This is a genomic window from Pseudofrankia saprophytica (assembly GCF_000235425.2).
In the GTDB taxonomy this organism is placed as follows: domain Bacteria; phylum Actinomycetota; class Actinomycetes; order Frankiales; family Frankiaceae; genus Pseudofrankia; species Pseudofrankia saprophytica.
On sequence record NZ_KI912267.1, the window covers coordinates 580337 to 638007 of the forward strand.

The following is a 57671-nucleotide window of genomic DNA, read 5'->3' on the forward strand; positions in this document are numbered from 1 at the left end:
GGCCGGCTGCGCTGCGCGGTCCGCGGAGCGACGCCGCTGGCGCTCGCCGGCCTGCTCTCGAACGTCGCGAACCTGGGCGTCACGCTCGTCATCGCGCGCGCGATGAGCACCCGCTCCTACGGAGCGACCGCCCAGCTGTTCGCCCTCTTCATGATCGTTTCCATGCCGGGCAGCGCGTTGCTGGTCGGGGTGGTCCGCCGGGTGACCACCTGGACGCGCACCGGGCGGGCCGACCTGGTCGCCGGCTGGGCGGCTCGGGTGCGCCGCGCCGGCCTGCGGGGCGTGGCCGCGGTCGCCGTGCTGGCACTGGTGGTCCGCGATCCGCTCGCCCACCAGCTGTCGCTGCCGGGGCCGGGCGGGGTCGCCGAGACGCTCACCGCCGGCGCGGCCTGGTGCCTGCTGTGCGTCGACCGCGGGTTGCTGCAGGCGGCCCACCGCTACCGGGAGCTCGCCGCGAACCTGCTGGTCGACGCGGCGGTCAAGGGCGCGGCGACGGTCGGCCTGGTGCTCGCCGGGCTGGGGGCGACGGGCGCCGCCACAGCGGTCCTCCTCGGCGTGCTGGCCGCGCTCGCGCACGCCCGCCGCTCGCTTGGCCGAGCCGAACCCGCCGGCGCGACCGTGGCGGCGAGTGCGGCAGTGGCGGCAGTGGCGGCCGCCGCCGGCGGAACCGCGGCCTCGCCCGGCGGGCGGGAGCGCCGGCTGGCGGCGGAGCTGGGCGCCGCGCTCACGGCGCTGGCCTTCCTCGCCCTGCTGCAGAACGTCGACGTCCTGGTCCAGGGCCGGCTCTCGCCCGGCGAGTCCGGCCAGTACGCGGCCGTGTCCGTCACCTGCAAGGTGCTGATGTTCGGGGCCGTGGTGCTCGCCGGCTTCCTGCTGCCGGAGGCGGCCGACCGCCGCCACCAGGGCGAGCACGCCCTGCACCAGCTCGGCGCGACGCTGGCGATCCTCGCGCTGCCGGCCGCCGCGCTCCTCGCGGCCGCGTCCGCAGCGCCCGCGACCCTCTTGTCCCTGGCCTTCGGGCCCCGCTTCACCGACGCCTCCGGCGCTCTCCTCCCCCTGGCCGCAGCGATGACCTGTCTCGGAGCAACTGTGCTGTTCACCCACTACCTGCTGGCCCTGGGCTCGCGCGCTGTGCTGGTCGCGCTCGGGCTCACCGCCGCGGCCGCCGTCGGGCTGATCGCCCTGGCCGGCGGGTCGCCGGTCACCACCGCCCGGATGGACCTCGCGGTCCAGGCCGTGCTCGCAACGGTCACCGGGCTGCTCGTCGCCCGCGCGGCCCGCCGGACGATGTCCGCGCCGGGTGCCGGCCGCGCCGCGACGGAGGTGGCGCCCGCATGAGCGCGCTCGACGAAGGCATGGGCCGTTCGGGCATCACCGGGCAGCTGGGCGCCCCCGGGCGCCTCGGCTCGGCTGTGGGACTCGTCGAGCCACGCAAGGCCCCGTGGATCGAGGTGCGCGAGCCCACCCTGGCGGAGCTCGTCGAGCGTTCGGGTGTCCGCCGGGTGCACATGCTCGCCTGGCGTGACCTGGACGACCCGGAGGCCGGCGGCTCCGAGCTGCACGCCGACCAGGTCGCCGCCGCCTGGGCCGCTGCCGGCGTCGACGTGAGCATGCGGACCGCGCACGCCCCCGGCCACCTGGAGACGGCCACCCGCAACGGCTACTCCGTCGTGCGCAAGGCGGGCAGGTACATGGTGTTCCCGCGTTCGGCGATCTCCGGCGCGCTCGGCCACGGCGGCCCCTGGGACGGGCTGGTGGAGATCTGGAACGGCATGCCGTTCTTCTCACCGGTGTGGGCGCCCTGCCCCCGGGTCGTGTTCCTGCACCACGTCCACGGCGAGATGTGGCGGATGGTGCTCAAGCCGCCGCTGGCGAAGATCGGCGAGACGCTGGAGAGCACCATCGCGCCGCCGCTCTACCGGCGCACCCGGATGCTGACGCTGTCCGAGTCGTCCCGCCACGAGATCATCGAGATGCTCGGGCTGCCCCCGGCGAACATCTCCGTCATCCCGCCGGGCATCGACGGGCGCTACGCCCCGCTCGGAGAGCGCTCGCCACACCCGCTGGTCCTGGCGGTCGGCCGGCTGGTGCCGGTGAAGCGGTTCGACCTGCTCATCGACGCGCTGGTCCGGCTGCGCCAGCAGCACCCGACGATGGAGGCGACCATCGTCGGCGAGGGCTACGAGCGCCCGGCGCTGGAGGCCCAGATCCGGGCGGCGAACGCCACCGACTGGCTGAAGCTGGCGGGCCGGGTCGACGACGAGGGCCTGCTCGCGCTCTACCGGCGGGCCTGGGTACTCACCAGCGCGTCGGCCCGCGAGGGCTGGGGCATGACGATCACGGAGGCGGCGGCCTGCGGCACCCCGTCGGTCGCGACGAACATCGCCGGGCACACCGACGCCGTCGCCGACGGGCTGTCCGGTCTGCTCGTCGAGCCGCGTGACCTCGCCGGCGCGCTCGGCCGGGTGCTCGGCGACCAGGAACTGCGCGACCGGCTCGTCGCGGGCGCGCTGGCGCACGCGGCCACGTTCACCTGGGCCAACACCGCCCGCCAGACCTATGCGGCCCTCGTCCAGGAGGCCGCCAAGCACAGCCGCCGCGCGCCCCGCCCCGGCGGTCTCGACCGGCTGCACGGGCCGCTGCGGTGACCTTGACGACGCAGGACCCGGGCGGACCCTCCGGACCCACCGGCCCCGGCGGCGGCGACGCGGCCGGCACCGCGGCCGTCACCACCGACGAAGCCTCCGCGCCCACACCGGCCACGGCCCGGACTTCCCCGATCGCCGACCTCCCAGATCGGCTTCGCCAATCCGGCAGGGACCCTGCCGCCGATCCGGCAGGGACCCCGGAGTCGGCCGGCGCCGCGCCCGGCGCCGACGACCGTCGCGGGTGGCGCGGCTGGCGCCCGCCGCGGCCGTCCTGGGCGACGCTGCTGCTCGCCGCCGTCGCCTACCTGCCGCTGCTGCGCACGTCGCCCGGCCGGATCGGCGCCGACACGAAGGCGTACCTCTACCTCGATCCGGGCCGGCTGCTGCGCCGCGCGGTGTCGATGTGGGACCCGGACGTCGGCATGGGTACCGTCACCCACCAGAACATCGGCTACCTGTTCCCGCAGGGCCTCTGGTACTACGTGCTGGACGTCGTCGGACTGCCGGACTGGGTCGCCCAGCGGCTGTGGACCGGCACCATCCTGTTCGTCGCCGGTGCCGGCGTGCTGTTCCTGTTGCGCTCGTTCGGCTGGCCCGACCGGTACTCGGTCGTCGCCGCGTTCGGCTACATGCTCACGCCGTACTCGCTGGAGTACGAGGCGCGGATCTCCGCGATCCTGCTGCCCTACGCCGGCCTCGGCTGGTTCATCGGGATCACGGTGCGCGGCCTGCGCGAGGCCCGCGAGGGGAAGGGCAGCTGGCGGGGCGCCGACGCGTGGCGATGGCCGGCCGCGTTCGCGCTGGTGGTCACCTCGGTCGGCAGCATCAACGCCTCCAGCCTGATCCTGATCATGCTGGCACCGATCCTGTGGGTGCCGTTCGCGATCTGGGGCACCCGGGAGGCGACGCCGCGCGCCGCCGCCGGCCTCATCGGCCGCGCCGTCATCCTGACGATCCTGGCGAACGCCTGGTGGGTGGCCGGCCTCTACACACAGGCCGGCTACGGCCTGAACGTGCTGGCTTTCACCGAGACGGTCAAGACGGTCGCCAGCAGCTCGCAGGCCTCCGAGGTGCTGCGGGGCCTGGGCAACTGGTTCTTCTACGGCGAGGACGCGCTCGGCCCGTGGATCACCCCCGCGGTCGGCTACACCCAGGCGCTGTGGCTGCTGGCGGTGAGCTTCGCCGTGCCGCTGCTGGGGCTGGCGGCGGCGTCGCTGATCCGCTGGGGCCACCGCGCCTACTTCGTCGGACTGGTCGTGCTGGGCACGACGGTCGCCGTCGGCGTGTACCCGTACGACGACCCGTCGCCGCTCGGCCGGTTCTTCCGCGACTTCGCCGAGGGGTCGACGGCGGGGCTCGCGCTGCGCTCGCTGCCGCGCGCCGCGCCGCTGGTCGTGCTGGGCCTGTCGGTGCTGCTGGCGGGCGCGCTCGCCGCGTTCACCGAGCGGTCGGTGGCGCGTGCCGCGGCCCTGCGCTCCCCTGCCGGCGCCGGCGGGGCGGGCCGCCGCGCGGGGGGCCGCCGGCGCAGGCAGGGGATGACCTTCCGGCCGCGTCCCGGCGCCGTGCTGCCGACCGCCGTGACGGTGGTCGTGCTGGTGCTGCTCGCGCTGGACATGGCACCGCTGTTCCGCGGCCAGTTCCTGGAATCCGGCCTGCAACGGCCGGAGAACGTCCCGGAGTACGAGCAGGCGCTAGCCGACGCGCTGGGCGCCAAGGGCAACGCCACCCGGGTGCTGGAGCTCCCAGGCTCCGACTTCGCCCACTACCGCTGGGGCTCGACGCTCGACTCCGTCACCTACGGCCTGATGGACCGCCCGACGATCCAGCGCGAGCTGGTCCCCTACGGCGAGGCCGGCAGCGTCGACCTGGTCCGCTCGCTCGACCGCCGGCTGCAGGAGGGCGTCTTCGAGACGTCCTCGCTCTACGACGTCGCCCGGCTGATGGGCGTCGGGGACGTCGTGCTGCGCGGTAACAACCAGTACGAGCGTTTCCGCGGCCCGCGGCCCCGGGCCGACTGGGAGCTGTTCACCACGCCGCTGCCGAACGGGCTGGAGAAGCCGACGACGTACGGCCCCCCGGTGAGCGAGACGACGACCATCCCCTACCTCGACGAGATCACCCTCGGCACCGACCCGGCCGTCCCCGACCCGCCGACGCTCGCCGACTTCGCGGTCAAGGACCCGACGCCGATCGTCCGCTCGGCCACCACCGGCCGCCCGCTGCTGGTCAGCGGCAACGGCGAGGCGCTGGTCGACGCGGCCGCCTCCGGCCTGCTGAGCGACGTCATCGACAACAACCGGGCCGTTCTCTACACGGCGGCGCTCGCGGGCGACCCGGACGGGCTGCACCAGGCGCTCGCCGACGGCGCCGAGCTGCTCGTCAGCGACTCCAACCGGCTGCGGGCGGAGCGCTGGACCGGCATCCGGGAGAACTTCGGCTACGTCGAGCAGCCCGGCGTCCCCGCGCTGGCGAAGGACCCGGACGACAACCGGCTGCCGCTGTTCCCGGACCAGGACACCTCCAACCAGACGGTCGCCGTGCTCACCGCCCCGGGTGAGCAGGCCCAGGTCGCGGCGGTGACCGCGTCGAGCTACGGCAACACGTTCGCCTACGGCCCGGCCGACCGCCCGGTGCACGCCATCGACGCCGACCCGACGACGGCGTGGCGGGTCGGCGCGTTCACCGACCCCGCGGGCGAGCGCTGGCAGACGACGCTCGCCGCCCCCACCACCACCGACCACGTCCGGCTGGTGCAACCGCTCACCGGCCCGCGCAACCGGTGGATCACCAAGGTCACGCTGACCTTCGACGGCGGCGCGCCGGTGACGGCCGACCTCATCGACGGTTCGAGGACCGGCCAGGGCCAGGTCATCACCTTCCCGAAGCGGACGTTCAAGACCCTGACGATCCAGGTCGACGCGACCAACTTCGGCAAGCAGAAGAGCTACGACGGCCTGTCCGCGGTCGGGCTCGCCGAGGTGGAGATCCCGAAGGCGGACGGAAAGCCGGCCGTCGCGCAGGACCTGCTGCGGATGCCGACCGACCTGCTCGCCACCGCCGGCCAGGGCTCGCTCGACCACCCGCTGGTGCTGACGATGACGCGGGACCGGGCGAACCCGGCCGAGCCGTTCAAGGAGGACACCGAGTCGACGATCGCGCGGGTGTTCTCCCTGCCGACCGACCGCACGTTCAGCCTGACCGGCACGGCGCGCCTGTCCGCGTACGCCTCGGACGACCTGATCGACAAGCTGCTCGGCCGGCCGGCCGGCCCACCGCTGGTGGACTCGTCGGGCCGGCTGCCCGGCGACATCGAGGCGCGCGGCTCGGCCGCCTTCGACGGTGACACCGCCACCGCCTGGTCGCCGGGCTTCGGCGACCAGACCGGCAACTGGCTGCAGCTGACATCGCTGGACGACGTCACCCTGTCGACGGCGAAGGTCACCCTGGTGACCGATGGGCGGCACTCGGTCCCGACGAGGCTCGGCGTCGAGGTCGACGGCCAGCGGGCCGGCACGGTCGACGTGCCGCCGGTCGCCGACGCGACGGGCCAGCGGGGCGCCACCACCACGGTGACGCTGCCGCTGCCGGTGGGCCAGGGCCACCAGATCCGCTTCGTCGTCGACGCGGTCCGCCCGGTGACGACGACGGACACGATCTCCGGCTCGACCCTGACCATGCCCGTCGGCATCGCGGAGATCGAGCTGCCGGGCGTGTCCGGCACGGGCCAGACCGCGTCGAACGCCCAGCTGCCGGCCGACTTCACCTCGGACTGCCGGACCGACCTGCTGACCGTCGACGGTCAGCCGGTCGGCGTGCGGATCAACGGCACGACCAAGGACGCGTCCGGCCGGCTCGGCCTGGACCTGCGCACCTGCGGCACCCCGGTGCACCTGACCGCCGGTGACCATGTGGTGCGCACCGCGAACGGGGCGAAGACCGGGATCGACCTGGACCGGCTGGTCCTCGCCTCCGACATGGGTGGCACCACCTGGCCGGACGCGACGTCGATCAACGCTCTGGACACCTCCCGCGAGCAGCGCACGGCCGACCTCGCGGCCCGGTCGGGCACCGCGGCCGGCGCCGCCGCCCCGGCGGCGCCGGCGGTGAAGGTGGAGGTCGCGGGGGCGACGACGGTCGTCCTCACGGTCACCGGCGCCAAGCCGGGCACGCCGTTCTGGCTGGTGCTGGGGCAGAGCCTCTCCCCCGGATGGCACGGCAAGATCGACGAGAACACCGACATCGGCTCGCCCCAGCTCGTCGACGCCTATGCCAACGGCTGGCGGATCGACCCGACGTCGGAGAGCTTCAAGGTCCAGCTCACTTGGACGCCGCAGCGGGTGGTCTTCGCCGCGCTGACCGTCTCCGTCGTGACCGTGGTGCTGTGCCTGGCGCTGCTCGGGGTGACGGGCCGGCGGCGGCGCAGGGCCGGCTGGCCCGGGCCCGTCCGCGACCTCCCGCTGCTGGACCGGCCGTTCGCCGCCACGCCGCGGCTGCCGCTGGGCCAGGTGGTCCTGCTGGTCCTGGCGACGGCGGCCATCGGGGCGTTCATAGCCAGCCCGGCCGCCGGCGCCGCGACGGCGGCGGTGACGCTGGTGGCGGCGCTGGCGCCACGCGGGCGGGTGCTGCTGCGGGTCGGCTCGGTCGCGGCGCTCGCCGCGGCGGCGGCCTACGTCATCGAGGTACAGGTCCGCTACGACCTGCCGGTGAACGGCTCCTGGGTCGCGGAGTTCGACAAGGTCGCGATCGTCTCATGGCTCGCGGTGCTCTTCCTCGGCGCCGACGCCACGCTCGCGCTGCTGCACGGCCGCGCCAACGGTCGCGCCGCCGCCGCGGTGGCCGTGGCCGAGGCCGGAACCGGAACCGAGGCCGAGGCAGCGCCGTCGTTGGAGGGTCCCGCCGGCACGCTCCCGCACTGACCGATGGCGGCGGGTTTGCCCATCGGTCAGCACGGAGCGTGCCCGTACGGGCACTTTACGTAGGCAGATCATGTCGCGGGCGGCCGGGAAAGGAAGCCTGCCGGGTTACCCTGCGCCGGCCGCTGGACATGGTGTGACTGACTGAAAACGGGCCGTGCCGCCGGGGGGCGGTCGAACCCGGCCTGGACCCCGGTCGGGCCGTTGGCTCCCGCCGGCACGCGGGCACGACCTGAGGCCGGCACCACGCCAAAGGCGGCGCGCAGACGCACATCCTTCGCGCTGTCCGAAGCGTCCCGGTGCGAGGAGGGCTGGTCGGATGCGAGGGAGGGGCTGGATCCGGGAGCGCGGGTTCCTCGCCGTGCTCCCGCTGGCTGGCACGCTGTTCCTGCTGCTCATGCTCACCCTGCCCCTGCCGCTGTCCTATCGGGAACCCGAGGCCTTCGGGGCTTTTCTGCTTTCCGCCGCTACTCTCTGCTATATCCTTTTCGCGCCCGACGGCGACACCCAGCGCGATGCACTGGTCGTGACGCTCGCGATGACGGCCGCGCTGACGATCGCGGTGATCGGCGTCGCGTCGCGTACGCCGCTCGCCTTCCTGGCCTGGTACCCGTGGGCCGGTGGTTACGCCGGCCTGGTGTCGCGCCGCCCCAGCCGGGTGGCCGCGCTGACCGTCGTCATCTGCCTCGCCCTGACCTGCGCGCTGGCCGCGCGCGGCGAGCTGACCGTCTACCCGTTGACCTACCTGGCCATCCTGATGAGTGCCATCGGGTCGGCGATGTTCACCTACGGGTTCTTCAGATGGGGCCGCGGCCAGGCGTTCGCCGACCCGCTGACCGGGCTGACCAACCGGGCGGGGCTCATGCACGCCGGCGAGCCAGCCATCACCGAGGCGCTGGTCGCCGGTCGCGCCCAGGCGGTGATCGTGCTGGACATCAACCGGTTCGGGGAGATCAACTCGGCGCTGGGGCACCAGGCCGGCGACGAGGCGCTGCGCGAGTATGCCGACCTGCTGCGCGAGGTGCACCCGCGGCCCGCGTTCGTCGGCCGGCTCGGGGGCGACGAGTTCGTCCTCGTGCTGTCCGGCGAGGACCAGGCCGACGACCGGGTCGAACCCGGCGGCGGATGGCTCGCGCGGCTCGGCGAGAAGGTCCTCGACCAGCTCGACGGGCCGGTGCGCATCCGCGGCATCAACATCGAGCTGGAGTCCACGGCGGGCATCGCCTCCGCGCCGCGCGACGGCGACCGGCTGTCGAAGGTGCTGCCGTGCGCGGACGCGGCGCTGGCGAACGCCAAGCGGGACGGCGCGCGCCTCGGGGTCTGGAGCGTCGGGATGGCCGGGACGGTCGGCGTGCGCTCCTGGGAGCTGGCCCTGCACGCCGAGCTGCGCAACGCGATCGCCAAGGGCGAGCTCGTGATGTACTACCAGCCGGTACAGGAGGCCGCGACCGGCCGGATCGCCGGCGCCGAGGCGCTGATGCGCTGGTGCCACCCGGAGCGCGGGCTGCTGCCACCCGGCTCGTTCCTGCCGATGGCCGAGCGCTCCTCACTGATCATCGGCCTGACCTGGTGGGAGCTGGACGAGGTGCTCGCCCAGTGTGCCCGGTGGGTCAGGGCCGGCCTGCGCCTCCCCGTCTCGGCCAACCTGTCCGCGCGGATGCTCGTCATCGACGACCTGCCCGGCAAGGTCGCCCGCCGGCTGGAACATCACGGCCTGCCGCCGGAGATGCTCACCCTGGAGATCACCGAGAGCGCGCTGGTCTCCCAGCCGGCGCGCGCCGCCGCCATGCTTGGCGAGCTGCGGACCGCGGGCGTGAAGCTCTCGCTCGACGACTTCGGCACCGGCTACAGCTCGATGGAGATCCTCAAGGCGCTCCCGTTCGACGAGATGAAGATCGACAAGAGCTTCGTGGCGGACGCCCGCGGCAGCCTGCCGGACGTCGCGATCGTGCGGTCGGTGGTCGACCTCGGCCACCGGCTGGGCCTGCGCGTCGTCGGCGAGGGCGTCGAGGACGAGCAGTCGGCCAGGATGCTCACCGAGCTCGGCTGCGACCTCCTGCAGGGCGACGTGCTCTCGCCGCCGCTGCCGGCCGAGGAGCTGGAGATCCTGCTGGCCCGCGGTGTGGACGTCCGACAGGTCCACGCCGACCAGCCTCGGCCCGCCGGTCATGACGCGCCGCCGGGGTCAGGCGGAGCCGAGGTCGGCACCCGTGGCGGCACCGGCGGCGATGCCTGGCGCACGCCCGGCCGCGGCCCGCTGACCGCCGCCTGGGGCGATCCCCGCCAGGCCCAGGCGGACGCGACGCGCGCGGACGCCGCGCGCCTGGCGGGGCGCGCGGTGGCCGGCGTCGCCCCGTCCAGCAACGGGCACCGGACCGGCGAGCGGGCCGAGTCCGCCGGGGCCAGCCAGGCGCGGGCACCGGGCCGTCACGAGCCGGAGCCGAAGGCCTCGGAGGAGGCGATCAGGACCTGGGAGCGGACCGGGCTGGTCGCCCCCAAACCGCCGGACGAGCCGAGCCGGCTCTCCGCCCTGCGTCGGTACCGGATCCTCGACACCGCGCCCGAGCCGGAGTTCGACGCTCTCGTCACCCTCGCCGCCCAGCTCGCCGACTGTGGCTTCGGCTATCTGACGTTCATCGATTCTGATCGGGAATGGCTCAAGGCCAGTCACGGCGTCCAGCCGACGGAGCTCCGCGCCCGGGTCGGCGCGGGGTCGCACATCGTCGCCGATGGCCGATACCTGGAGATCCAGGACTGTTCCCGCGACCTGCGCTACGCGCACCTGGCCAGGCTGGAGCCACAGGTTGTGACCTTCTTCGCCGGCGCACCGCTGCGGACCGCCGACGGCCACGTGATCGGCGCCCTGTGCGTCTCCGACCGGGTGCCGCGCCGGCTCACCACCGGTCAGCGGACCGCGCTGGACACCCTTGCCAGGCACGCCATGAGCCTGCTGGACGCCCGGCTCCAGCGGATGCTGCTCGCGGAGGCGGGCGCCGGGCTGGAACAGCTCGAGACGTTCTGGCACCACCATGACCTGACGGCCGCGGCCACCCTGTGCGCGGACGTCGTGCGGACGCTGGCCCACGCCGACGCGGTCGCCGTGATGCTGCCCGAGCTGCCCGGCTCGACCGTCTTCCGCGCCGCCGGCGTGTCCGTCGTCGAAGGGACGCTGCCGCTGACGGAGATCGGAGTGCGCGCGACCAGCGACGACGAGAAGGCGATCCGCGAGCTGGCGTCCGCGACCGGTCCGGTTTTCATCCCGGACGCGGAGACGCACCCGATGATCCCGACCGAGAAGGTGCGCGGACTGGGGATCGCGTCCGCGCTGATGGTGCCGCTGCTCGGCGAGGGCGGAATCCAGGGAATGATCACCGTCCGCTGGACCGAGCACCAGTCCCAGCTCGACCCGGCGGTGCGGTGCGCGGTGACGATGTTCTGCGGCCAGGCCCGTTTCACCCTCGCCAAGCTGCGCGCCGCGCAGGGCCAGGTGGCCGGGAACTCCCCGGCGGGCGGCTCCCCCGCGGGCACCGGCCCGCCGGGCCGGCGTGGCCGGGACGACCTGGCGGCGGCCGAGGCCGACTCCTCCGGCCGGCGGCGGCCCCGCCCGGCCACCAGCCGCTTCTAGGCGCCCGTTCCGGCGACGTCTCTCGGACCGTCGCCAGTGTCCCGCGTCGTCAGTGTCCCGCGTCGTCCCAGGTGCGGCCGGCGCCGACGGAGACGTCGAGCGGAACGGACATCGTGTACGCGCCGCCCATCTCGGCGCGGACGAGGGACTCGACGTCCGCGCGCTCGCCGGGGGCGATCTCGAGGACGAGCTCGTCGTGGACCTGGAGGAGGAGGCGGGAATGCAGGCCGCGCTCGCGCAGTCCCCGCTCCACACCCAGCATCGCGATCTTGATGATGTCGGCGGCGGAACCCTGGATCGGGGCGTTGAGGGCCATCCGCTCGGCCATCTGCCGGCGCTGGGAGTTGTCGCTGGTCAGGTCGGGCAGGTAGCGGCGGCGGCCGAGGATCGTCTCGGTGTAGCCGTCCGTGCGGGCGCGGTCGACGACGCCGCGCAGGAAGTCCCGCACCCCGCCGAAACGGGCGAAGTAGGCCTCCATCTGCTCGCGGGCCTCGTCCGGGGCGATGCCGAGCTGGGAGGCCAGCCCGTAGGCCGACAGGCCGTAGGCGAGGCCGTAGGACATCGCCTTGATCCGTCGCCGCAGCTCCGGGTCGACGTCGGCGACGGGCAGGTTGAACGCCTGCGCGGCGACGAACGTGTGCAGGTCCTCGCCGGAGGCGAACGCCTCGATCAGTCCCGCGTCGCCGGACAGATGCGCCATGATCCGCATCTCGATCTGCGAGTAGTCCGCGGTCAGCAGCGTCTCGTAGCCTGGGCCGACGACGAAGGCGCGGCGGATCTGGCGGCCCTCGGCGGTGCGGATCGGGATGTTCTGCAGGTTCGGGTCGGTCGACGACAGCCGGCCCGTCGCCGCGATCATCTGGTTGAACGTGGTGTGGATGCGGCCGGCGTCGTCGATCATCGGCAGCAGCGACTCGACGACGGTCTTGAGCCGGGCCACGTCGCGGTGGCGCAGCAGCGTCGGGATCAGCGGGTGGTCGGTCTGGACGGCCAGCCACGCGAGCGCGTCCGCGTCCGTCGTGTAGCCCGTCTTTATCTTCTTGGTCTTCGGCAGGTTCAGCTCGTCGAACAGGATCTGCTGCAGTTGCTTGGGCGAGCCGAGGTTGAACGGCCGGCCGACGATCTCGTGCGCGGCCTCGACGACCTTGGTGACCTCGGCGCCGTACTGGGACTGCAGGTCGGTCAGGTAGTCGGCGTCGGCCGCGATGCCGGCGCGTTCCATCCCGGCGAGCACGGTCAGCAGCGGCAGCTCGATCTCGTGCAGCAGGCGCGCGGCCGAGCGGCGTTCCAGGTCGCCGTCGAGGGCGTCGGCGAGCTCGGCGACCGCGCGGGCGCGCACGACGTCCACCTCGGCCTCGTCCGCCTCGGTGACGCCCTCGACCTCGACCTCGAGGGTCAGCTGGCCGTCCGACGGGCCGTCCTCGGCTCTCAGCTCCCGGTGCAGGTAGCGCAGCACCAGGTCCGCGAGGTCGAACGAACGCTGGCCCGGCAGGGCGAGGTAGGCGGCGAGCGCGGTGTCGCTGGTGACGCCGTCGAGGGTGAGGCCCAGCTCGGCGAGCGCGAGCATCGAGCCCTTGACGTCGTGCCCGGCCTTCGGCTTCGTCTCGTCCGCGAGCCAGGCGCCCAGCGCGTTCTCGTCGGCCGGCACCAGCTGCGACGGGTCGATCCACGCGCCGGCGCCATCCGCGGTGGCCAGCGCGATCCCGGCGACCGTCCCGGTGCCGCGGCCCCAGGTGCCACGCAGGTGCAGGCCCGTGCGGGCACCGCCCGCCGTGTGTTCGGCGAGCCATTCGGTGACGTCACCCGGGCCGAGGATCGTGTACTCGACCGCGAAACCGCCGTCGCCGGCCGCCGGCTCCACGATCGCGAGCGCCTGGTAGAGCCGCTCCCGCAGCACCCGGAACTGCAGGGTGTCGAACAGGGTGTGCACCGCCTCGCGGTCCCACGGGACCAGGCGCAGGTCGGCGGGGCCGCGCTCCAGCGGCACGTCGCGGGCGAGCTCGGTCAGCGCCCGGTTGCGGATCACGCCTGCCAGGTGCTCCCGCAGCGCCGCGCCGGCCTTCCCGGTGACCTCGTCGGCCCGGTCGACCAGGTCCGCCAGGCCGCCGAACTGCTGGATCCACTTGGTGGCGGTCTTCTCGCCGACGCCGGGAATCGAGGGCAGGTTGTCCGACGGGTCGCCGCGCAGCGCGGCGAAGTCCGGGTACTGCGTCGGGGTGAGGCCGTACTTGGCCTCCACCTCCGCCGGCGTGTAGCGGATCATGTCGCTGATGCCCTTGCGGGTCATCAGCACGGTGATCCGGTCGGTGACGAGCTGCAGCGCGTCACGGTCGCCGGTGACGATGAGGACGTCCATGCCGGCCGCCTCGCCCTGGACGGCCAGGGTCGCGATGATGTCGTCCGCCTCGTAGCTGGCGGCCGACATGCTCGGCACGGCGAGCGCGTCGCAGACCTGGTGGATCAGGCTGATCTGGCCGACGAAGTCCGACGGGGTCTCGGACCTGCCGGCCTTGTACTCGGCGTACTGGGCGTGCCGGAAGGTCGGCGCCGGCAGGTCCCACGCGACGGCGACGTGCGTCGGCTTCTCGTCGCGCAGCGCGTTGATCAGCATGGACGTGAAGCCGTAGACGGCGTTCGTCGGCTGCCCGGTGGTGGTGGAGAAGTTCTCCACCGGCAAGGCGAAGAACGCCCGGTAGGCCAGCGAGTTCCCGTCCAGCAGCAGCAGCCGACCGGTTCCGGGAGCGGGCCCGCCGGGCCCGCCGCCCGTGGCCGCGGACCTCCCGGCAGCCCTGGCCGGCGCCTTCGCGGGCGCCTTGGCCGGCGCCCCGGCGCCGGCGGCCCTCGGGGCACGCTTCGCGGGCGCCCGCGCGGGGGCGTCGCCGGGTGCGTCCGCCGCCGCCTGTGGCGCGGCGTCCACCGGGACGTCGGAGGGGCTACTCAGATCGGGTTGCGTCGTCGAACCGGACACCCGGCGAAGTCTAGGCCGCCGGTAGGACAATCCACCGACCGCGCCGCCCGCGCCGCCTGCCCGGTCGCCATATTGTCGGCTGGTGACTGTCGAGACGGGCGCGGACGGTGCCACCCAGGGCGGAGCGCCGGCCGGCCAGGCCGAGCTGGTCGCCGCCCTGAACCTGCACCGCGGCGAGCTGAACGAGCGCATGGGCATCGAGCTGCTCGAGGCGGCGCCGGAGCGCGTGGTCGGCCGGATGCCGGTGGAGGGCAACCGGCAGCCGTACGGGCTGCTGCACGGCGGCGCGTCGGTGGTGCTGGCGGAGACGGTCGGCTCGATGGCGGCGATGCTCAACGCGGGCCCCGAGAACGCGGCCGTCGGCCTCGAGATCAACGCCTCCCACCACCGGGCGGCGACCACCGGCTGGGTCACGGCGGTCGCGACCCGCCTGCACGCCGGTCGCTCGGTGGCGACGTTCGAGATCAAGATCACGGACGACGACGGCCGCCCGGTCTGCACCTGCCGGCTGACCTGCGTGCTCCGGTCCAGGCCGCCCGCCGGCGGCGCCATCCCCGGCATCCCCGGCAGCAGGTAGTCCACGACGCGCGGGACGATCCGGGGGCGGGCTTTGGTGCCGTCCGGGCCTTCCCCATGCCAAGACGTTTTCTACTCACCCGCCCCCGGTTTCCACACTGCGGGTGAGACGCTAGGAGCGTTCGGTAACCACGTCAACGGGGCCCGCGCGCGATGACCCGCGGTTGTGCGCTCCCAGGCGCGGCCACGCCGTATCCGCCAACTCATCTCCCTGTTTGCCGGCCTCGATGGCTCCCCCCACCAATTGGCTGGGGGACGTCTCGGCGCCAACCGGCGGGTTCGACGTGGAGACAACCAGGCGGCCAGTCGGCGGGACCCCACGGACAGCCTGGCGCAAAAGAACGTCCCGGCAGCCGGCGCGACGGTCAGGTCCCGGCGGGGCTCGGTGCCCGGTACGCCCCGAGGGCGGCAAGGCTGCCGACGACCTCGGCCGGCGTGCCGGTCGCGACCACGGCGCCGGCCTCGAGGACGACGACCGTGTCGGCGACCGCCAGGGCCAGGCGCGGGTCGTGCTCGGCGAGCAGGACGCTCACGCCGCGGGCCTGGACCTGGCCGACCAGCTCGGCGAGCCAGGCCCGCTCGGCGGCCGGGACGCCGGCGGCCGGCTCGTCCAGCAACAGCAACGACGGACGGGTGCCCAGCGCGCTGGCGACCTCGAGCCGCCGGCGCGCGCCGCGGGGCAGGCCGGCCGCCGGCTCGGCCGCCCGGTCGGCGAGCCCGACGAGGTCCAGCAGCTCCCGCGCCGCGGACCGGGCCGCGCGGATCCCCCCGCGCCCAGGCGTCCCGGGGACCAGCGCCCGGCGGGTGCCGCCGCGCGCCGCCGCCTCGACGCCGACCCGGACGTTGTCCAGCACGGTGAGCTGGTCGAACAGCCTGGTCTCCCGGAAGGTGCGGGCGATGCCCAGCCGGGCCACCGCCGGTGCCGACCGCCCGAACAGCTCGACCGGCCCGCCGGGGCCGCGCGCCGGCCAGAAGTGGGCGCTGCCGCGGCTCGGGCGCCGGCTCCCGGTCAGGCAGTCGAGCAGCGCCGTCTTGCCCGCGCCGTTCGGGCCGACCACGGCCAGCACCGTGCCGCGCCGCTGACGCAGCGAGACGTCCGCGAGGCAGGTGAGCCCGCCGACGCGCAGCGTCACCCCCGCCAGGTCGAGAATCGGCCGCGGCGGCGGCGTCGAGCCTGGCGCGGGCACGGTCGGCGCGTCCGGCTTCCAGCCGACGCGCGGACCAGGGCGAGCCGGCACCACCGCCGGGGTCCGGCGGCCCGGCTCCGGGACGGTCACGGCGCCGTGCCGCGTCGGGCGGCGGGCCGGTGGAGCGCGGGAAGGAGGCGTCCAGGCCGGAAGACCGTCATGATCATGACGAGGGCGCCGAAATAGAGGAACCGGTCCGCGGCTGGCACGTGGTCGCGCAGGAGGAAGGCCAGGCCCTGCAGGACGACGGCGCCGAGGACGGCGCCGAGGCGCGAGCCCACTCCGCCCGCGACGACCACCGTCAGCACGAGCATCGACGCCTGTGGGCTGAACGTCTGCGGGTTGAAGAACTGCTTGGTCGCGAGGACCGCGCCGGCGAGGCCGGCGACCGACGCGCCGGCCGCGAAGGCCAGCAGCCTCGTCCGGATGACGCGGACGCCCAGGGCCTCGGCGGCCAGCTCGTCCTGCTGGAACGCGGCGCAGGCCCGGCCGGCCCGCGACCGGTCCCAGCCTGCGAGCACGACGAGGACCAGCACGATCAGGCCGAGCAGCAGGTAGTAGTACGGCAACGGGTCCAGCCCGAAGGCGTAGTGGACGCCGCCGATCCGCACCGACGGCGCCTGCACCCCGAACACGCCGCCGGCACCGCCGGTGATCCCCTCGGCGTTGTTCGCGAGCAGCTGGACGACCCCGCCGAAGCCGAGGGTGACGATCGCCAACAGGTCGGCGTGCCGGCGCAGGAGCGGCGCGCCCAGCACGAGGCCGACGAGGCCCGCGGCGGCCATCGCGATCGGCATCGCGGCCAGCGCAGAGACGGTGAACGGCGCGTGCCAGGGCATCGCGCCCGGAGCACACAGGTACGTCGCGGTATAGGCGCCGATCGCGCAGAAGGCGACGGAGCCGAGATCGAGCACGCCGGCCCGGCCGACGGTGATGCTCAGCCCCAGCGCGAGCAGCGCGTACAGCCCGATGTCGTTGACCATCACCTGCAGCGCCGTGGTCGAGACCAGCAGCGGCGCGCCCACCGCCGCCCCCAGCGCCAGCGCGTACCCGGCACCCCGCGCCCATGGGCGCCGGTACCAACGGCCCCGATGCCACGGTCCCCGAGCCGAGGTCCCGGCGGGCGTGGGTTCGACGGAGCTCCTCGCCACCCGCTCGGCCGGTGCTGGCTCGGCCGCCACCGGCCGAGCGGGCCCGTCTCCCCATTTCGACCGGACCGCCCAGGTCCGGTCCGTGGGCGGCACAGCGTGATCCTCGACCGCGCGCTGCTCCGGCATCGGCGCCGGTATCGGAATCGGCGGTGGCCCGCTCCGGCCCGCCGGCTCGGCCTCGACGGCGATCCGGCCCCGCCGCGAGGCCGCCTCGTCCAGCGACGGGCGCCGCCGGGCGGCCCTTCCCCACCGCGAGCGCCTCGGCCGGCGGTGGCGCGACCCCGACCGGTCCCGGGCGTCGTCCGCCCATTCGGCCGCGATCCCCGCCAGGGACGCGGTCAGGCGGCCGGCCGGGCCGCGCAGCAGCGGCCAGCAGGTCAGCCCCGCCCAGGTCAGCAGCGCGGCGGCGAGGAAGAGCGCGCCGCGCTCGCCCGCCAGCGACCCACGGGTCCCGGCGAGCGGCCGGTCGGCGTTCCCGGACGGCCCGGTCACCAGCGCGGCCAGCGCCGAGAGCACCAGGCACCCACCCAGCCGGCGCCACCACCGGCCCGGCCTCGCCGTGTCCCCGTCCCCACCGACGACGTCCCCGGGGCCGCGCCGCCGCGCGGGCTCGGGGGGTCGCGGAACGGAGTCATCCGGTCGGACGCCGGGCGGCGCAGGACCAGTCGTCGCCGCGCCGCCCGCCGCACTGCCCGCCATGGCATCCGCCACGGCGTCCGGCGGCGCGCCCGCGGCGCGCAGCTGGGCCACCCGCTCGGCGACCGACGGCATGCCCGCCAGCGCCTCCCCCGCCGCCGGCTCGTCCGGACTCATGCCGGACGTCCGAGGCGGGCGCCGAGCAGGCCCGAGGGGCGCAGGAGGAGGACGGCGAACAGCACGACGAAGGCGATGACGTCCTGATAGCCCGCGTCGAGCAGGTAGTAGCCGCCGAAGCTCTCGACCAGGCCGAGCAACAGGCCCCCGGCCAGCGCCCCGCGCGCGCTGCCGAGGCCACCGAGGACGGCGGCCGCGAAGGCCTTGATCCCGGGAACGAAGCCCATCGTGTAGGACGCCTGGAAGGTCATCGCGTAGAGGAAGCCGCCGGCGCCGGCGAGCAGCCCACCGAGCACGAACGTCGCGACGACCACCCGTTCGCGGTCGACGCCCAGCAGGGTGGCGCACTCGGCGTCCTGCGCCACCGCCCGGATCGAGCGCCCAAGCCTCGACCAGGCGACCAGGCGGTCGACGGCGAGCAGCAGGCCGAACGCGGCGACGACGACCGCCAGCGCCTCGGCGGAGACCCCGGCGCCGGCGACGCGCAGCACCGCCTCGTCGGTGAACGGGCTCGGAGCGGAGACGTCGCGCCGGCCGAACTCCTTGCCGGCCAGGCTCACGGCGAACATCGACGCGCCGGCGGCGCTGACCAGATACGCGATCCGTGGCGCGCCACGGCGGCGCAACGGCCGGTAGGCGGCCCGCTCGAGGCCGAGAGCGGCCAGCGCCCCGGCGAGGCCGCCGGCGGCGATCCCGGCCGCCACCAGCCCGATGCAGGCCAGGACGCCCGGACCGCCGCCGGCAACCCCGGCGGGCATCAGTGCGCGGGCCGCGTACAGGCCGCCGAACGCGCCGAGCATGAACACCTCGCCGTGCGCGAGGTTGACCAGCCGCAGCACGCCGTAGACGAGGGTGTAGCCGAGCGCGATCAGCGCGTAGAGCGCGCCGACCGTGAGCCCGTCGATGGCCAGCCGCGCGACCTGCCCCCCGCTACCCACGCGCGGACCGCGCTCCCCATCTCCCCGTGCGCACCCGGCGGTCCCAGCTACCGGCAAGATCGGTCAGGCCGTTGCCGTCCCGCGCGCCGCCATCCGGCTGGTCCACACCATCGCCAGGCTGGCCGCTGGACAGCTCCGACGCCGGTGGTGCGCCGGGCGCCCCCGACGCCTCCGGCGATGCCGGGGCGTCGGGGGCGTGGCCGGCCGGCGATACCGCCGCGACCTCGTCAGCAGGGGTCACGGCTTGAGCAGGGCGGTCGTCGGGCCGAGAACGACCCGCTTGCCGTCCCGGACCTCGTACACGTACACCGTCGAGCCCGCGACCTCGCCGTGGCTGTCGAACTTGATCTGCTTGGTGACGCCCGGCATGTCGACGGCGCGGAAGTCGCGCAGGACCGAGGCACGGGTGGCGCCCGTACCCTCCCTGGCGAGCACGGAGATGATCGCCTGGGTGGCGTCGTAGGCCTCGCCGGAGTAGGTGCCGGGCTTGATGCCGCTGTTGACCCGCTTGAACTCGGACACGAAGGACGCGGCCTTCGGGTCGGAGTTCGCGTCGCCGCAGGCGCAGGTGAGCAGCGTGCCCTCGGTGATGCCCGCGCCGGCCTGCTCGATGAGCTGGTCGTCGTTCGAGCCGTCGCCCGCGAGGATCTTGCCCTCGTAGCCCTTGCCGCGCAGCGCCTTCACCAGCAGCGCGAACTCGGCGTAGTACCCCGAGTAGTAGACGGCGTCCGGACCGTTGGATATGATCTTCGTGGCCTCGGAGATGTAGTCCTTGGTCGGGTTGACGCTGTCGTGGGTGACCGTGACCTTCTCGGCCTTCAGCGCCTTCTCGAGCGCCGTGGACAGGCCGGTGCCGTAGTCGCTGCGGTCGTCGAGCGAGAACACCCGCTTTGCCTTGAGCGCCTTGGCGATGTAGTCCGCGGCGGCGGTGCCCTGGACGGTGTCGGGCGCGATCACCCGGAAGAAGCTGTCGAATCCGAGGCTGGTGAGCTGCGGGTTGGTCGCGGACGGACTCACCGACAGCAGGTCGGCCTGGCTGTACAGCGGCTCGCTGGACTTCGTCGCGCCGGAGAAGATCGGGCCGACCACGGCGACGACCTGGGAGTTGTCTACGAGCTTCTGCGCGGCGGTCGGGCCCTGCTCGGGGGAGCCCTGGTCGTCGGAGGCGACGATGCGCAGCGTGAACGGCAGCGTTCCGCTCCGGTTGGCCGCGTCGACAGCTGTCAGCACGCCGTCGTAGGCGTTGATGCCCAGCTGTTGGTTCTCGCCGGACAGCGGGCCCTGGAAGCCGATCGCGAACTGTTTCTTCGCCCCGGCCCCGTCGTCGCCGCCACCGCCGCAGCCGGCCGCCGCCACCGCCACCGCGGCCATCGCCGCGACGGCTCCCAGCAGCCGAAGCCGCCGCCCCAGACCACCCATGGTCTGTCCCTTCGCCCAGCCGTGCCGACCGCGTGGGCGCTGTTTCCCCGCCGGTCCGCTGGCGCGGATCGACGGGGACCCGGTAACCGGGACGCCCCCACGCGGGCCCGACGATCGCCGGACGGGCGGCAACCTAACGGCCGATCAGACCAAACCAAAAGCTAAATGTAAGCGTGTCGTCACTTTTTGTAGTCCCGATGGGTGGGACAGCGCCCCCAGAGCACGGACTATCTGGCTGGGAGGACCGTCGGGACGAAGCGGCCGTTGGCGATCGCGTAGATCACGGCGGGCGGGTCGCGGCGGTCACCGAAGGCGTCGAACGCGACCTGGCCGGTGACGCCGGCGAACGAGCCGCGGGCGATCTGGGCGGCGATCGCCGCCCTGGTCGCGTCGTCGATGGCCGCCCGGCCGGGGAGGACGACGGCGGCGGCGCGCAGGAGGGCGCGCGCGGAGTCGTAGGCATAGGCGGCCAGGGCCGGGATCATGTCCGCCTCCTGGTCGGTCACCGCCGGCGGCTCGTCGCCACGGCCCGAGCCATCCGCGCCAGCGCCCGCGCCGTCCGCGCCGGAGTCATCGGCGCGCGGCGTACCCGCCGTGCCCAGGCCCTGCCCACCCCCGCCCTGCTCGCCGCTCCCACCCGGACGCGGGGCGCCGGCCCCCGGCAGGGCCACCGAACCGGACGGTCCAGCCGACGGGGAGGACGGCGTCGGCGAGGCGGACTTCTTGTCAGGAATGGCGGGCTGCTCGGGACCGCCGACGACCGGCCCCCAGCGCTTCAGGTACTCGGCGGCGAAGGCGCCGGCGGCGGGCAGGCGGGACAGCGGCACCGCGAGGTCGGTGGCGAGGTCCCCCTCGGCCGCCTCGCCGGCGGAGTCGAGGTAGCGCGCGCTGAGCATGGCGTCGGTTCCCATGAGGGGAACCGAGATCGCCTCGTCCGCCAGACGCTGGCGCAGCGCGCTGGCGAACAGGTAGCCGGTGGTGGTGTACACGAGGTCCGGACTGAGCTCCTGGATGCCCTCGGCGACCTCCTGGACCTCTTTCCCGTCGGCGCCGTCGCCCTTCACCTGGTAGGTGGTCAGCACCTGGGCGCCGGCCGCGAGGGCGTAACTGGCGAAGCGCCCGGCGAGCGTGTCGCCGTAGCTGGGGCCGCCGTCGACGACGATGATCCTGGTCCGCCGCAGGGTGTGCACGGCGTAGTCGGCGCCCGCCTTCGCCTGCAGCGCGTCGCTGCCGCTGAGCCGGAAATAGCGGTCGTAGGGACGCTTGCGGGTGCGGGCCGGCTCGTCCTGCGCGGTCAGTTCCGGCGCGCTGTTGGACGGCGAGACGACCGGGACGCCAGCGGCATCCAGCACCGGCACGGCGATGCGGGCGACGTTGGAGCTGAGCGGCCCGACGACCCCGATCAGCGACGATTCCTTGCCGAACGCCTCCGCGGCCGCGGCGCCGCCGTCCGGCCGAGAGAGGTCGTCCTTGGCGACCAGCTCGACCTTCCAGCCGGGAATCGCCTGGTCCTTGTTGACCTCGTCGACGGCGAGCGTCACCGCGTCGCGCACCGCCCCGCCGATGTTGCCGAGGTCACCGGACAGCGGCGCCATCACCCCGAGCCGAAGCACCAGCGGCCCGCGCGAGCCGCCCGGCCCGCCGTCGGCGCCGCCGCCGTCGCGCAGCGTGAGCAGGCCGAGCGTCAGGCCCGTCGGGAGGGCGACCAGCAGGGCTAGCAGCCCCGCCAGCGCCGCCCGCCCGCGCCGCGTCCGGCCGCGCCGGCCGACCCAGGCGCCCGTCGCCAGCGCGGAGCGCCGCACCCACCGCCCCGCCGCCGCGAACCACGCCTTGGCGGCCTGCCAGCCCGGCACCAGCGGACCGTCCGGATCGACGCCGCCGCCCACCACCGGATCGGTGGCGACGATCTCGCCGCCCCGGGCGCTCCCGGAGAGCCACCGCCCCACCCGTCGCAGCGGCGACCCGGCCGGGCCCATGGCACCCTGATCCTGCTGGCCCTGGTTCTGCAGGCCCTGGTTCTGCAGGCTCTGTTCCTGCTGGCCCTGACCCTCCAGCCCCTGGCTCTGCCCTTGGATCTGACCCTGACCCTGACCCTGACCCCGGCTCTGGCCGTGCCCGTGGCCCTCGTCGTCGCGGTCGCCGTCGTCCGCGCCGTCAGGCCTGTGCTCGCGGGTCACTGGCCGGGGAGGGCCTCCCCGGAGAGGACCGCCTCGGCGACCGCGCGCATCGTGCGGCGCTGGTTCATCGAGGTCCGCTGGATCCAGCGGAACGCGTCCGGCTCGGTCATCTTGTGCTCGGTCTGCAGCACGCCCTTGGCCCGCTCGATGATCTTGCGAGCCTCCAGCCGGCCCTGCAGGTCCTCGACCTCGGCCTCCAGGCTCACGATCTCCGTGAACCGGCTCATCGCCATCTCGATCGTCGGCAGCAGGTCCTTCTTCTGGAACGGCTTGACGACGTAGGCCATCGCGCCGGCCTCCCGCGCCCGCTCGACCAGCTCCCGCTGGCTGAACGCGGTGAGGATGACGACCGGGGCGATCCGCTCCTTGGCGATCTTCGCACCGGCCTCGATGCCGTCCATCTTCGGCATCTTCACGTCGAGGATGCACAGGTCGGGCCGCAGCTTGCCGGCCAGCGCGACGGCCGCCTCACCGTCACCGGCCTCACCGACGACCTCGTAGCCCTCCTCCTGCAGCATCTCGCGCAGGTCGAGACGGATCAACGCCTCGTCCTCGGCGATCAGCACCCGGCGCGGAGTCGAGGATGGCTGGCTGCTCATCGAGACGTTCTCCTGAGGTCGGCGTCGATGGGGATCGGTCGGCGTCGTCACCATTCTGCCGGCACCGGGCGCACATGCATGCGCCCAGCGGCCGGTTGGCGGCAGCTCACCGTCATGGTTTTGGCGGCGACGCCCTCGGGACCGGGTCGGTCCCGCCGGACGCCTGCCACCGCCTGGCACGCGATGACGTCACGCTCCACCCGCCGCGGCGACGGCGGAGCCGGGAGCACATCCGCCGCGGCCGGTGCCTGACACCGACACCACGGACCGATCCCGGGATACCGCCCGAGCCCCGACGGGCGGGGCGAGAGGTCGAAACGCACCCTACCCGGCTAGAGTCATCAGCGGGAGCACCTCCTGAGGCGCAGCGACAGGTGGACCGAGGCGCGACCGCCACGCCGCGTTCACCCCGGAGACGCCCCACGTACCTCCCCCGCCAGGCCCGGTACTCCAACGGCAGAGAGACGGTGCTCAAACCACCGACAGTGTGGGTTCGAATCCCACCCGGGCTACCAAATTGATCTCTTTCGAACCTCGCCCACGCTCAAGATCCCTTCCGGGAACAAGATCGTGGCCGAGGTTCGCTGCGTCTGAGGCCGGTGTCCGGTCGATGGTCGCGCGCTGGAAGGCGGTGCCGGCCAGGCTGGCGTAGGGCTCCCTGAGCACGACACCCGTGACCACGGGGCCATCGTCGTCTGGCTCCACGAGGAGCTTCTTGAAGATCGCCTGGTTGCTCAGGCGGCGGATGCGGGCGTCGGCTGCCTGGTAGACGTCGCCGCAGCGGCCGACCCAGGCCAGAGCCAGCCTCAAGGTCTCCTCGACGCTTTCGTAGACCGTCTCGGCGGCAACGAGGAGGTTCTGGGCACCCCGTAGCTCCCTGGCGATCCGCGCTTGCTCTTCGTGTGCCAGATCCTCCGGGATGCTGCCAGTCACGACACCCCGGGCGAGTCGCCGCCGCTCTTCGGTCAACTCCGCGACCCGACGCTTGGCCCACTGAAGCTCCGGGTCGGACTGCGCATGCTGGCGATCAAGCTCCGCGCGGAGCTGGGTGCGGATCTCGTCCTGCTCGGCTTCGGTGAAGCGGACGCTGGCGTAGTAGCGCTCCACTGCCTGCTCGACGGCCTCCACGCTCAGGTAGGGCATGGTGCAGTCGGTGCGGCGCTGGTGACGGCCCAAGCAGAAGAGGTAGAAGTACTGCTTGGCCCTCGTGATGCACAGGCGGCTGCCACACCAAGCGCAGGCGACGGTGCCCTTGAGGTAGTGGTTGTGGACGCGCTGCTTCTCCCCTGCCAGGTCGTGGGCCTTCAGTACCTCCTGGACGCGCTGGAAGAGGCTGTCCGAGATGAGGGGCTCATGGCGCCCTTCGTACTCGGTGCCGTTGAAGAGCACTTTGCCGATGTAGTACCGGTTACGCAGGACTCGCGAGACGTGGGAGGGGGCCAGCGGCCCCGGCACCTTGGGGCCGTGTGGCAGGGCCTTAAGTCCCTTCTCGGCCAAGGCTTCGGTGATGGTGCGGATGGTCCACTCCCCCGTGGCGTAGGCCTCGAAGGCCCACCGGATGAGCGGTGCCCGCTCCGGGTCGATAATGACGATGGCGACTTCGCGGCCCTCGATGCGCTGCCGGGTGTTGAGGTAGCCGACCGGGGCCCGGCCTGGCGTCCCGCCAAATTTCGCCTTCTGGGTCATGCCCTTCAGGGCTTCGGTGGCGAGGTTGCGGGAGTAGAACTCGGCAATGCCCGCCATGATGGCGTGCAGCAGCTGCCCTCCGGGGGTCTCGTCGATGTTTTCCTTGACGCTGACCAGCGTCGTACCCACGGTCTTCAGCTCGAACATGATGTTGGCGTCGTCCCGTCGGTTGCGGGCGAAGCGGTCCACCTTGTCCAGGATGACGTAATCGATGTCGCCTTGCTGCTTGACGAAGACCAGCATCTTCTGGAACTCACGCCGGTCAGCGGTCTTGGCCGACTCACCCCGGTCAACGAACTCCGCAACCACCTCAGCGTCCAGGCTCTCAGCTTTGTGCTCACAGGCGTCGCGTTGGGCGGGGAGAGAGCAGCCGTCTGGGTCATCGTCACGCTTCACCTGTTTGGCAGTCGACACCCGAAGGTAGATCACGGCTCGCTTGCTGCGTTCCGGCTCGGCTATGGCGAGGTCCATTGGCGGGAGGGGTGGCAGCGCGGCCCCGGCCGCTGCGGTGTTCACCGGGCGCTCCGGTGGCGGTACAGCTCGGCCACGGTGCTGTGGACCTGCGCCGCGAAGCGGTCCACCTCGGTTGGTGCGTGACTCGGCACGCCTTCGGCGGCGCTCACGAGCCGCACCCCGAGTCCGTCCAACGCAAGTCGGACGCCCCGATTGTCAGTAATGTTCCGGCCCAGCTTGTCGCGGGAGGCCACGAGGAACCAGGACACATCACGGCTTCGTCTCAGGTCGCCCAGCAGCTTCTGTAGGCCCGGCCGGTCGCCGAACCTGCCGGAGCCACCGTGATCGGCGTAGACGCCGGTGACCTGCGCACCCAGCTGGCTGGCGAGGTCCTCGCACTCCTGGCGCTGGCGGTCGATGGCGGCTTCCCACCCCGGCGTACGCCCTACCCGCAGGTAGATGACGGCCTTCTTCTGCGAAGCCTGTTCGACATTTGATGATAGCTTTTCCATAAGTGACCTCCCGTTCTTCAAAAATCATTGTGCGACCCAGCCCATTCTATTTCATTTCCGGCCCAAAATACCCGTCATTCTTCCAGGAATTTGGACCCACACGAACGCCCGTTTTTTAGCTTTGCACAGGCAAAAACTGGCAGGTTGATGGCCGGAGAGATGCGCGTTCGCGCACCCCTCCGGCCGATTGGATGTAGCTGTTTGGCTACCTCACTTGGCGCCCCGCGTTCCAGGCTTGACAGGGCTCTCGCCAGGCACCGGCGTTTCGGCGGCGGGCCTCAGCAGGGCTTCAACCGCCTGGCGGGCGGCCGCGGCTTGGACCTCGGCTTCGGCAATAACGGCCTGCGCCTTCTCGGCGAAGTCCGGCGCGGAGCGCTTGGCCTCGACGTAGAACTCGGCGGCGGCCAGGAGGGCCGCCCCCATGGTGGAGTCGTCCACCCGGACGATCAGCTCCAGCTGCGAATGCAGGGCATTCGGCAGCCGGACTGCCAGGGTCTTGTAGGCCCCGGACTTGCCTGATGGCTCCGTCATGACGGAAACCTCCTCGGTGCGGGTGCGGCCGCTCATCCCTTTGGATGAGGACTTCGGCCGCACGACACCGGCGAGGTGTCAAACGGGGCAGACCGTCGCCTCTCCGGGCGGCCCGCAGGTCTTCGATATCCGATCTTCGGCCAGCTTCACGTACTCCGGGTTCAGCTCGATGCCGAGCCAATCACGACCGTTTTGGCAGGCCACCACCCCTACGGTCCCGGTTCCAAAAAATGGATCAAGGGCGACGCCCGGGACGGTCGGGGCCTCGCAGTCGCACCGGATGAAGTCACCGGCCTCACGGGTCGTTGTGGCTTCCTGATCTTTCGCGTTCCACATATGCCGCACGGTGTAGCGCCGTTTCCAGCCCTGGCCGCAGGCCGTACAGACCGCCTCTGGACAGGTTGCGAGGAGCGGACGGCGGACCAGACCCGGCGGGAACGTTGCGAAGTGCGATCCCCGGAAGTTGGCCGCTGCCAGCTGCCAAACGTCCCCAGGGTTCTTTCCGAGCGGATGGCCCGGTTGCCCCGGCGGACGCTCCCGTCGCAGGCCCTCGTTGGAGGCGGCCAGCGGCCCCCGGTACGTCGGCTTGGCGTAGTCGGCCTTGGCCGCGGCCTTGCCGCCGCCGGAGCGGTGTGGCTCCCGGATGGCATCCAGGTTGTACCAATATCTGGGACTGCGGGTGAGGTAGAAGACCACCTCGTAGGTCAAGGTCAGGCGGTCCGAGATCGACGACGGCATGGGGTTGGTCTTGCTCCAAATCACCTTATTTCGGATCAACCACCCGTCTGCCGCCAGCGCCAGGACCAGCCGTTCCGGTGCCAGCAGCAAGCCCTTGGGCGGCGCGCCGTACTTGGCGTGGCGGCTGAAGCTGTCGCCCAGGTTCAGCCAGACGCTGCCTGTGGGCTTGATGACCCGCGCCAGTTGGCGGAAGACCGGCAGCAGGTCTGCTACCCAGTCGTCCACCGTGGCCTCCAGGCCCAGCTGATCATCGACGCCGTAATCCCGCAGCGCGAAATACGGAGGCGAAGTGATCACGGAGTCCACCGAGGCTGTAGGCAGTTCGCTCAAGCGGGTAGCGGCGTCGCCCGCCAGGATGGTGTTGCGGGGTAGCTCCGTCATACGCCTGCCCCCTGGATCAGGCGGGGTATGGCCTCGCTGAAGGTGGCGACGGTGAACAGCTGCCAGGTGTCCGCGGGGAGGCGGCTCAGGACGGCTAGGAGTTGATCGCGGCGGGCTTCGTCCGGCACCAGCCACAGCACCCGGGGGAAGACCTCGCCCTCCCGGCCGGACTGCCAGTAGCGGATGTAGACCTCGCACTTGCGGCGGATGGTCGGCATGGACTCCGTGGCGCGGTCCACCTCCACCATCCAGGTGTCTTCGTAGCGGCCGAGCTTCAAGGCGACCCGGGCGTCCGGTTTCAGCACCATCCGCCCGCCGCCGACACCGGGGAAGCTGCGCCAGCTGGCCGGTTCCGCCTGGAAGCCAGCTACCACGACGAGCCCGGCGGTTTCGGCTTCGCGCAGCGAGACGAACAGCTCCGTCACGGCCAAGGAGTGCGCCAGGAAGGGCGTCCCCACCGGCCACGGCCGCTGCCAACGTTGCCGCTCCGGGGCCATCAGTCGCAGGCCCGCCACGTCGAGCGTGTAGACAAACCCCGCCGAGCCGGCCCGCACCCCGCCAATCCGCCGGGGCAGCCGCCCCACCAGCCGCCGAGCCACCATCGAGGCCAGGACGCCACGGGCCTGCCGCGCCGAGACGCCGCCCAGGTGCAGCCGGACCAACTGCGCCCCGGTGGCTACGCGCACCACCGCCACGGTTGAAAGAATCTCCCGCTCCCGGAGCGTGATGGTTGCGGCCAGAGCCGCCACCTGCCGTGCGGTGACGTAGCCCCGGCTCATGAATGCACCTCACGAAGGAGCTGGGGAGTCGTCTGCACATTTGGCCGGGACACCGCGCCCGGCCACGGCAAACGTGGCAGCCAACTCGACGCGACCGGCACAGCGGCCGGAAGTCCCCGGCTCATTCGGACACCTCCCGGCGGCCAACCCGTCCGGCAGGACGGCGGCCTTCATGCCGAGCCCGAATGGCGGCTTCAACGGGTTCCCGGTCCTGGCCCCAGCGCTGCCGCGAAGCTGCCCGTACCAGGGCGGCCGCCTGGCCCGTGGGCGGAGGCGGCGGCAACGTCGCGCCGGTAGCGGGTGGAGCCACCCGCGAGCCCGCCGACAGCGACACCACCACCTCGTACGCGCCCAGCCCTTGCAGGTCCGACGCCCCCAGATGGGGCGACAGCTCCTTGGCGAGCCGCCCCGCGTCCGAGGCCGAGGTCTGGAAGATCACCCGGGAGCGGGCGTTGGCCAGGACTGCTTCCCGGAGATCATTCGGAAGCTGGCCGAGGTGCTGATGGGCCAAGGTCATGCCCAACCCCAAGCCGCGAGCCTGCGCCAAGATGTCGCCGAAGTTCTGGGGCATGTTGATGAAGTCCTGGAACTCGTCGGCGTAGAGGAAGGTGGTGGGCCGCTGCTCCGCCGCAATCGCACTGCGGCCAAGCGTGGCCTGCCAGACGCGGGCAACCACCAAGGACCCGACTAACGCCGCCGCTTCCTCGCCCAAGACGCCCTTGGTCAGGGGCACGAGCACGATGCGGCGACGGGCCAAGGCGTCGGCCAGATCCAGCCGGGGCGTGGCCTGGCCCAGGACGTTGCGCACCCGGCGGCGCAGGAGGAAGGCCCGCAACTTGTTCATCACGGGGCCGATGGCCTGGGCACGTTCTGCGTCGCTCATGGCCTCGTAGGCGGCCCAGAAGGGGCCGAGGGCTACCGGGTCATCCACCTTGGCCACGAGCCGCCGCCGGAATCCGGCGTCGGTGAGGATCAGCGGCACCTCGGTCAGCGTCATGCCGGGTTCGGCCGCCAAGGTGAGCAGCGCGGAGCGCAGGATGTCGTCGGTGCGCGGACCCCAGAATGCCTTGTACAGCTGGTGGAAGATGCCGACGATCTGATCAGCGGCCAGCTCCGGAGCACGGTGGCTGCCGGACAGCAGGTTCAGCCCTACGGGACGGGCCTCGTCCGCCGGGTCCAAGATCACGACGTCATCCCGGCGGTTTTCGGGTACGCGGTCGAGGACGTCCGCCACGAGGTCGCCCTTGGGATCAAGGACCACCACGCCGCGCCCGGCCTTCATGTCCTGGGTCACGAGGTTCGTGATCAAGGACGACTTGCCTGATCCAGTCGGGCCTATCAGATGCAGGTGGCGAAGCGAGTCCGTCACCGACAGCCCCAAGGGTCGCTCCGCGCCCGGGAAGGTTGACCGGGCCAGCACCCGCGGCCCCATGGGGATGTCGGAGGACGGTGCCAGCTGCCGGGTTCCGCCCAGCCGTAGACCCGGCAGCATCACGGAGCCCAAGGGGAAGGCCACGAGCGCCGCGAGCTCCGAGACGTTCAGCACCAGCGGGAACGTCACCACCGGCAGGCGGTGGGCGGCCAAGTCTGCGGCCACCCGGCCCCGCCCGAGGCGACGACGGTAGAAGCTCACCCCAGGGGCGTGGGCCGTGTGCATGGCGGCGTTCACCCTGCCGAGCAATTGCCCCGCCCGTGCCTGCGTCCGGGCCGTGGCTCCAATCCGCCCGGCAGCCACCCACATGGCCCCGGACTGCTTGGCCCGCAGGTCCTTGGCGGCAGCCGCGTCGAGCCTCGGCCCGGACACCAGCCGCTCCATCACCTGCCCGATGAACCCAGCGGACCCCGGCCCCGTGCTGTCGGCCACCGGCCGTGTTGGCCGGGCGGGCATCAGGGCCCACTGCATGACGAGCCGTTCCCCAGCGGCCAGCGGTTGGAGGCTCGCCAGCAGCGCCGTCGACACCACTTCGGGGCGGCTCGTATCCAGGGGGCGGCGCAGGGTGGACAGGCCAAGGCTCACGGCGGCCGTGGCCGTCGGAGTCTTGTAAGCGGGGTCCTCGGTGACGGCCACGTCCGGAAGGGCGGCCCGGATGGCGGACAGCACCACGGCCGTGTCCACCCGTGGCACCAGCAGGTGATGGGCGATCCCGGCGGCGGTGGCCGATACCTCGATCACCACCCCGCGCACGGCCCAGGCCCGCCGCCACCAGGGCGCGGCCAGCCCCGACAGGCCGGTGAGCATCGCGGTCACCGCCATCGGCTCCATACCTCGGGGAAAACGCAGGGCGAAAACCGCCAGGTCCCGCCGCCAGCGGGCCTCTTCCCGTGCCCGCAGGGCCACGATCCCCGCCATAGCCGAGGTGAGCAGGCCGCAGACGACCAGGCAGGTCCAGAACAGAAGATCACTGCTCATCCCGGGCCTCCTTCTCCTGGGCCTGGGCTTCCTGCGTTTCTGCTGCCCGCCCCTCCTTGGCCCGTACCTGCTGCTGCCGGGCCAGCTCTATAAGCGCCAGTACGTACAGGCCAATTTGTGGTTTCTCGCGGGGCACCCCCGTAATGCGAATACGACGACTCATACACACCCTCCTTGCATGATTACTTGCCTACTGTCCCCCCGGAATTTGGCCGCACGAAAGACACCTCCTGGCGAGTTCGGGTGCGGACGTGCTACGCGAATAGTTATAGCCTGCTACCGCTAGCACTTCCGCAGGTAAAGTGCCAAAAATGAGTACGAACGAAATACGAACACCTGGAACAACTCACAGGTGAGAACGCCAGCGTAGGATGATGACGGCCACCAGGACCATGATGAAGACGGGTACCAGGGCGGGCAGGGCGGCCGAGACAAACCCGGCCGCCACCTTCACCCCGACGCAGACCGCCACAACCAAACCCAGCGTCTCGCCGAGCTTCTTTCTCACGCCTCCGGCTCCTCGGGTGGGCGCTTCCGGCGGCGGCCGGACCGCGCCCCGCATGAGGGGCACCGGGACGGCGAAACATGCAGGCAGAAGCCGCCGCCGCAGCGCGAACAGCACCAGCCCGCCCGCACGGCGTGAGCGAGAGCCGAACCTACGAACCGGCGGCCGGGGGCGTCGCCGCTGTCATCCGGCCTCAGGTCATCGTCTTCCGGCGGCTCGGGCCGGTCAGTCTCGGTCACGACGCCCCCGCCTGGCCTCTATCTGCGCGTGAAGCACCCGGGCCCGGGCCTTGGCCGCGGCGGTGTAGAGCTTCACCACGGCATGGCCGATGACGAAGGCGAGCAGCACCGGCTGCATGGGCGCAAGCACCCACCAGGCCAGCTTGATCACCAGGAGCACGCCGGCGGCTCCGGCCAGGCCTGCCGCCAGGCCCTTACCGGTCGCGCCGCTTGGCATCTTTAGAGATTTCACGGGCTACCTCCAGTTTGAGGAGTCGGGAGAGTGCGAGGATGAGGAGAAGATGGAGGCGGTACGACACCGCCTCACGTAGGCGAACCCGCAGCCGAGGTAGCTCCTCGACGAGCAGGAGCCAGGCAAGCGCCAGGATGAACGCGGCGCCGAAACCTGCGCAGGTGAGGATGAGGTAGCCGGGCCAGGTGTTCAGAAGCGTGTGGATCATGGCCTCTTTCGCCGGATCTCACGCCAAGCTTTGGGGGCCATCCAGGCTGCCAGGCCGAGGAAGTAGGCGTAGGCCAGGATTTCGATGATGGTGCTGATCACCCGTTCTCGAACTCCTGGATGATTTCCTCCAACACGGCCTCCGCCTCGGCTTGCAGTGCGATTACCGCAGGCGCGAGGTCCGGCCAGGTATGCAACATCCATTGCGCATGAGCTTCGTGCTCTGCACGTATCGACTTGGCACAAGCCCGCAGCCGAGCTAGTTTGATCTCCTTGTCGGTGGCCACGTCAACCCCTCGTCATATAACCGGCGAGGAGGTCGGTCAGGCCCAGGTGGAGGATCTCCTCCATCTTCCTGAGGTTCAGCTCCACTCCTGGCTTGCCCTCCGAGACTGCGGAGATGAGGGCATCCGTCTGCACGACCTGCCGGGCAATCGCGCGGTACAGCTGCCCGCCACCAGCCGCCCGTAGTTGTGCCTGCAGGAGGGCGAGGTCTTCCGCCCGTGCCACGGCCCGGGCACGGATGACGGCCTCGCCGTCCACCTCCCGCAGGCGGCGGGCGACAGTGCGGCCTTGGGTGGTGAAGCGGTCGAGGCCGGTGGCGCGGTAGAGTTCAAGATCGTTCATCTGGCAATACCTCGCTTTGGGGGTTCGGGGCATCCGTTCTCGACCGTTGTCTCTGCTCCTGTTGCACGGTGCGAAGTCGCTGCGTGTCTGCGGCGCTCTGCAGGCCGTTCAGGTAGCAGACAAGACTGAGCCCAGTTGCGACGGCCGCGATGACAACGGCCAGACCGAGGACCAGCATCGTTTCCATGCACCAAATCGTCGGAGCACGTCATTGAAAATTGAATGCTAAACTCGCGGATCTTTTGGCAGATACTCGCAACGAGACTTCAAGTTAACAAACTGTCTCTCATGCCAACACACCGATCTGCAGGTGGCCTAAGGTCAGGATGGGCCAAACAGCGGGGGCGAGTACGATTAACGGAGTGCCTGACTACCAATTGGTAGTCAGGCCCCTGAAGCGGGCTACCAATTAATCGGTCTATCCGGATCGAGGCAGCACCGATAGGATCACCGCATGCAACGCGCGACTGAAGATGAGATCCATCGGCTAGCGGCCCAGCTCACGAGTGCGCTGACATCTCTGCGGCAGCGCGCCGGAGCAACGGTAGAACGCATCGGGCGGCAGAAGATGCCCACCGGCAGGTCGGGGCAGTACCGGCAACCGCTCTTGGAGCTAGGCCAACTGGAGGGCTCCCTTGATGCTCAGGCTCGCGAGTTTCAGCAGATTCTCACCAAGGTTGCCCGGAGCCTAGAGGGCACTGTAGGAGTAAAGAATGTGCCCAGGTCAGAAGTCGCCATGTGCTGTATGGGACTTGAGGAGTGGGCAGCCCACGGTGATTTGATGCCTCGTCGAGACGTCTTGGCGAGGCGTATCGGTATGAGCATTGAGACCATCATTGACTGGGAAAATGAGACGGTAATTCCGGCGCTAGCGGATCGACTAGCCAGAGCACTAAGAGAGCCAGTGATGAACGAAGACCGCGGTTATGTCTGGCGAGGCAATGAATTTACTTCTTACTACGACGAGAACGGTTGGCTCAGTATCATTGACTACAGCGCAACCGCCAAGGCAACCCGCGACGGAATCCGCATAGTTACGAAGACCTTGGTGTATCTGGGCGACTGCGTGAGAAACACAGTAGAAGTCGACGGCCCTATAAAGCGCGGCCGCTTGATTGATGTTCAATTCGACGGCGTCCAAAACTGGGCTATACCTATTGAACTTCCTCGCGAACTCAAGAAGGGCGAAAGTCACCCTCTTGGGTTCCGTCTCAGATACAACCTTACAGCCCCCTCCAAGCCGCTGGTATTTACGAGTGCCGAGGAGCAGCGAGTCGAAGAGGAGGTTTTTAGGCTTCAGTTCCACCCCAGCAAGATCCCGGCGAGCATTTGGTGTTTTAATAACGTAAAAGCGGGTCTATTCTCGACAGGGCCAGAAAATGGACAGCCTCTAGAGGTCGACACCTCCGGATATGTAGAACATGCGCTTTGTGAGCCAGTCGAGCGAGGGAACATCTCTGGCATTTCGTGGAGGTTTTGATATAATCTGAAAATTAAAGAGGATCTCAAAATGGGTGACGTAAACTAATAAGTTGAAGATCGGAGAGGCTAGCTAAGCCTCCCCCACAGCTCGACGGTAGCCTTCGGAAACGGTCGAGCGGTTGGGGTGTCTTATTGCAATTTTTCGGATTTCTCTAGCTCCCACGCCAGAACCACCCCTGACCGTGGCAACACCCACCCGTCGAACTCGGCCCGGATCGCCTGCTCCGGCACCGACTCCGGCGCCTCGCTGATGCGGGCGTGGTTGCTACTGGCGAAGAAGTCGAGGAGCCGCACGTCCCGAACATCCGCGTCGCGGTAGTCCAGCTGGACCGTTAGCCCTCTGGTGGGCTTTTCCACATCAATTTTGATCAGTCTTCCGTCCTGGCGTACCAACGTCCGGTAGGTGTAAGAGATCACCACCGGCTCACCCGCCTCAACGGCGGCCTTGCCGACGGAGACGCTGTAGGTCTGGCTCCCGTCGCGGGAGCTACGGCGGATGCGCCGCTCCTGGCCATCCACCGTGAACTGGACCAGCTCGAAGGCTTCCGGGGAGCCGCCGTCGAGATCGTCCACGGCCCGGAACCACCAGGCCGAGGTTGGCCCGGCCTCCTGGCTCAGGTCCCGGTACTCCTGACGGTCGGAGACGCAGACGAAGCGGCGCATGGAGCTGGCCGGGATAGTCGTGTACTCCCACCGGGCAGTCAGGGCGAACATCGGAGTGCGGGTAGCGGCAGAGGCACTCCCTCCGGGAGTGCCTCTAACCATGGTTAGAGGCGACAGCGTGAGCTCCACCCGGGCGTCGTGCCACCGCTCCGTGGCGGCGATGGCCTGGTCCCGGATGTCGTCGTACAGCTCGCGGGCGAAGGTGGCGTCGCCGAGACGCAGCGCCAGGCTGTTGCGCAAAATCTCGTCCAGCATCTCGGGCGTGGCCACCCGCGCCAGGTCTGCTTGATCGAAGGCGAACCCGCGGATGACGGCATCCCGCAGAGCGGGCGCTTCCTCCGTGATGACCTGCCGTAGTTGCTCTGTCTGGAGGCGGCCCGCCTGCTTCCGCTGAAAGTAGTCCAGGCCGATCCCGAGCAGGCCGAAGGAAAACAGGATGCCGCCGATCTCGCTCACGGGGAAGAATGAGAGCCAGGCGAGCTTCGGAAAAAGATGCAAGTTCTTGGCGAGCACCAGCAACCCGACCCCGAGCACGGCAACCACGAGGCCGATGAAGGCGGTTTGGAGCTTGTCATAGTCTTCGTGCAAGTTTGCCATGGTGTTTCGCGATTATTGTAACACTTTGTGATCACTGGCGGCGAGTACCTCGGGCGCAGCACAAAGCTCCGGAGCCTCGGCCATATGCCGATAACCTCCGGAGCTTTGCGGGGGCGCTTGCCCCCGGTGCATCAGCTACCCTCGCCGCCGGTCATGTTCCCACCTCCTTTCTTCTCGCGGGATTTGTCTGACAGGCCCGATGCTACTCATAAGTCTGTAGACCTACAAGTAGCAGGCCGGGCACCGTCAGGTCTGTCATGGAGGGCGACCTGCAGCGCATCGTGGGGCGCAATCTGCGCCGCTACCGCGAGGGACGCGGCCTCAGCCAGGAAGCCTTCGCCGATGTCGTCGGCGTCCACCGCACTTACATGGGCGGCCTTGAGCGCGGCGAGCGCAACCTGACGCTGCGGTCCCTGGAACGGCTGGCGGCCGCCCTCCACGTTGATCCGTTGGACCTGCTCAAGGAGTCATAGCGGCCGTAGGGCCAGCCTCTCCCGGCTCACAGATGGGAAAGGCCGGATCTTCCACCGGCTCACAGCCACCGATCTTGGTGAAAATCGTCCAGGCGATCAGCTCGCAGGTGCCCTGCCCAATCCGTCGCGTAATCCGCTGGGATCGGTCCTCGACTTCGAGCGGGAGAACGGCGTCCGGCTTCTCGGCCGCCAGATGCGCCCAGGCATGGGCCTCGCTCCAGTCGGTGAAGGTGGCAAGCTGCTCCCCGTAGCCGTTCAGGACGGCGTAGGGCCGGATGCGTCGGACTGGTTCCGGCCGGACGCTCGCCGCTGTTCCCTCCCGGCCAGCTTCGCCAGCTGCGTCTCGATCCACCGGGCCTCCTCGGTGACGGTTTCAGTCCGCTCCAGCAGCGCGGCGTATTCCAGTGGTTCCGCTGGCAGCCGGTCCTGGTGCCGGACCAGATTGACTTCCAACTCCTCCATCTGCGCCACCACGACCCGGCACTCCATCTGGAGGAGGCGTAAGGGCAAGTTGTCGTGCTCCGGTGGCTCTCCCGGACAGGCCCCGCTGATCCAGCCACCCACTGCCTGCCTCCTGCCATTCGCCTTCGCCCCGTGTGGCGGGCACCCGGGGCCGGGCGGATATGCCAGGCGACGGTTTCTCGCACCCGGCCCCGGGGCCTGGCCGGACACTCGCGCACCCACCCGGCCCGGCCAAGACGTTCCGGGAATGTGGATCATGCGCCGGACGTATGGGGGAATCGCCACCACGTACCGTGATGGTTAGACTGCGGAACCGGCCGGATGATCTGGTCTCGCGCGAAATGGGGGCGCCATGGTGGACGAGGGCGAACCCTCCCGCCGGTACTGCCGCTGCGGCACGCGCTTGGCCCGCGATAACTCCGGCTCCCAATGCGCCGCTTGCGCCCGCCAGGCCCGGGAGCTGGTGGCTGCGGCTCCGGAAGTTCCCGCCCAGTTCTGGGAGACGGACCAGCTGCGGGACGCCCTCGCGGCTTGGCACATGGGCCGGGTGATCACCGCTTACCGCACCCACCCCTTCCACAGCCCGCCCCTGTCCCAGGAGATCGTGGCGGGCTGGATGGGCCTGACCCAGGCCCAGCTGTCCCGCATCGAGTCCGGCGAACCCGTCACCGATCTGGTGCGGCTCATCCGCTGGGCGCGGGCCCTGCGCATCCCCGAAGCGTTGCTGTGGTTCAAGCTGCCGCCACAGCCAGGGGGCGTCACGCTCGCCGGTCCCGTAGACCAGTTGGAGCAGCTGCGCCGCCAGGCCGAGGGCCACCTCACCACCGGCGCACCGGCCGCGGCCACGCTCGATGACTGGGAGCAGCTCGTTGCCGGGCACGGGCGGGCGACGCGGTACCTGCCCGCCGCCGTGCAGCTGGACGACTTGGCCGCCGACTTCGCCGAAGTGCAACACGCCTTGTCAACCCGCCAGCCGTCCAGCACGACGAGGCAACTCACCCGCATCACGGCGCAGTTGGCCGGGCTCATCAGCTTGTCGCTCATCAAGATGGGACAGCGCGGCCCCGCCCGGGCCTGGGGCCGGACGGCACGGTTGGCCGCCGGGGAAGCCGGAGATCCGGCGGTGGCGTCGTGGGTTCGGGCCCAGGACGCTTACACCTATTACTACGGCGGCTCCGTGCCTGAGGCCATCGCGGCGGCGAAGGAAGCCCAGGCCCTTGCGGGCCAAACGCCCTGCGTGGGGGCTGTATTGGCCGCCGCGCTCCAGGCCCGCGCCCATGCAGTCCTCGGGCAGCAAGCCGAAACCGACGCGGCCCTGCGCCGGGCCGAAGCCATCCTGAGCAGCCTGGCTACAGAAGACGTGACGGAGTCCGCCTTCGGCTACAACGAAGCCCAACTCCGCTTCCACGAGGGCAACGCCCTGACCCATCTCCACGACCGAAGCCGGGTCTGGGAGGCCACCGATCGGGCCTTGACCCTGTACCCGGCCAGCGACTACATGGACCGCACCCTCATCCAGTTGGACCGGGCCGATTGCCTCATCCATGACGGCGAGGTCGCCGAAGGGGCCGCCCGCGTCGCGCGGACCCTTCTGGAACTGCCACCGGGGCGGCGGGACGGGCTCATCCTCCAGCGGGCTCGGGGCCTGGCCCAGGCCACCGCCCGCCATCACCGGACGCTGCCTGCTGTCCGGCAGTTGTACGAAGTGCTCGAACTGCCTGCCGGATCTGTCGGAGGCGGGGCCTAAACTCTCGCGGGTGACGATTTCGGTACAGCCTGCCAGCCAGGACGACGCCGAAGACCTGGCCGCCCTCATGGCCGAGCTGGACTCCTTCTACGGCGCGCCGCCCACCGAGCAGCCTGCCGAGCGTCTCGCCCAGATCCGGCGGCTTCTCTTCGGCCCGGTCCCTGTGGCCTACGTCTTGCTGGCCCGGGACAAGGGCCGACTGGTCGGCATGGCTTCGTACTCCTACTTGTGGCCTGCTGCCGGAGTCACTCACTCGCTGTTTCTCAAGGAGCTGTACGTGTCCGCGGACGCCCGGAGGCACGGTGTGGGGCGGCTGCTCATGGAGCGGCTTCAGGCCATGGCCACCGAGCAGGGGTGCAGCCGGTTCGAGTGGACGACCGATCTGGAAAACACGGCAGCGCAGGCATTCTATGACGCCTTGGGTACTCGGGTGCATGAGGGCAAGGTGTTTTACCGGGTTGAGGGCGGCACGGCCACATCCATTAACACTTGACCTTAGCCTAGTCCGAGTCAGCCCAAAATCGCGCTTGCCTGTCCTCTTGCTGAGCCTGTCGTTCGTAGTCTTCCGAAATATTTTGTAGGATACGAGCCGTCCGAGGCCAGTTAATCTTCGCCAAAGACGCCCATTCGCGGTAGCGGCTCGCGAGGACTCGCTCCTGTTCACCTCCGTCGTAAACCCCACGTGTAGTGACGCCTCTGTCATTCATCACCCCGATATGCAGTCCGTTCTGCATGGATGGGCTACCGATTACCTCCAGAAGTTCCCGGACAGGTTCGGCAGGCCAGATACCATCAGCGCCAGCTGGACTCGCCGCAAGGACTTCGCCTATCTGTTCGTCGCCCACGTCAGCCCGATCAGCCTCTGCAAGCGCGAGCCGAGCCTCGCGCACCCAGCGGTTGAGGTGTTCCGCATCAACCGTATCGTCATCACGGCGCCCCGGGAGATTACGCCAGTTCTTAATGATCCACCATGCATGACGAGCAATCGCCTCATCGTGCTCGCTAAGCTGGCGTCGCACCTCATTTCTTCCACGGTAGATTCTAGAAATAAGGTCGACGAAAAAACTCGGGTCGCCGTCAAGCGCCTTAAACAAAGCTCGTGGTTCCCGTTGATCTTCAAGAAATCGAAAGAGCGCGAACTCGTATCGCATTCGCAATTGAAATTCGACATTCTCTCTTTCCAAGTAGTCAAGAAGACGTCCAACTTCGTATGCAAGCGACGACGGCTGAGTACCCGCTGGATCGGTAACTATCGCCTTGTCGAGTACTGCGGCCACAAGCGCTGGCGAACAGAACGATTCCCCCTCTCCCCCTAGAACTCCGGGACTTGCTATCAACTGTACAGCGGCCCAAGCTCGCCCGTGGCTAAGAAGTTCTCGTGCCGCACGGTCAATGTCGACGGCCGAAATAAATCTCGCCGACGTATTTTTCCAGTACGTATTTATGAGCTCTGGATCGATGTCGTTCAGCGCGTCCCAATATTCAGGACGAGCGGGCACACTTAGAGCAATTGCCTCTCGCCGAGCAGGATGGGCGGCCTCCGGACGCCGAAGCGTCTCATGAAGCCATCGGATACCGTGGTCCGATAGCTTACGTTCGGCCCAAGCCGCCGCAGTGTTCCTGATTCTTAGATTCTCGGAATCGAGCCAAGAAAGAAGTGCCGGCGTGAGATTTTCAGAAACTACAGCTCCGACAACCCATCCTAGTTGGCCTGATGCAATGCTCTTCTCCGCCAACCGTTGCAGACCATCAATCGACCCTTCGGCGAGTATCTCGGTCACAGCTTGCGTCCGCAATCTGAGGACTTCTGCGGCATATTCTTCGTGATTCATAAGATCAATCTCAGGCAAATCCGGATGCCACTCGAAAAGATAAGCATACCGCTGCGCATTCGTCGTGGGCTTAAGTCGTTCGGCGACTATTTCCAAACGGGCAAGACTGTCGCCATCCATCGCCCACGCCGCAGTCCGGAACGCGCGATTCCGGCTGACCTCCTTGTAGATTGGTTCCCACAATAGAAGGCGCTGATCCGAGTCCAGTTCCGCAATCTCGCTGAAGAGGTCGAGCCCATCGATCAGTCGCTTTCGCTCTGCTGGAGGAAGTGGTCCTAGACGAACCCCCAGGTCGGCCCACCGTTGCGGATCAGTGTCAGCTGAGTCGATGGCGATCCGCACGAGTCTTCCGATGTAGTCAATCCACTCCGGGATGAGGACCGCAGCTTCGTCGGGTTTCCAGTCATGGAACCGTGGATCATGCGGTGGATGCGAGATGGCGTGACTGCTCGGCCACACGCCGAGAATCACCTTCCAACCCACATCAGGTAGCCGGCGCCGCAGATAATCGATTATGCCTATCTTCGTTTCGACGGGGGCGGCCGTGTTGTGAACCCAGCCGGCAAGTACTTCTTGCAGGCTTGTGAGGGGCCTGTTCGACAGGCGTCCACCGGGATCGACAGTGTGGAGGCGCGCGAGCATGTACGACGCCTCGGCGACAAGATCTTTGGACCAACATAGAGTTTCAAGTGCCCACAATAGTCCAGTATGCGACGAAGATCCGTAGGCGCCAGACCCTTGATCATTGTCCTGAAACATAAGGGTGAGAATCGGTTCAGGGCGAGAAAGGTCCTCGTCGACAGCTTCCAAGAAGCAGTTTGGAGCAGCCTCCGCAAGCAATGGCAGTACGTCTGCCAGCGACCGCCATACATGCGCCGTGGTATCGGTGTTGGCACGCCTGAGAACTTTTTGTACCAAGCGTCGCGCTTGGTCGGATCCGCTCACTCCGTCGCCGAGTAGTTCATTTCCCAGAGAGCTAAGCAGGGCGGCACCTTGCGCTAGTCCCTTTCGGAGAACGGCTGAAGTAGATCCGTCTATCCCCTCGGAGCCCCCTGAGATTAGTTCGGCGTGATCAAATGTCGGGTCGGCAGACAGGAGGACTGCTCCAGCAATCCGGTGCCAGCGGTCAAGGTCCGCCAACCTCAGACTGTCGTGGAGGACCAGGAAAGCCTCTTCCGCCGAGGTGAGATGCCACTTACCACCTGAACGAACGAACGGCGGATCATCTGTCTTGAGTCCTTGCAGCAGTACTGCCTCCACGTCGTCCCACGGAACATCCGCGAGAAGGCTAATTATCTTCTTATCTTCAGGAATGTCGCTCCACGCGCCTGCTAGCACGAGCGGCGCTATGATCGCGGCGGCCGGGGAGCGTGCCCACGAGGGGCGCAATACTCTCGGGTCACGGGCCAGGGTGCGCATCAGTGCCGGGAGGCTGCGGCGGGCCAAAGCAGCCAGTCGATCGGCGCGGTCGTCAGGTATCCCCGACGCCTTCAGCGAGTTGGCGGCGCCTCTTCGTTCGGGTGGAGGAAGGATGATCGCTGAGGCTCGTACGATTTCATCCGGACCGGCAGGCAGGATGATGTGGTGGCTGCGAGCGGAAAAAATTTCAGGATCGTTGAACAGAGGAACGAGCAGTATTCGACCGGGTTGCGAGCTAACACGATTCCAGACGTCGGCCGAGGATATGACGAGTGCTTGATCGACGAGCCCGGAAGTCCCATGCGTTGGTCCGATGACCGAATACAGGAAGGCGACGGCCTCATCCCGCGACCCCGCTTGTACTGTAGTGACGGTCGCATCCCCATTGAGAAGATCACTTAGCTGCTGACACTGCTTATCCCGACCGCTGCGAAACAACTCGGCGCGAAGCGCGGGATCTGTACGAACCTGAAAGCGATTCCACCACCGTTCGAGGGTCTCCCCATCTCGCGGGCTTCGACCAAGTTGCTCGGAGGTCCAGTAGTGAGCGGTTGGCGAGGCTTGAAGCCACCCTTCCAGATCGTCAGCGTCAAGAACACGGACGTCACGGAAAAACTGGTCAGCACGCCGCTGAGCTGCCCATTCGTCCGCACCGGGCCACCGCCTGGGTGTCGCGAAAATAAAGATCGATTTTGACGGGACGGCGCCTGCCGGGTCTTCTCGTCGCTTCTTGTAATCGGCATCTGCTTTTGCTCGGGAATCTCTGCCTACACCAAACTCGAAGTACAGCGATCCCTTAGGTAGATAAGAGGTTCCTTCCGACTCGGCGTGACCGTCCCAGCCGCCGGCCGAGACACCATCGCCGGCACGAACTGAAACCCCGGTTAGACCGGTTGTAGAGACGAACAGTCGTCGCATCACCTCCGGGAACGTGTCCTGCGCCTCCCGGGTAGCCGCCCACTGGTGGAGTTGGCTCGCGCCGACCAGCTCGGGCCCCAGCGTCCGTCGATCTGGGGCCACCGACAACACGGAGGCCCCTCGCTGGTCCTGAAGACGTTGCACATCTCGAGCATCGAAGCGGTGGAACCGCGCGCCAGGCACCTTGGCGGTCGGGAGAAGCCCCTGTTTCACCCAGTTACGGATCGTGTTCTCGTGGACACCAAGGCGGCGGGCGGTCTCCCGCACGCTCAGCAGCTCTGGGGCCCCAGTCTGGTCTCCACTCATACACACATGCTACTCTCGTTGTGGACTTTGTGCACTGAGCCGACCGGGCTCGGCGTGCAACCCAGGCGTCCCGATCAACGAGTCAAGGTAGGTGGGCGACCGGATGGCTGCCTCCGAGGGGACGCCGAGTCAGCGTCGCCCCAGGGGTCTTGCGCGATCCGCCGGCGCGGCGGCCACCTCCTTCGCTGGAGTCGGCGGAACTGCCACGATCATGACCGTTCATGGCAGTACGGTGGCGGCGCTGCTCGTCTTCGTCACCACGCAGATCTGGGGGGCATGCGAGCTGCGGTTGCGGTGGAGGCATGCCAGGTTGCACGAGTACCTTGTCCGGAAGGCAGCCGATAACCCTGCGGACGCTGACCTCCGCACCCTGCTGGTTGACTTCGCTGGCACCCACCCGGATGGCATCGGCGAGCGGCTCCCGCTTCGACCTGAGTTCGGACGTGCGCTTTCCACTAGGAGTAGGGGCCGATGAGGGGCCCGGCTCCCGGCGGCAGGTGACGTGAGCCCTCGATGGGACCCGGCTGACGCCAGGCACGGCTAGAGATCAGTCTGGCGATGCCGTGAGGCCGGCGACCCCAGCCTCGACGGCTGCTCCAGCACCTCTGCGGCTCCCGACTTCTTGAAGTTTCGGCCCTCCTGCGCCTGGAGCCACACCATCTGGTGCGCCTGGTTCACGAACTGCCGTGGCGGGAGGACGCCCCGCCCGCACCCACAGCGACAGGTCGATACGCTGAGGCGTGCCGTCTGAGGGTCGCCAGTCGGGATACCTGTCTCACCCGACAGGTTCACCAAACGATCAAGTTCCTCCCGAAATTGATCACTGGAAAGGCGCTCCACGAGGTCTACCGCCGACGCTGCTCGTTGGTCCTTTGGACCAACTTCGCCGGTGTCGCGATATTGCTCCGGGGGGCGACCCCCGGACCCCCGGTGTCGCGCTTCGCGCGACCTTCTTCCGGGGTGGGCGCTTCCGGAGTGGGCGTTTCCGGGGTGAGCGCACAGTCCGACGCGACGACCCGCCTGCAGCTGGTCGCCACCGCCTCGGACGACGCGGCCACCAGCACGAGAAGCCGCCGGCACGACGACTCCCCCAAGCCTCCCGGGGTCGCGAACCCGCCGTCGTTCACCTCACTGGAGATAGCAACGGCGGCTTGATCGCTGTTGATGCCCTCCGGCGGTCGTGATCCAGACGCCGGAGCAACCACGGCAGGGCCGAAACAGCAATCAGCACCCGGCGCCCGCGGCTGGCGGGGGTGGAATCGCCCGGGGCGGGACTGGTGGCTCTAGGGTGCGGGGACTTGGTCATCTCCTTGGGGGCCGGGCGCGGCTATGCGGGCCAGGATCTCGGTGAGAATCGCGGTGTCGATCTGGTCGAGGGCGGCGGCGAGGGCCTCGCGGACGCGGTCGCCGGCCAGGACCCGCCGCAGCGCCGCCGCCAGGTGCGCCCAGTCATCGGTTTGGGCGAGCTGGTCGAGGTGCTCGTCGAGTTCGGCGGGAATGGGCCGGTCCGTGGTCACGGCGGTGGCAACGGCGGCGATTACCGGTTCCCATTCCACGAGGTACCGGTGGAGATCCGGGCCCGGCTCTGGCTCGGTGGCCAGGGCGCGGGCCGTGGTGATCAGGTTGTGGAGGGCCTGGTCGGCGGTGGGGCGGTCGGTGGTGAGCGTGTCGACGAGGTCGGCCCAGTGGACGCCGTCGACCTGTTCGACGACCGCGGCGACCGCGGCGACCGTGTCGGGCGGGGTCATGTCCGGATAGCGGGCTAGGGCGGCGCCCAGCGTCCGCATGGTGTTGGTCTGCGAGGTGCTGGTGATGCCGGTGAGGTGGTACAGCAGCGCGGCGGCGAGCCGGTGAGCTACCACCTCGGACCCGCTGCCGGCGGTGCGGGTCAGGTAGTTGGCGAGGTTGTGGTGGGAGGCGGCGACGACGTCCGGGTCGGGCCGGCTGTACTTGAGTCGTAGCGCGGTGTGTTCGAGGCGGACCGCCTCGTCGGGCCGGCCGCGCGCGGCGGCGAGGTCGGCGCGGGCGCCGAACGTCTGGCCGAGGATCGCGAGGTCACCGGCGTCGGTGAAGATCCGCTGACAGTCAGCCAACAGCACGTCAGCCTCGTCGTACCGACCCAGGCGCAGCAGCGGGCTGTAGTCCGCGAACCGGCAGGTCGCGGCGATCTCGTACTCACTCGCACCCCGAGCCCGCATGCTCGCCGCCATCCGCGCAGACAGATCCAGCCCCTGCTCCCAACTGCCCAGATCCAGGGCCGCGCTCGCGGCGATATGCAGAACCACCTCACGGACACCCCACGGCTGGGCCGTGTCGTCCTGGCCGGGCCGGTCGGGCAGGACGTCGAGCCGGCCCAGCAACACCTCCGCGCCGGCCAACGCCCAGGCCGCGTCCCCCAGACTCAGCCGCAGCTGCAACACCCGGCCCTCATCGCCGGCCTGGGTCCACGGGCCCAACCCACCCGCCTCCGTGTACGCCACCTTCGCTTCGGCGACCGCCAGCGCCTCCCGCAACCGGCCCCGATCCCGCAACAGATCCGCCAGATCGCCGCTGGCCGCGGCCGCGACCCGATGATCCCCAGCCGCGACCGCCGCCGCCAACGCACCCCGCAACACCCCCTCCGCCCGCACCGGATCCACCCGCTCCAGCACCCGCCCATACAGCCCCTGGTCCTTCGGCGCACCAGTCGCCTCGGCGATCTGCGCCAGCAACGGCAACACCCGCCCCACCACCCCAGGACCACCCCCAGACCGCCGAAACGCCTGCTCCAGCAGGGCCGCCGCCAAATTCAGCTCACCCAGCCGCAGCAGGTACGGCGCCGCCGCCACCCCCGCCCGCACCACCAACCACCCCCGCTCACCACCCCCACCCTCACCAAGACCGACAGCAACCCCCTGGCGCCAGAACGCCGCCAACTCCACATCCACCGCGCCACGCACCTCCACCGGTGTCACAGCCCGCACCGCCTCCGCCACCCCCGGATGCACCCCAGCCCCCACCGACGAACCGTCCTCCGAGTCATCCGACAGCCCGCCCACGCCACGATCCACCGCCACCAACGCGCCGGCCTCCAACTCAGGCAGCACGCCAGCCAGCGCGGGCGCCTCACCTGGGCGGCCCAGCCGCGACCACACATCCGCCCAGTTCGCCTCGACGATCCCCAGCTCCCGGTCGTCGTCCTCCAGACCGCACACCAGCTCCATCAGCAGCCGGGCCGAGGCGGACAGACCGGCAACCGTCACGTCCACCCAGCTCGCTAGGGCCGTAAGGAAGCCGTCCGGGCCCAGGGCGCTCTCGCCCTCGTCGAAGAAGGCGGCCAGCGGCCGGGCACCCGTGGCCGCCGCGGTCTCGGCCAATCTGACCCTGGTCGCGAGGACGTCACGGCCCGCCCTGGCTGCCGCGTCAGCCAGCTCCAGGAGCTTCGGGTGGCCCTGGACGACGCGCAGGGCGCGCTGGACCAGGTCCCGGTCGGCCCGGGCGCCGGCGGCGCGCGCCTCGCCGTGGTCGCGGGCGGCGCCGGGCTCGTGGTCGTCGGCGTGCAGCAGGGCGCGCAGGCCGGGCAGCTCCCGGGCGAGCACGGCGGCCTCGGCGAGGGAGAGCGCGTGGATCGGCTCGACCAGCACGCCGGCCGCCGCCCAGGTCCGCGCGCCGTTCCCACCGGGCCCGCCGGCCGGCGCGGGAACCGGGACGGTCCGGCTGGTCAGGAGCAGGCGGGACTGACCGCCGGGCGGCGCGAGGGCGGCGAGCAGCCGGGGCCAGCGCGGGTCCCGCCAGGTGCCACCGTCGCCGAGCAGGCTTTCGAGGTTGTCGACGACGACGAGCACACCGGTCTGGGCGAGGGCCGCCGCGAGCCTCGGCAGGAAGGCCTCGAACCGGTCCGCGGCGACGACCTCGTTGGCGACCGGCAGGCCGAGCTGGAGGCTGAGTGCCACCGCGAAGTCCGGCAGCCCGCGCAGATGGTCGTCCGGCTGCTGCGGCGCGCTCCACCAGACGACCCGCTCGAACGCGTCGGCCTGCCGGTATGCCAGCTCCAGGGCGCAGGCGGTCTTGCCGGCGCCGGCCATGCCGTGCAGGAGGACGCCGACCCGGTCGCTGCCGGCGGCGAGTGCCGCGAAGGCACGGGTCAGCACCCCGCCGCGGCCGACGAAACGGGGCGGCTCCGCGGGCAGATCCTTGGTCTTCGCCGAGGTGGCGGCGAGCTCGACCGGGCCGGTCGGGGCGCTCAGCCTCAGGCCGGCGGCGGAGCCGAGGAGGACCGGGGTCACCAGCGAGGCAGGCGGGGCGGTCAGGGTGGGGGCCGGACCGGCGGCGTCGGCAATGGCGCGCGCGGTGGCCACGTCGACGGCGGTGCCGGCGCGCAGCAGCAGGTCGTAGAACCGGTCCGCGAGCCGGATCGCGAACTCGTCGCCCACCGGGTAGCGCATCGCGAGCACCGCGCAGCCGAGCGCAGCCATCAGCGCACGCGCGAGTCCCGCGCCTGCCAGGGTGGTCGAACCGGCGGCGGCCCTGCTCAGGTCGTCAGGCAGCGGCGTCACGGCGGTTCGCGCCTGCTCGGGCCGCCCGAGCAGTGCTGCCCGCTCCGCCCGCGCCGCCTGTTCGGCCTGTTCGAGCTGTTCGGCCTGTTCGGGCAGGCCGAGCCAGCGCAGTGTCTGGGCGGCGGTCGCGGCGGCGGACTGGCAGGCGGAGAGCACAGCGAGCTTCACCCGGTGGCGGGACGGGCGGAGCATGTCGATCAGGTCGGCGGTGCTGACCGGGTCGGGGCGGCCGTCGGCGGTCTCCAGGAAGACCGTGTCGACGGTGCCATGGCAGGACAGGTGCAGCAGGTCCCAGCCGGCGCCCTCCTCGACCGTCTCGGTGAGCAACGCGCGGGTGGCGCCGTACTGGAGGATCCGCAGCTCGATCTTCCGGCCCTGCCGGCCGGTCAGCTCCTGGATCGCCCCGGTCAGCGCATGTCGCTCCCGCCGCAGCGCAAGGGTGCCCGTACCGTCGGGCTGGGAGAACACCGCGAGGATCCGCAGCGTGTCCCCCACCGGGTCCTTCCGCGGCGCCCGGCCGGGCCGTCCGGCGACCGACGGGGCCGCGATCTCGTAGCAGAACGTCGCGCCGTGCCGGACGAGTGGCTGCCCGTCGACGGAGGCCAGCTCCCAGGGCCAGTCCGGCAGGAAGCTCAGCTCTTCAGGCACCTCGACGCTGACGGTGACCGGCACCGCCGCCGCGATCTCCTCGCAGATGTCGGAGCCCAGCAGCTCCTCAGCCGCCCAGGCGCCGAGAAGGCCAGTGATCGCCTGCTCGGAACGGACGCGGTCGTCGGGGTCGGCGTTGACGTCCAGGTAGTGGAACAGCTCGGCGAACGCCCTGGTCTGCCAACGGCCGTGGTCGACCGTGACCTGGTGCTCGGCGAGCGGCGCCCCCGAGCCCGGTTCGAGCAGCAGCCAGCGCCAGCCGTTCGGACCCGTCACGTCCACCGGCCGCAAGATCAGTCGTACCGCCACGGCGACTCCCCGTAGATCCCGCGCGTGTGCTGACTCCAACGAGTAGATCCATCACATAGTGGCGCACCGGGCGCTCTCCGCTGGCATTCGACGCGACGCGCCCGGCCTGGTGCGGACAGCGACGAAACGGGCCACTCGTTCGTTACAGTCGGCGAAAGCGAAAGATCGACGGAACGGGGTGCCGTCGGTGGTGAATGACGGGCTGGTCCTGCAAGCGGTCGACGTCGACGGGCCGCTGCGCTGGCGATGGCTGCTGCTCGACGGGGCGACCGACAGGCCGGTCGCCGACCACCAGGTCGAGCTGAACCCGAAGGACTGGCGCTTCCAGGCGTTCGCGCAGCTCGACCGCTACCTGCGCGCGAACGCCGCGCCCGACCGGCGGCTGACCGCCGAGACGGCGATCGTCGACGAGGTCGGGGCGTGGGCGGCCGAGCACGCGCTCGGCGAGCGGGTCAGCCAGATCATCTTCAACCGCGCGCCGGTGACCGTCACGGTGGCGGTCCCCGAGACGCTGCGTTTCCTGCCCGACTGGCCGTGGGAGATCACGCACGCCGCTGGCCGGTCGTTGGCGCGGCACCATGCCACGTTCGACTACGTCCTCGGTGACGGCGGAGGCGCGGCGGCCGGCGGTGGCACTAAGAGGCCGGTCGGGGCGACGCTGCGAGTCCTCGCCGTGTTCTCCCAACCGTCCGGCACCAGCCCACTGGCGCTGCGGCGGGAGCGGCGGGCACTCGTCGACCTGGTCCGCAGGCTCATCGGCAGCGGCGGCTACCACCTCCAGCTGCGGGTCCTGCAGTACGGCGTCACCCGCGACAGGCTGCGCGAGACGGTCGAGGAGGAGGACGGCTGGGACCTGCTGCACCTGTCCTGCCACGGCACCGTCGACACGCTGGTCCTGGAGTCGGACGACGGCCAGCCCGACGCGATCTCGACTACCGACCTGATCGACATGCTCCGCCCGTCCCGCCACCGGGTGAAGCTCGCCGTCCTGTCCGCCTGCCAGTCCGCCGCCGCCGACGCCGCCCAGGTCCTGCGCTGGCTCGGCCTGGACGACCAGGCCGACCACCTCGACCAGCGCGCCACCGCCGAAGCCGCCGACGCTGCCAAGGTCGTCCAGGTTGACGCCCAGGCCACCAACGGCGACGGCGCCACGGGCCCGGACCGGGCTGGCGCGACCGTGCCCGGCGGCGCCGCAGGGCTGGGGCGGGGCCTGGTCGAGGCCCTCGGGTGCGCGGTGCTGGCGATGCGCTACCCCGTCGGCGACGAGTTCGCCATCCGCCTTACCGACCGGCTCTACGACCTGCTCCTCGACAAGGGCAGGACCCTGGACACGGCCACCGGCCTCGCCGTCGCCCAGGCCGCCGGCCCGGCGCCGACCGCCGCGATCCCGCCGGCCTGCCTGGTGACCCCGGTGCTGCTCGGCCCGGCCGCCGACCTGCGGCTGCGCGCGCCGGCCGGTGCCGTCGACCTCGGATCTGTGCCCACGAAGATCGCGTACCTGCCGCCCGAGCCGGAGCGGTTCGTCGGCCGCGTCGCCACCATGACCCGCGCCTCCGCCGCCCTCGCTCCCCGCGGCCGCCAGGCCGGGGTGCTCTTCCACGGCATGGCCGGCGCCGGCAAGACCGCCTGCGCACTCGAGCTCGCCCACCAGCACGCCGACCACGTCGCCGGGATCGTCTACTGGTCAGCCCCCGACCAGCCCGACAACCACCTCCAGGGCATCCCCCTGTTCGCCACCGCCCTGGAAACCCAGCTCGGCCTGCCGATCGCCGACAAGGCCGTCACCGCCGAACGGCTCACCGCCTACCTGCCCACCCTGGCCGAGACCTGCGCCCGCACCAGCATCCTGTTCGTCCTCGACAACCTCGAGACCCTGCTCGGCGACGACGGCCGCTGGCGCGACCCCCGCTGGCCGGCACTCCTCGGCGCGCTGACCGGCCGCCGCGGCCTGTCCCGGGTCGTGCTGACCAGCCGGATCCGCCCCGCCGGCCTCGACCCGACGATCCACGTCGAGCAGGTCCACGCGCTGCCGCTCGCCGAGGCCGCCCTGCTCGCCCGGGAGCTGCCCGGCCTGCGCGCCCTGCTGCACGCCGACGACCACGAGCCGGGCGCGCTCCGCGCCGACCGCGGCCCCGGCCCAGGCCGGCGTGCCGAGACGCCGAGCGCCGACCGGGTCGCCGAGGACCGTGCCCTGCTGACCCGGACCCTCAACGTCGTCCAGGGCCATCCCAAACTCCTGGAGCTCGCCGACGCGGCGGCGAACGAAGGCCGCGCCGTGCTCGCGGGCCGGGTGGCCGCGGCCGAGGAGGCTGCCAGCACCGGCGGCCGCGGCCTCGCGGCCTTCTTCACCGACGGGGAAAGCGCGCTGGATCCGGGCGGCTTCCTGGCCGCACTCGCCGACTGGGTGGACCTGTCGCTGGCCGCCCTCTCACCACCGGCCCTGCTGCTGGTGGAGCTGGTGTGTGGTCTGGAAGACGACGACCGGGAGCTGGGAATCATCGAGGCGAACTGGGCGGATGTGTGGTCGCGGCTGGGCCGCTCAGGGGAGGCGCCCGGGCTGGCTGGTGTGGTGGCCGAGTTGGAGGCCGGCGCGTTGGTGGCGGTGGATCGTGGGCTGGGCGTGTTGTCGGATGGGTCGGATGGCGGCTCGTCTGTGGGGGTCGGGGTGCATCCGGGGGTGGCGGAGGCGGTGCGGGTTCTGACGCCGCCGGAGGTGCGTCGTGCGGTGGATGTGGAGCTGGCGGCGTTCTGGCACCAGCTGGTTGCTGTCGGTCTTGGTGAGGGTGGGGGTGGTGAGCGCGGGTGGTTGGTGGTGCGGGCGGGGGTGGCGGCGGCGCCGTACCTGCTGCGGTTGGGCGAGCTGAACCTGGCGGCGAGCCTGCTGGAGGAGGCGTTTCGGCGGTCTGGGGGTGGTCCTGGGGTGGTGGGGCGGGTGTTGCCGTTGCTGGCGCAGGTGGCCGAGACGACTGGCGCGCCGAAGGACCGGGGGCTGTATGGGCGGGTGCTGGGGCAGGTGGATCCGGTACGGGCGGAGGGGGTGTTGCGGGGTGCGTTGGCGGCGGCGGTCGCAGCTGGGGATCATCGGGTCGCCTCCGCGGCCAGTGGCGATCTGGTGGGTCTGTTGCGGCAGCGAGGCCGGTTGCGGGAGGCGCTGGCGGTTGCCGAAGCGCAGGTGGCGTACACAGCGGCGGGTGGGTTGGGCCCGTGGACCCAGGCCGACGACGAGGGCCAGGTGTTGCAGCTGCAGCTGAGGCTGGGGGACGCGGCCGGGGCGTTGGCTGACGCGGAGGCGTTGCTGGCCCGGCTCGACGCCCTGCCCGACCAGGCCGGCCCGGACGACACGGTCGAGCCGTGGAGTGTCCGTGAGATGGTCCTGCAGATCGCTGCGGTCGCAGCCCTGGCTCTGGGCCGTTGGGAGCAGCAGCTGGACCTGTCGGCGCGGATGGCCGCGAGCATGCGGACCCGGGGTGCGAGTGAGTATGAGGTTGCCGAGACCTGCCGGTTCGGAGACTACGGCCCGCTGCTGCGCCTGGGCCGGTACGACGAGGCCGACGTGCTGCTGGCCGACTGCCAGCGGATCTTCACCGACGCCGGTGACCTCGCGAACCTCGGTAGGACATTCTTCGCCCGTGCCGACCTCGCCGCCGAGCGTGGCCGGCCCGACGAGGCGGTCCGCCTCGGACACATCGCGCTACGCCTCGAATACAGCCGGCCCGACCCGGTTGACGTCGCCACCTCCCACCACAACCTCGCCAACTACCTCACCGACACCGCCGGCAGCGGGTCCGACGTCGTGGCCCACCGGCTCGCCGCCGCGCTCCTCTACCACCTCACCGGCATTGACGACCTCGACGACGGCACGATGCGGATGCTCGCCACTGACCTCGTCCGCCACCCCGACACCACTCCACCCGACACCGTCACCACGATCGCCGCCGTCGTCGAACAGGTCGACGGCGTCCACTGGGCCGACCTCGTCGACACCCTCACCACCGACCGCCCCACCGCCGACCAGGCCCTCCACAACCTGATCACCACGGCCCGCGCCCTGGCCACCGAGCCAGAGCCGGGCCCGGATCTCCACCGGCACCTCGCGGAATGGGAACCGGTCATCGCCGCCATCGCGGAGCTTGCCGCCGGCGGGCTGCCCACGTCGACCGAGGTCGACGGCCTGCTCGACGAGCTCGACGGAAGCGACGACTGGGCCAACCTCTCGACCACGCTGCGCCGCGTCCTCGCTGGCGAGCGAAACCCCGGCGCCCTGCTTACCGGCCTGGACGCCGTCGACACGGCTATCGCCACGACCGTCCTCGACCGGATCGCCACGCCCGTCACCCCGGGTCACCCGGCCAGTACGTGACCTGTTCCTGGCCGCCGACGCACCCGTGCTGCTCTTTCTGCACAAGCAGGTGTGGGCGGTGCTGGACGAGCCGATCGACCACCAGCTCGACCTCGCGCCCGCCGACCGGGAGCGGCTGCTGGCGTTGTTCGAGGGCGTCGAGCTGCGCGCCGTCGGCTCCGGCCACCTGCACGCCTACCGCCACCACCGGCGCGGCGAGATCGTCGAGATCTGGTCCCCGTCGACGGCCTTCGCCGCGGTCGACGACCACGTCATGCTTGGCGGCCTGAGCGAGATCGGCTACGTCGAATACCTCGTCGAGAACGGCACGGTCGAGGCCAACTACCGCTCCATCCCCGGTCTCATCCGCGCCACCGGCAGGAACATCCCCCAGGTCGACGAAGCCCTCACCGCCGCCCTGGCCGCCGCGGAGGTCCCCGCCGCCTAGAACTCGAGCCGGCTCGCCAGCCTCCCGCGGTCGCCGCCATCCGCGTCTGGCCCGTGTCGGCACGGACCAGACGCGGATGTGCGGCCGGCGGGCGGGAGCCGAGCCGGGTCAGAGCGCGCTGGCCAGGCGGTCGGCGAGGAGGCGGGTGAAGCGGGCCGGATCGCGCAGTTCTCCGCCCTCGGCGAGCAGCGCCAGGCCGTATAGCAGGTCCGCCGTCTCGGCGAGCGCGTCGGAGTCCGGGTCCTGCTCGTGTGCCTTGCGCAGCCCCACGACCAGCGGATGGGTCGGATTGAGCTCCAGAATGCGCCGAGGGTGCGGCACGTTCTGCCCCATGGCGCGGTACATCTTCTCCAGGGCCGGGGTCATGTCGAACGTGTCGCCCACGAGGCAGGCCGGCGAGGTGGTGAGACGGGTGGACAGGCGGGCCTCCTTCACGTCGTCCTGGAGTTTGTCCCCCAGCCAGGCCAGCAGGGCGGCGAAGTCCTTGCGCCGCTGTTCCCGCTCAGGCTCGCCGCTCTCCTTCTCGTCGTCGGTGTCGAGGTCGACCTGACCCTTGGCGATCGACTTCAGCGGCCTGCCGTCGTACTGCGCCACCCGCTCGACCCAGATCTCGTCGATCGGGTCGGTCAGGATCAGGACCTCGTAGCCCCTGGCCTGGAACGCCTCCATGTGCGGCGAGTTCTCGATCATCGCCCGCGAGTCGCCGGTCAGGTAGTAGATCTCGTTCTGCCCGTCCTTCATCCGCTCGACGTACTCGCGCAGGGTCGTCGCCTGCTCGGCGTCACGCGTCGAGTCCACCGAGACGATGTCGAGGATCGCCTCCTGGTTGTCGATGTCCTCGACGAGGCCCTCCTTGACCGCGGCGCCGAACTCCTTCCAGAAGGTGCGGTAGCGTTCCGCGTCGTTCTCCTGGAGGGCCCTGACCGAGGCGAGCACCTTCTTGACCAGCCGGCGGCGCACGAGCTGGATCCGGCGGTCCTGCTGGAGGATCTCCCGGGAGATGTTGAGCGACAGGTCGTGCGCGTCGACGACGCCCCTGACGAAGCGCAGGTAGTTCGGCAGCAGCTCCGCGCAGTCGTCCATGATGAAGACGCGCTTCACGTACAGCTGGACACCCCGCCTGGCGTCCCGGGTGAACAGGTCGAACGGCGCGCGCGACGGGAGGAACAACAGCGCCTCGTACTCGAAGGTCCCCTCGCCCTTCATGTGGATGACCTCGAGCGGGTCGGTCCAGTCATGGCTGAGGTGCCGGTAGAACTCGGTGTACTCGGCCTTGTCGACCTCGCTCTGTGGCCGGGCCCAGAGCGCCTTCATCGAGTTGAGCGGCCGGTCGTCGGCCTTCTCACCGGCCTCGCCGGCCTCGCTGCTCTCGCCCGGCTCGTCGCCTTCCGCGCTCCCGCCGCCCTCGCCGGGCCTGGATACCAGCCGGATGGGCCAGGCGATGAAGTCGGAGTAGCGCTTGACGATCTCCCGGATCTTCGCCTCGTCGGTGTAGTCGAAGAGGCGGTCCTCACTGTCCTCGGGCTTCAGGTGAACCGTGACCGCGGTGCCCCGCGGCGCGTCGTCCACCGCCTCGATGACATAGGTGCCCTCGCCGTCCGACTCCCATCGGGTGCCGCCGTCCTCGCCGACCCGCCCGGTGAGGAGGGTGACCTTGTCGGCGACCATGAAGGTGGAGTAGAAGCCGACGCCGAACTGCCCGATGAGATCGGACGACGCCGCGGCGTCGCTCGACTCCCGCAGTCTGCGCAGCAGCTCGGCCGTCCCGGACTTGGCGATGGTGCCGATGAGCCCGACGACCTCGTCGCGGGACATCCCGATGCCGTTGTCGCGCACGGTCAGCGTGCGCTTCTCCCGGTCGGCCTCGATCTCGATGCGCAGATCGGCGCCGTCGACCTGCGGGCCGCCATCGACCAGCGACGCGATACGCAGCTTGTCCAGGGCATCGGACGCGTTGGAGATCAGTTCCCGCAGAAATATGTCCTTGTTCGAATAGATCGAATGGACCATGAGCTGCAGAAGCTGACGCGCCTCCGCCTGAAACTCCAGTGTCTCGACCCGGCTGCTCACGGGGCTTCCTCCAAACGGATACGAGCAGTCTGTGGAACGGTTGCCGAACCGGTTCCATGTGCGACGGAACGGGCAGCGTAGATCATATCGTCGTCGACGAGGGTGACCGTCATCGCTGGAGCCGGGCCGGGAACGGGACGTCGATACGCTTGCGGCGGGGCTAGCCGGTTTCGGCCGGGCGGTGGGGTGTTTCGTCGGGTGGGAGGGCAGTGATCCTCGGGCAAGTGATCCTCGGGCAGCGGTGGGCGCGGATCGGCTCTGGGCGAAGGGGCGGTGGGCGGTGACGGCTCCGCCGCGGCCGGGGCCGGCGTTGCGGGTGAGCATTCCGGGGCCGGCGCCGGCGGTGCGGGAGTTCCTCGCGACCGAGGCGGGCAGCGCGGTGCTGCTGCTCGGCACGACCGTCCTCGCCCTGCTCTGGGCCAACTCGCCCTGGTCGTCGAGCTACGAGCACTTCTGGGAGACGTCGACGACGCTGGCGTTCGGCGAGGCCTCGCTGCGTCTCACCGTGCACGACTGGGTGAACGACGGCGCGATGGCGATCTTCTTCATGGTCGTCGGCCTGGAGATCAGCCGGGAGGCGACGACCGGGGAGCTACGCGACCGGCGGTCGGTGGCGGTGCCGGCGCTGGGGGCGGTCGGCGGGCTCGTCACCCCGGTGCTGGTCTACTGGCTGTTCAACCGGTCCGGCGCCGGCGGTGCCGGCTGGGGCATCGCGATGTCGACGGACACCGCGTTCGTCCTCGGGATCCTCGCGCTGTTCGGGCCGCGCTGCCCCGACCGGCTGCGCCTGTTCATGCTGACGCTGGCGGTCGTCGACGACATCGGCGCGATCACCGTCGTCGCCGTCTTCTACTCCGATCATGTCAACGCCATGGCGCTGATCCTGGCGGCCGCCGCGGTGGCCGCGATCCTCGCGCTGCGCTGGATGGGGGTCTGGCAGCTCTCGCCCTACCTGATCGCCGCGGCGCTGCTGTGGCTCGCGGTGCACGCCTCCGGGGTGCACGCGACGCTGGCCGGCGTGCTGATCGGCCTGTTGGTGCCGGCGTTCCCACCCCGGCGGGAGCAGATCGACAACGTGCCGGTGTTCGTACGGGCGCTCCAGGAGGACTCGACGGCGTCGCGGTCCGCGCTGGCGGTGTCGGCGGCGCGGGCGGCGGTCGCGCCGAACGAGCGGCTGCAGAACCTCCTGCACCCGGTCAGCGCGTTCGTCGTCGTCCCGCTGTTCGGGCTGGCGAACGCGGGGGTGCACCTGAACGGCGAGACGCTGCGGACGGCGGCCAGCTCGCCGGTGACGCACGGCGTCGTGGTGGCGCTGCTGATCGGCAATGCCGTCGGCATCACCCTGGCCGCGACCTGCGCGGTCCGCACCGGGCTCGGCGTCCTGCCCGGCCAGGTCCGCTACGGGCACGTGCTGGGTGCGTCGGTCCTCGCCGGGATCGGCTTCACGATCTCGCTGTTCATCACCCAGCTCGCGTTCGACGACGAGGCGCTGCGCGACCAGGCGAAGATCGGCATCCTGGTCGGCTCACTCATCGCCGCGACCCTCGGCAGCATCCTGCTGCGCTTCCTCGGCGAGCGGATGCCGCTGTGCTCCCCGGACAGCGAGGGCCTCCCGCCACCGCTCCCGCCCCGGCCCTGGCGCCCCCCGGCGGTCCCCGCCCGCTGGAGCTGACGCCTCTGGAAGGTCCGATGCCCCGGCGGCAGGCCTGGCGCGTCGGTCAGCGGCGTGCGGCCCAGGGCGCCCACCAGCGGGCGCGGCCAGCGGCCGGCGCCACCGGGCCCGCGGGATCCCCCGGGCCCGCCAGGTCGCCGTCGTCCGCGAACAGCGCCCCGGCGGATCCGGCGAGCACGGGCACCGGCGTCGGCACGGGGGCCGGCTCCGCCACCAGGGCGGACGTGGCGGCCACGCGGACCGCACGGCGCAGCGCCGACAGTTCGGGGCGGCCGCGGAACATCTGGCCGTTGATGAACAGCGTCGGGGTGCCGCGCACGCCCTCGGCGATGCCCCGCTCGTAGTCCACCTCGACGGCGTCGCCGTAGGGCTGGGCCGCGTCGCCGACGACGAGGTCGGGGTCGAGGCCGAGACGCTCGGCGCGGATCCGCAGGTCGACGTCCTTGAGCCGGTCCTGGTGGGCGAACAGCAGGTCGTGCATCTGCCAGAACTTGCCATGCGCGTATGCCGCCTCGGCGGCGAGCGCCGCCGTCAGCGCGTACGGATGGATCTCGAACACCGGGAAGTGCCGGAACTCGTGCCGTACCAGCGCCCCGTCCTGCTCCACCAGCTCGTGCAGCACCGGCGCCGCCTGCGCGCAGTACGGGCACTGGAAGTCCCCGTACTCGACCAGCACCACCGGCGCGGCCACATCCCCACGCGACGGCCGCTCGTCGAGCCGAGCCGGCGCCGCCAGTGCCGCCGGCGGTGCCGGTACCGCTGGTACCGCCGACGCGACCAGGCCGCCGGTCCGCTCCACCGAGCCTGCCGGCGCGATCAGGCTGGAGATCGCGCGGTCGCCGCTGGGCGCGCCGCCGTTCGGAGATCCGGGCACCGAGCACCGCGCCGCCGCGGCGTCATCCTCAGCGCTCCTGGCATCCTCAGCGCTCCTGGTGCCTGCGCGGGCGGCCAAGGAGTCGTCCAACCGGTCAGCCGACACGCGTTCCATGCCTGAAGTATCGCGTCAGCGCCCCGAACTAATCCCGCTCCCGCGAGACAACCGGCAGTCGCCTGGTCAGCCTTCGACCAGGCCGTGGCGGCGGGCGACGGCCCGCAGCGACTCGAGGTGGGGATAGTCGCGCAGGACCTCGACGACCAACCTGCGCCCCGGCTTCGCGATGCGGCCGGCCCGGAGATCGGTGTAGATCGCCCACCAGACGAGGTTCGGCCGCTCGCCGCCGAAGGGGTTCAACGTCCCACGCCGAAGCCCGAGCCGCCCGTACAGCAGCGGCGCCGCCGCCAGTTCCGACCCGTAGTTCGCGGCCAGCGCCTCGATGAGCACGCGCTCCTCGTCGGGCGTCAGCGAGATCTCCGGGCCGTCCTCCGCGCCAGCCGCAGGCGGGGCCTGCCGCGCCGAGGCATCCGTCACGCCTGCTCCTTCCGATTTCATCTCGGGCT

39 protein-coding genes and 1 tRNA gene (1 of these 40 cut by a window edge) are annotated in these 57671 nt (G+C 70.7%); 14 read left to right on the forward strand and 26 right to left on the reverse strand.

What is annotated here, in order from left to right:
• The 4 genes from FRCN3DRAFT_RS48055 to FRCN3DRAFT_RS52245 form a co-directional block, all read left to right on the forward strand.
• A partial coding sequence (locus FRCN3DRAFT_RS48055) for a hypothetical protein (RefSeq protein WP_007519445.1) occupies window positions 1-1338 on the forward strand: 1338 nt, incomplete at its 5' end.
• A complete protein-coding gene (locus FRCN3DRAFT_RS0237000) occupies window positions 1335-2648 on the forward strand; it encodes a glycosyltransferase family 4 protein (protein ID WP_007519444.1) in 1314 nt (437 codons plus the stop codon). The genes FRCN3DRAFT_RS48055 and FRCN3DRAFT_RS0237000, both read left to right, overlap by 4 nt.
• A complete protein-coding gene (locus FRCN3DRAFT_RS0237005) occupies window positions 2645-7564 on the forward strand; it encodes an alpha-(1->3)-arabinofuranosyltransferase domain-containing protein (protein WP_007519443.1) in 4920 nt (1639 codons plus the stop codon). Before FRCN3DRAFT_RS0237000 ends, FRCN3DRAFT_RS0237005 begins: the two co-directional genes overlap by 4 nt.
• Window positions 7565-7880: 316 nt before the next feature.
• Complete coding sequence (locus FRCN3DRAFT_RS52245; RefSeq protein WP_007519442.1) at window positions 7881-11186, forward strand: EAL domain-containing protein; 3306 nt, start codon at window positions 7881-7883, stop codon at window positions 11184-11186.
• A 49-nt stretch (window positions 11187-11235) separates the two neighbouring features.
• On the opposite strand, the gene polA is transcribed toward FRCN3DRAFT_RS52245, so the two are convergent.
• Entirely contained in the window at window positions 11236-13908 is a 2673-nt protein-coding gene (gene polA / locus FRCN3DRAFT_RS0237015; RefSeq protein WP_035931544.1) for a DNA polymerase I, read from the reverse strand.
• A gap of 328 nt (window positions 13909-14236) precedes the next feature.
• Here polA and FRCN3DRAFT_RS0237020 point away from each other — a divergent pair, with 328 nt between their 5' ends.
• Window positions 14237-14731, forward strand: a complete 495-nt coding sequence (locus tag FRCN3DRAFT_RS0237020; RefSeq protein WP_007519439.1) for a PaaI family thioesterase — start codon at window positions 14237-14239, stop codon at window positions 14729-14731.
• Window positions 14732-15095: 364 nt separating this feature from the next.
• On the opposite strand, the gene FRCN3DRAFT_RS48060 is transcribed toward FRCN3DRAFT_RS0237020, so the two are convergent.
• The 6 genes from FRCN3DRAFT_RS48060 to FRCN3DRAFT_RS0237050 all read right to left on the reverse strand — a co-directional run bounded on the left by FRCN3DRAFT_RS48060 (window position 15096) and on the right by FRCN3DRAFT_RS0237050 (window position 23014).
• Entirely contained in the window at window positions 15096-16007 is a 912-nt protein-coding gene (locus FRCN3DRAFT_RS48060; protein WP_232794370.1) for an ABC transporter ATP-binding protein, read from the reverse strand.
• Entirely contained in the window at window positions 16004-17881 is a 1878-nt protein-coding gene (locus FRCN3DRAFT_RS56825) for a branched-chain amino acid ABC transporter permease (protein WP_007520334.1), read from the reverse strand. The genes FRCN3DRAFT_RS48060 and FRCN3DRAFT_RS56825 overlap by 4 nt, the downstream gene beginning before the upstream one ends.
• On the reverse strand, window positions 17878-18819 hold the full coding sequence (locus FRCN3DRAFT_RS0237035; RefSeq protein ID WP_007520332.1) for a branched-chain amino acid ABC transporter permease: 942 nt from the start codon (window positions 18817-18819) through the stop codon (window positions 17878-17880). Before FRCN3DRAFT_RS0237035 ends, FRCN3DRAFT_RS56825 begins: the two co-directional genes overlap by 4 nt.
• A 237-nt stretch (window positions 18820-19056) precedes the next feature.
• Window positions 19057-20238, reverse strand: coding sequence for a branched-chain amino acid ABC transporter substrate-binding protein (locus tag FRCN3DRAFT_RS0237040; RefSeq protein WP_007520330.1), 1182 nt, complete (start codon window positions 20236-20238; stop codon window positions 19057-19059).
• A gap of 227 nt (window positions 20239-20465) precedes the next feature.
• A complete protein-coding gene (locus FRCN3DRAFT_RS0237045; protein ID WP_232794371.1) occupies window positions 20466-22415 on the reverse strand; it encodes a branched-chain amino acid ABC transporter substrate-binding protein in 1950 nt (649 codons plus the stop codon).
• Window positions 22412-23014, reverse strand: coding sequence for an ANTAR domain-containing response regulator (locus FRCN3DRAFT_RS0237050; protein WP_007515313.1), 603 nt, complete (start codon window positions 23012-23014; stop codon window positions 22412-22414). Before FRCN3DRAFT_RS0237050 ends, FRCN3DRAFT_RS0237045 begins: the two co-directional genes overlap by 4 nt.
• A 439-nt stretch (window positions 23015-23453) precedes the next feature.
• Between FRCN3DRAFT_RS0237050 and FRCN3DRAFT_RS0237055 the strand changes: the two genes are divergently transcribed.
• Window positions 23454-23529: transfer RNA gene (locus FRCN3DRAFT_RS0237055), tRNA-Leu, on the forward strand.
• Here FRCN3DRAFT_RS0237055 and FRCN3DRAFT_RS58015 read toward each other — a convergent pair.
• The 12 genes from FRCN3DRAFT_RS58015 to FRCN3DRAFT_RS0237120 form a co-directional block, all read right to left on the reverse strand.
• Window positions 23486-25171 (reverse strand): recombinase family protein, encoded by a 1686-nt coding sequence (locus FRCN3DRAFT_RS58015; protein ID WP_425343365.1) that lies wholly within the window; start codon window positions 25169-25171, stop codon window positions 23486-23488. The two genes, FRCN3DRAFT_RS0237055 and FRCN3DRAFT_RS58015, sit on opposite strands and share 44 nt — an antisense overlap.
• Before the next feature lie 41 nt (window positions 25172-25212).
• Window positions 25213-25665, reverse strand: coding sequence for a recombinase family protein (locus FRCN3DRAFT_RS58020; RefSeq protein ID WP_007515311.1), 453 nt, complete (start codon window positions 25663-25665; stop codon window positions 25213-25215).
• 210 nt (window positions 25666-25875) lie between these two features.
• Window positions 25876-26232, reverse strand: a complete 357-nt coding sequence (locus tag FRCN3DRAFT_RS0237070) for a hypothetical protein (protein WP_027141273.1) — start codon at window positions 26230-26232, stop codon at window positions 25876-25878.
• A 42-nt stretch (window positions 26233-26274) separates the two neighbouring features.
• On the reverse strand, window positions 26275-27315 hold the full coding sequence (locus FRCN3DRAFT_RS0237075; RefSeq protein ID WP_007515309.1) for a DNA-methyltransferase: 1041 nt from the start codon (window positions 27313-27315) through the stop codon (window positions 26275-26277).
• Window positions 27312-28064, reverse strand: coding sequence for a replication-relaxation family protein (locus tag FRCN3DRAFT_RS0237080; RefSeq protein ID WP_198536203.1), 753 nt, complete (start codon window positions 28062-28064; stop codon window positions 27312-27314). Before FRCN3DRAFT_RS0237080 ends, FRCN3DRAFT_RS0237075 begins: the two co-directional genes overlap by 4 nt.
• A 151-nt stretch (window positions 28065-28215) precedes the next feature.
• Entirely contained in the window at window positions 28216-30333 is a 2118-nt protein-coding gene (locus FRCN3DRAFT_RS0237085) for a type IV secretion system DNA-binding domain-containing protein (protein WP_198536204.1), read from the reverse strand.
• Window positions 30334-30493: 160 nt separating this feature from the next.
• Window positions 30494-30667 carry a hypothetical protein gene (locus tag FRCN3DRAFT_RS54535; protein ID WP_007515305.1) on the reverse strand — a complete coding sequence of 58 codons (174 nt, stop codon included), beginning with the start codon at window positions 30665-30667 and terminating at the stop codon, window positions 30494-30496.
• Between the two features lie 183 nt (window positions 30668-30850).
• Window positions 30851-31012: a hypothetical protein gene (locus FRCN3DRAFT_RS54540; protein ID WP_007515304.1), complete on the reverse strand. Its 162-nt coding sequence runs from the start codon at window positions 31010-31012 to the stop codon at window positions 30851-30853.
• A 222-nt stretch (window positions 31013-31234) separates the two neighbouring features.
• Entirely contained in the window at window positions 31235-31465 is a 231-nt protein-coding gene (locus tag FRCN3DRAFT_RS0237100) for a hypothetical protein (RefSeq protein WP_027141275.1), read from the reverse strand.
• The gene (locus tag FRCN3DRAFT_RS0237105) at window positions 31443-31688 is read right to left on the reverse strand and encodes a hypothetical protein (protein ID WP_007515302.1); all 246 of its coding nucleotides are present in this window, start codon (window positions 31686-31688) and stop codon (window positions 31443-31445) included. Before FRCN3DRAFT_RS0237105 ends, FRCN3DRAFT_RS0237100 begins: the two co-directional genes overlap by 23 nt.
• A gap of 97 nt (window positions 31689-31785) precedes the next feature.
• Entirely contained in the window at window positions 31786-31974 is a 189-nt protein-coding gene (locus FRCN3DRAFT_RS48070) for a hypothetical protein (protein ID WP_007515300.1), read from the reverse strand.
• A 1-nt stretch (window position 31975) separates the two neighbouring features.
• Entirely contained in the window at window positions 31976-32314 is a 339-nt protein-coding gene (locus FRCN3DRAFT_RS0237120; RefSeq protein ID WP_007515298.1) for a hypothetical protein, read from the reverse strand.
• 454 nt (window positions 32315-32768) lie between these two features.
• Between FRCN3DRAFT_RS0237120 and FRCN3DRAFT_RS54545 the strand changes: the two genes are divergently transcribed.
• A complete protein-coding gene (locus FRCN3DRAFT_RS54545) occupies window positions 32769-33794 on the forward strand; it encodes a helix-turn-helix domain-containing protein (RefSeq protein ID WP_007515297.1) in 1026 nt (341 codons plus the stop codon).
• A gap of 131 nt (window positions 33795-33925) precedes the next feature.
• Here the strand turns inward: FRCN3DRAFT_RS54545 and FRCN3DRAFT_RS48075 are convergent, their stop codons facing one another.
• Entirely contained in the window at window positions 33926-35047 is a 1122-nt protein-coding gene (locus tag FRCN3DRAFT_RS48075; protein ID WP_198536205.1) for a hypothetical protein, read from the reverse strand.
• A 266-nt stretch (window positions 35048-35313) separates the two neighbouring features.
• On the opposite strand from FRCN3DRAFT_RS48075, the gene FRCN3DRAFT_RS0237130 reads away from it, so the two are divergent.
• The gene (locus FRCN3DRAFT_RS0237130; protein ID WP_007515295.1) at window positions 35314-35529 is read left to right on the forward strand and encodes a helix-turn-helix domain-containing protein; all 216 of its coding nucleotides are present in this window, start codon (window positions 35314-35316) and stop codon (window positions 35527-35529) included.
• 255 nt (window positions 35530-35784) lie between these two features.
• Here the strand turns inward: FRCN3DRAFT_RS0237130 and FRCN3DRAFT_RS54550 are convergent, their stop codons facing one another.
• Window positions 35785-36003: a hypothetical protein gene (locus tag FRCN3DRAFT_RS54550; protein ID WP_035931132.1), complete on the reverse strand. Its 219-nt coding sequence runs from the start codon at window positions 36001-36003 to the stop codon at window positions 35785-35787.
• A gap of 340 nt (window positions 36004-36343) precedes the next feature.
• Between FRCN3DRAFT_RS54550 and FRCN3DRAFT_RS56840 the strand changes: the two genes are divergently transcribed.
• Both FRCN3DRAFT_RS56840 and FRCN3DRAFT_RS0237145 read left to right on the forward strand, forming a co-directional pair.
• Entirely contained in the window at window positions 36344-37738 is a 1395-nt protein-coding gene (locus FRCN3DRAFT_RS56840) for a helix-turn-helix domain-containing protein (RefSeq protein WP_007515293.1), read from the forward strand.
• A 10-nt stretch (window positions 37739-37748) separates the two neighbouring features.
• Window positions 37749-38231 (forward strand): GNAT family N-acetyltransferase, encoded by a 483-nt coding sequence (locus tag FRCN3DRAFT_RS0237145; RefSeq protein WP_007515292.1) that lies wholly within the window; start codon window positions 37749-37751, stop codon window positions 38229-38231.
• Between the two features lie 7 nt (window positions 38232-38238).
• Here the strand turns inward: FRCN3DRAFT_RS0237145 and FRCN3DRAFT_RS52280 are convergent, their stop codons facing one another.
• Complete coding sequence (locus FRCN3DRAFT_RS52280; protein WP_007515291.1) at window positions 38239-42213, reverse strand: helix-turn-helix domain-containing protein; 3975 nt, start codon at window positions 42211-42213, stop codon at window positions 38239-38241.
• Between the two features lie 990 nt (window positions 42214-43203).
• Between FRCN3DRAFT_RS52280 and FRCN3DRAFT_RS54555 the strand changes: the two genes are divergently transcribed.
• Window positions 43204-43368: a hypothetical protein gene (locus tag FRCN3DRAFT_RS54555; protein ID WP_157845322.1), complete on the forward strand. Its 165-nt coding sequence runs from the start codon at window positions 43204-43206 to the stop codon at window positions 43366-43368.
• Window positions 43369-43496: 128 nt separating this feature from the next.
• Here FRCN3DRAFT_RS54555 and FRCN3DRAFT_RS0237165 read toward each other — a convergent pair whose 3' ends face one another.
• Window positions 43497-47678 carry a CHAT domain-containing protein gene (locus FRCN3DRAFT_RS0237165; protein WP_232794374.1) on the reverse strand — a complete coding sequence of 1394 codons (4182 nt, stop codon included), beginning with the start codon at window positions 47676-47678 and terminating at the stop codon, window positions 43497-43499.
• Between the two features lie 214 nt (window positions 47679-47892).
• On the opposite strand from FRCN3DRAFT_RS0237165, the gene FRCN3DRAFT_RS57280 reads away from it, so the two are divergent.
• Together FRCN3DRAFT_RS57280 and FRCN3DRAFT_RS48090 are read left to right on the forward strand one after the other, a co-directional pair.
• Window positions 47893-52065, forward strand: coding sequence for a CHAT domain-containing protein (locus FRCN3DRAFT_RS57280; RefSeq protein WP_269799874.1), 4173 nt, complete (start codon window positions 47893-47895; stop codon window positions 52063-52065).
• Window positions 52066-52090: 25 nt separating this feature from the next.
• The gene (locus FRCN3DRAFT_RS48090; protein ID WP_007515286.1) at window positions 52091-52492 is read left to right on the forward strand and encodes a hypothetical protein; all 402 of its coding nucleotides are present in this window, start codon (window positions 52091-52093) and stop codon (window positions 52490-52492) included.
• A gap of 108 nt (window positions 52493-52600) precedes the next feature.
• Here FRCN3DRAFT_RS48090 and htpG read toward each other — a convergent pair whose 3' ends face one another.
• Window positions 52601-54562, reverse strand: coding sequence for a molecular chaperone HtpG (gene htpG / locus FRCN3DRAFT_RS0237180; RefSeq protein ID WP_007515285.1), 1962 nt, complete (start codon window positions 54560-54562; stop codon window positions 52601-52603).
• Window positions 54563-54842: 280 nt separating this feature from the next.
• Here htpG and nhaA point away from each other — a divergent pair, with 280 nt between their 5' ends.
• Window positions 54843-56234 (forward strand): Na+/H+ antiporter NhaA, encoded by a 1392-nt coding sequence (nhaA, locus tag FRCN3DRAFT_RS0237185; protein WP_007515284.1) that lies wholly within the window; start codon window positions 54843-54845, stop codon window positions 56232-56234.
• Window positions 56235-56280: 46 nt separating this feature from the next.
• Here nhaA and FRCN3DRAFT_RS50820 read toward each other — a convergent pair whose 3' ends face one another.
• Window positions 56281-57222, reverse strand: coding sequence for a DsbA family protein (locus FRCN3DRAFT_RS50820; protein ID WP_083401859.1), 942 nt, complete (start codon window positions 57220-57222; stop codon window positions 56281-56283).
• A gap of 66 nt (window positions 57223-57288) precedes the next feature.
• Window positions 57289-57671 carry the 3' end of an effector-associated domain EAD1-containing protein gene (locus FRCN3DRAFT_RS50270; protein WP_007515282.1) on the reverse strand. 2659 nt of this gene lie beyond the right edge of the window, so the window shows 383 of its 3042 coding nt (coding positions 2660-3042); its start codon lies off the right edge, out of view — the gene reads right to left on this strand; its stop codon occupies window positions 57289-57291.

What these genes read in the sequence shown, in the direction of transcription:
- FRCN3DRAFT_RS0237000 (WP_007519444.1), top strand. Translation starts at nt 1,335, where the DNA reads ATGAGCGCGCTCGACGAAGGCATGGGCCGTTCGGGCATCACCGGGCAG.
- FRCN3DRAFT_RS52245 (WP_007519442.1), top strand. Translation starts at nt 7,881, where the DNA reads ATGCGAGGGAGGGGCTGGATCCGGGAGCGCGGGTTCCTCGCCGTGCTC.
- FRCN3DRAFT_RS56825 (WP_007520334.1), bottom strand. Translation starts at nt 17,881, where the DNA reads ATGAGTCCGGACGAGCCGGCGGCGGGGGAGGCGCTGGCGGGCATGCCG.
- FRCN3DRAFT_RS0237040 (WP_007520330.1), bottom strand. Translation starts at nt 20,238, where the DNA reads ATGGGTGGTCTGGGGCGGCGGCTTCGGCTGCTGGGAGCCGTCGCGGCG.
- FRCN3DRAFT_RS0237050 (WP_007515313.1), bottom strand. Translation starts at nt 23,014, where the DNA reads ATGAGCAGCCAGCCATCCTCGACTCCGCGCCGGGTGCTGATCGCCGAG.
- FRCN3DRAFT_RS58015 (WP_425343365.1), bottom strand. Translation starts at nt 25,171, where the DNA reads ATGGACCTCGCCATAGCCGAGCCGGAACGCAGCAAGCGAGCCGTGATC.
- FRCN3DRAFT_RS58020 (WP_007515311.1), bottom strand. Translation starts at nt 25,665, where the DNA reads ATGGAAAAGCTATCATCAAATGTCGAACAGGCTTCGCAGAAGAAGGCC.
- FRCN3DRAFT_RS0237070 (WP_027141273.1), bottom strand. Translation starts at nt 26,232, where the DNA reads ATGAGCGGCCGCACCCGCACCGAGGAGGTTTCCGTCATGACGGAGCCA.
- FRCN3DRAFT_RS0237075 (WP_007515309.1), bottom strand. Translation starts at nt 27,315, where the DNA reads ATGACGGAGCTACCCCGCAACACCATCCTGGCGGGCGACGCCGCTACC.
- FRCN3DRAFT_RS0237085 (WP_198536204.1), bottom strand. Translation starts at nt 30,333, where the DNA reads ATGCTCACCGGCCTGTCGGGGCTGGCCGCGCCCTGGTGGCGGCGGGCC.
- FRCN3DRAFT_RS54535 (WP_007515305.1), bottom strand. Translation starts at nt 30,667, where the DNA reads ATGAGTCGTCGTATTCGCATTACGGGGGTGCCCCGCGAGAAACCACAA.
- FRCN3DRAFT_RS0237100 (WP_027141275.1), bottom strand. Translation starts at nt 31,465, where the DNA reads ATGCCAAGCGGCGCGACCGGTAAGGGCCTGGCGGCAGGCCTGGCCGGA.
- FRCN3DRAFT_RS0237105 (WP_007515302.1), bottom strand. Translation starts at nt 31,688, where the DNA reads ATGATCCACACGCTTCTGAACACCTGGCCCGGCTACCTCATCCTCACC.
- FRCN3DRAFT_RS0237120 (WP_007515298.1), bottom strand. Translation starts at nt 32,314, where the DNA reads ATGAACGATCTTGAACTCTACCGCGCCACCGGCCTCGACCGCTTCACC.
- FRCN3DRAFT_RS54545 (WP_007515297.1), top strand. Translation starts at nt 32,769, where the DNA reads ATGCAACGCGCGACTGAAGATGAGATCCATCGGCTAGCGGCCCAGCTC.
- FRCN3DRAFT_RS0237130 (WP_007515295.1), top strand. Translation starts at nt 35,314, where the DNA reads ATGGAGGGCGACCTGCAGCGCATCGTGGGGCGCAATCTGCGCCGCTAC.
- FRCN3DRAFT_RS56840 (WP_007515293.1), top strand. Translation starts at nt 36,344, where the DNA reads ATGGTGGACGAGGGCGAACCCTCCCGCCGGTACTGCCGCTGCGGCACG.
- FRCN3DRAFT_RS52280 (WP_007515291.1), bottom strand. Translation starts at nt 42,213, where the DNA reads ATGAGTGGAGACCAGACTGGGGCCCCAGAGCTGCTGAGCGTGCGGGAG.
- FRCN3DRAFT_RS50820 (WP_083401859.1), bottom strand. Translation starts at nt 57,222, where the DNA reads ATGGAACGCGTGTCGGCTGACCGGTTGGACGACTCCTTGGCCGCCCGC.